The 57,671-nt window shown below is 52.1% G+C and carries 53 protein-coding genes and 1 tRNA gene (1 of these 54 cut by a window edge); 13 read left to right on the forward strand and 41 right to left on the reverse strand.

Features of this window, described 5'->3' with window-relative positions; all coding sequences use genetic code 11:
* Positions 1-447 precede the first annotated feature (447 nt).
* The 11 genes from IPG22_22130 to kdsB form a co-directional block, all read right to left on the reverse strand.
* Positions 448-522 (reverse strand) — tRNA-Gly (locus IPG22_22130).
* A 37-nt stretch (positions 523-559) separates the two neighbouring features.
* The gene (locus IPG22_22135) at positions 560-1,072 is read right to left on the reverse strand and encodes an HAD hydrolase family protein (protein MBK6590968.1); all 513 of its coding nucleotides are present in this window, start codon (positions 1,070-1,072) and stop codon (positions 560-562) included.
* 30 nt (positions 1,073-1,102) lie between these two features.
* Positions 1,103-1,585 carry a hypothetical protein gene (locus tag IPG22_22140; GenBank protein ID MBK6590969.1) on the reverse strand — a complete coding sequence of 161 codons (483 nt, stop codon included), beginning with the start codon at positions 1,583-1,585 and terminating at the stop codon, positions 1,103-1,105.
* A 6-nt stretch (positions 1,586-1,591) separates the two neighbouring features.
* Positions 1,592-3,853, reverse strand: a complete 2,262-nt coding sequence (locus IPG22_22145) for a hypothetical protein (GenBank protein MBK6590970.1) — start codon at positions 3,851-3,853, stop codon at positions 1,592-1,594.
* A gap of 13 nt (positions 3,854-3,866) precedes the next feature.
* Positions 3,867-4,688: a 3-deoxy-8-phosphooctulonate synthase gene (gene kdsA / locus IPG22_22150; GenBank protein ID MBK6590971.1), complete on the reverse strand. Its 822-nt coding sequence runs from the start codon at positions 4,686-4,688 to the stop codon at positions 3,867-3,869.
* 48 nt (positions 4,689-4,736) lie between these two features.
* Positions 4,737-5,717, reverse strand: a complete 981-nt coding sequence (locus IPG22_22155) for a polysaccharide deacetylase family protein (GenBank protein ID MBK6590972.1) — start codon at positions 5,715-5,717, stop codon at positions 4,737-4,739.
* Positions 5,714-6,502: a hypothetical protein gene (locus tag IPG22_22160; GenBank protein MBK6590973.1), complete on the reverse strand. Its 789-nt coding sequence runs from the start codon at positions 6,500-6,502 to the stop codon at positions 5,714-5,716. The genes IPG22_22155 and IPG22_22160 overlap by 4 nt, the downstream gene beginning before the upstream one ends.
* A gap of 52 nt (positions 6,503-6,554) precedes the next feature.
* Complete coding sequence (locus tag IPG22_22165; GenBank protein MBK6590974.1) at positions 6,555-8,255, reverse strand: CTP synthase; 1,701 nt, start codon at positions 8,253-8,255, stop codon at positions 6,555-6,557.
* Positions 8,256-8,263: 8 nt separating this feature from the next.
* Positions 8,264-8,683 carry a hypothetical protein gene (locus tag IPG22_22170; protein ID MBK6590975.1) on the reverse strand — a complete coding sequence of 140 codons (420 nt, stop codon included), beginning with the start codon at positions 8,681-8,683 and terminating at the stop codon, positions 8,264-8,266.
* The gene (locus tag IPG22_22175; GenBank protein ID MBK6590976.1) at positions 8,680-8,967 is read right to left on the reverse strand and encodes a hypothetical protein; all 288 of its coding nucleotides are present in this window, start codon (positions 8,965-8,967) and stop codon (positions 8,680-8,682) included. The genes IPG22_22170 and IPG22_22175 overlap by 4 nt, the downstream gene beginning before the upstream one ends.
* Positions 8,960-9,769, reverse strand: coding sequence for a 3-deoxy-manno-octulosonate cytidylyltransferase (kdsB, locus tag IPG22_22180; protein ID MBK6590977.1), 810 nt, complete (start codon positions 9,767-9,769; stop codon positions 8,960-8,962). Before kdsB ends, IPG22_22175 begins: the two co-directional genes overlap by 8 nt.
* 89 nt (positions 9,770-9,858) lie before the next feature.
* Here kdsB and IPG22_22185 point away from each other — a divergent pair, with 89 nt between their 5' ends.
* Positions 9,859-10,740: a CPBP family intramembrane metalloprotease gene (locus IPG22_22185; GenBank protein MBK6590978.1), complete on the forward strand. Its 882-nt coding sequence runs from the start codon at positions 9,859-9,861 to the stop codon at positions 10,738-10,740.
* 50 nt (positions 10,741-10,790) lie between these two features.
* Here the strand turns inward: IPG22_22185 and IPG22_22190 are convergent, their stop codons facing one another.
* Positions 10,791-12,029 carry a FecR domain-containing protein gene (locus tag IPG22_22190; GenBank protein ID MBK6590979.1) on the reverse strand — a complete coding sequence of 413 codons (1,239 nt, stop codon included), beginning with the start codon at positions 12,027-12,029 and terminating at the stop codon, positions 10,791-10,793.
* Between the two features lie 199 nt (positions 12,030-12,228).
* On the opposite strand from IPG22_22190, the gene IPG22_22195 reads away from it, so the two are divergent.
* Positions 12,229-12,486, forward strand: coding sequence for a hypothetical protein (locus IPG22_22195; protein ID MBK6590980.1), 258 nt, complete (start codon positions 12,229-12,231; stop codon positions 12,484-12,486).
* Positions 12,487-12,553: 67 nt separating this feature from the next.
* Here the strand turns inward: IPG22_22195 and IPG22_22200 are convergent, their stop codons facing one another.
* From IPG22_22200 to sucD, 7 genes are all read right to left on the reverse strand, one after another.
* The gene (locus IPG22_22200) at positions 12,554-13,840 is read right to left on the reverse strand and encodes a SpoIIE family protein phosphatase (protein MBK6590981.1); all 1,287 of its coding nucleotides are present in this window, start codon (positions 13,838-13,840) and stop codon (positions 12,554-12,556) included.
* Positions 13,841-13,872: 32 nt separating this feature from the next.
* Positions 13,873-14,478 carry an ImmA/IrrE family metallo-endopeptidase gene (locus IPG22_22205; GenBank protein ID MBK6590982.1) on the reverse strand — a complete coding sequence of 202 codons (606 nt, stop codon included), beginning with the start codon at positions 14,476-14,478 and terminating at the stop codon, positions 13,873-13,875.
* A 77-nt stretch (positions 14,479-14,555) separates the two neighbouring features.
* Entirely contained in the window at positions 14,556-15,077 is a 522-nt protein-coding gene (locus tag IPG22_22210) for an NADH-quinone oxidoreductase subunit I (GenBank protein MBK6590983.1), read from the reverse strand.
* A 3-nt stretch (positions 15,078-15,080) separates the two neighbouring features.
* Entirely contained in the window at positions 15,081-16,094 is a 1,014-nt protein-coding gene (locus tag IPG22_22215) for a DUF4190 domain-containing protein (protein MBK6590984.1), read from the reverse strand.
* 139 nt (positions 16,095-16,233) lie between these two features.
* Complete coding sequence (gene ndk / locus IPG22_22220) at positions 16,234-16,650, reverse strand: nucleoside-diphosphate kinase (GenBank protein ID MBK6590985.1); 417 nt, start codon at positions 16,648-16,650, stop codon at positions 16,234-16,236.
* 18 nt (positions 16,651-16,668) lie between these two features.
* Positions 16,669-17,049, reverse strand: a complete 381-nt coding sequence (locus IPG22_22225; protein ID MBK6590986.1) for an acyl-CoA thioesterase — start codon at positions 17,047-17,049, stop codon at positions 16,669-16,671.
* 8 nt (positions 17,050-17,057) lie between these two features.
* On the reverse strand, positions 17,058-17,927 hold the full coding sequence (sucD, locus tag IPG22_22230) for a succinate--CoA ligase subunit alpha (GenBank protein ID MBK6590987.1): 870 nt from the start codon (positions 17,925-17,927) through the stop codon (positions 17,058-17,060).
* 237 nt (positions 17,928-18,164) lie between these two features.
* Here sucD and IPG22_22235 point away from each other — a divergent pair, with 237 nt between their 5' ends.
* On the forward strand, positions 18,165-19,412 hold the full coding sequence (locus IPG22_22235) for an ABC transporter permease (GenBank protein ID MBK6590988.1): 1,248 nt from the start codon (positions 18,165-18,167) through the stop codon (positions 19,410-19,412).
* Between the two features lie 84 nt (positions 19,413-19,496).
* Positions 19,497-20,762: an ABC transporter permease gene (locus IPG22_22240; protein MBK6590989.1), complete on the forward strand. Its 1,266-nt coding sequence runs from the start codon at positions 19,497-19,499 to the stop codon at positions 20,760-20,762.
* A gap of 52 nt (positions 20,763-20,814) precedes the next feature.
* Here the strand turns inward: IPG22_22240 and IPG22_22245 are convergent, their stop codons facing one another.
* Both IPG22_22245 and IPG22_22250 read right to left on the reverse strand, forming a co-directional pair.
* Positions 20,815-21,498: a hypothetical protein gene (locus IPG22_22245; GenBank protein MBK6590990.1), complete on the reverse strand. Its 684-nt coding sequence runs from the start codon at positions 21,496-21,498 to the stop codon at positions 20,815-20,817.
* Between the two features lie 6 nt (positions 21,499-21,504).
* A complete protein-coding gene (locus tag IPG22_22250; GenBank protein MBK6590991.1) occupies positions 21,505-21,765 on the reverse strand; it encodes a hypothetical protein in 261 nt (86 codons plus the stop codon).
* Positions 21,766-21,857: 92 nt separating this feature from the next.
* Between IPG22_22250 and IPG22_22255 the strand changes: the two genes are divergently transcribed.
* Positions 21,858-22,817 (forward strand): ATP-binding cassette domain-containing protein, encoded by a 960-nt coding sequence (locus IPG22_22255; GenBank protein ID MBK6590992.1) that lies wholly within the window; start codon positions 21,858-21,860, stop codon positions 22,815-22,817.
* A gap of 88 nt (positions 22,818-22,905) precedes the next feature.
* Here the strand turns inward: IPG22_22255 and IPG22_22260 are convergent, their stop codons facing one another.
* Positions 22,906-26,250 carry a choice-of-anchor J domain-containing protein gene (locus IPG22_22260; protein MBK6590993.1) on the reverse strand — a complete coding sequence of 1,115 codons (3,345 nt, stop codon included), beginning with the start codon at positions 26,248-26,250 and terminating at the stop codon, positions 22,906-22,908.
* Positions 26,251-26,841: 591 nt separating this feature from the next.
* Here IPG22_22260 and IPG22_22265 point away from each other — a divergent pair.
* The 5 genes from IPG22_22265 (at position 26,842) to IPG22_22285 (ending at position 33,381) form a co-directional block, all read left to right on the forward strand.
* A complete protein-coding gene (locus tag IPG22_22265; protein ID MBK6590994.1) occupies positions 26,842-27,675 on the forward strand; it encodes a DUF5117 domain-containing protein in 834 nt (277 codons plus the stop codon).
* On the forward strand, positions 27,641-29,464 hold the full coding sequence (locus tag IPG22_22270) for a zinc-dependent metalloprotease (protein ID MBK6590995.1): 1,824 nt from the start codon (positions 27,641-27,643) through the stop codon (positions 29,462-29,464). Before IPG22_22265 ends, IPG22_22270 begins: the two co-directional genes overlap by 35 nt.
* A 567-nt stretch (positions 29,465-30,031) precedes the next feature.
* The gene (locus tag IPG22_22275) at positions 30,032-30,637 is read left to right on the forward strand and encodes a hypothetical protein (protein MBK6590996.1); all 606 of its coding nucleotides are present in this window, start codon (positions 30,032-30,034) and stop codon (positions 30,635-30,637) included.
* A gap of 36 nt (positions 30,638-30,673) precedes the next feature.
* Complete coding sequence (locus IPG22_22280; protein ID MBK6590997.1) at positions 30,674-30,958, forward strand: hypothetical protein; 285 nt, start codon at positions 30,674-30,676, stop codon at positions 30,956-30,958.
* A gap of 272 nt (positions 30,959-31,230) precedes the next feature.
* Positions 31,231-33,381, forward strand: coding sequence for a M3 family metallopeptidase (locus tag IPG22_22285; protein MBK6590998.1), 2,151 nt, complete (start codon positions 31,231-31,233; stop codon positions 33,379-33,381).
* A gap of 51 nt (positions 33,382-33,432) precedes the next feature.
* Here the strand turns inward: IPG22_22285 and IPG22_22290 are convergent, their stop codons facing one another.
* The 4 genes from IPG22_22290 to IPG22_22305 form a co-directional block, all read right to left on the reverse strand.
* Positions 33,433-34,503 carry a CapA family protein gene (locus IPG22_22290; GenBank protein ID MBK6590999.1) on the reverse strand — a complete coding sequence of 357 codons (1,071 nt, stop codon included), beginning with the start codon at positions 34,501-34,503 and terminating at the stop codon, positions 33,433-33,435.
* A 29-nt stretch (positions 34,504-34,532) separates the two neighbouring features.
* Positions 34,533-35,051: an ATPase gene (locus tag IPG22_22295; GenBank protein MBK6591000.1), complete on the reverse strand. Its 519-nt coding sequence runs from the start codon at positions 35,049-35,051 to the stop codon at positions 34,533-34,535.
* 197 nt (positions 35,052-35,248) lie between these two features.
* Positions 35,249-36,601, reverse strand: coding sequence for a sigma-54-dependent Fis family transcriptional regulator (locus tag IPG22_22300; protein MBK6591001.1), 1,353 nt, complete (start codon positions 36,599-36,601; stop codon positions 35,249-35,251).
* Positions 36,602-38,752, reverse strand: a complete 2,151-nt coding sequence (locus tag IPG22_22305) for a HAMP domain-containing protein (GenBank protein ID MBK6591002.1) — start codon at positions 38,750-38,752, stop codon at positions 36,602-36,604.
* An 80-nt stretch (positions 38,753-38,832) separates the two neighbouring features.
* On the opposite strand from IPG22_22305, the gene IPG22_22310 reads away from it, so the two are divergent.
* Entirely contained in the window at positions 38,833-39,744 is a 912-nt protein-coding gene (locus tag IPG22_22310) for a CPBP family intramembrane metalloprotease (protein ID MBK6591003.1), read from the forward strand.
* Between the two features lie 143 nt (positions 39,745-39,887).
* Here the strand turns inward: IPG22_22310 and nadC are convergent, their stop codons facing one another.
* Entirely contained in the window at positions 39,888-40,745 is an 858-nt protein-coding gene (gene nadC, locus IPG22_22315; protein ID MBK6591004.1) for a carboxylating nicotinate-nucleotide diphosphorylase, read from the reverse strand.
* Positions 40,745-41,443, reverse strand: a complete 699-nt coding sequence (locus tag IPG22_22320; GenBank protein ID MBK6591005.1) for a hypothetical protein — start codon at positions 41,441-41,443, stop codon at positions 40,745-40,747. The genes nadC and IPG22_22320 overlap by 1 nt, the downstream gene beginning before the upstream one ends.
* Positions 41,444-41,577: 134 nt before the next feature.
* On the opposite strand from IPG22_22320, the gene IPG22_22325 reads away from it, so the two are divergent.
* Together IPG22_22325 and IPG22_22330 are read left to right on the forward strand one after the other, a co-directional pair.
* Positions 41,578-41,988 carry a hypothetical protein gene (locus tag IPG22_22325; protein ID MBK6591006.1) on the forward strand — a complete coding sequence of 137 codons (411 nt, stop codon included), beginning with the start codon at positions 41,578-41,580 and terminating at the stop codon, positions 41,986-41,988.
* A gap of 75 nt (positions 41,989-42,063) precedes the next feature.
* Positions 42,064-42,528 carry a hypothetical protein gene (locus tag IPG22_22330; GenBank protein ID MBK6591007.1) on the forward strand — a complete coding sequence of 155 codons (465 nt, stop codon included), beginning with the start codon at positions 42,064-42,066 and terminating at the stop codon, positions 42,526-42,528.
* 79 nt (positions 42,529-42,607) lie between these two features.
* Here the strand turns inward: IPG22_22330 and IPG22_22335 are convergent, their stop codons facing one another.
* The 13 genes from IPG22_22335 to murD form a co-directional block, all read right to left on the reverse strand.
* A complete protein-coding gene (locus IPG22_22335) occupies positions 42,608-42,898 on the reverse strand; it encodes a hypothetical protein (GenBank protein MBK6591008.1) in 291 nt (96 codons plus the stop codon).
* Positions 42,899-43,641: 743 nt separating this feature from the next.
* Positions 43,642-44,121, reverse strand: coding sequence for a hypothetical protein (locus IPG22_22340; protein MBK6591009.1), 480 nt, complete (start codon positions 44,119-44,121; stop codon positions 43,642-43,644).
* Between the two features lie 181 nt (positions 44,122-44,302).
* Positions 44,303-47,137: a valine--tRNA ligase gene (locus IPG22_22345; GenBank protein MBK6591010.1), complete on the reverse strand. Its 2,835-nt coding sequence runs from the start codon at positions 47,135-47,137 to the stop codon at positions 44,303-44,305.
* Positions 47,138-47,231: 94 nt separating this feature from the next.
* Positions 47,232-48,539 (reverse strand): response regulator, encoded by a 1,308-nt coding sequence (locus IPG22_22350; GenBank protein MBK6591011.1) that lies wholly within the window; start codon positions 48,537-48,539, stop codon positions 47,232-47,234.
* Between the two features lie 36 nt (positions 48,540-48,575).
* A complete protein-coding gene (gene pdxA, locus IPG22_22355; protein ID MBK6591012.1) occupies positions 48,576-49,565 on the reverse strand; it encodes a 4-hydroxythreonine-4-phosphate dehydrogenase PdxA in 990 nt (329 codons plus the stop codon).
* Between the two features lie 50 nt (positions 49,566-49,615).
* Positions 49,616-50,719 carry a cell division protein FtsZ gene (gene ftsZ, locus IPG22_22360; GenBank protein MBK6591013.1) on the reverse strand — a complete coding sequence of 368 codons (1,104 nt, stop codon included), beginning with the start codon at positions 50,717-50,719 and terminating at the stop codon, positions 49,616-49,618.
* A gap of 180 nt (positions 50,720-50,899) precedes the next feature.
* Positions 50,900-52,138 carry a cell division protein FtsA gene (ftsA, locus tag IPG22_22365; protein ID MBK6591014.1) on the reverse strand — a complete coding sequence of 413 codons (1,239 nt, stop codon included), beginning with the start codon at positions 52,136-52,138 and terminating at the stop codon, positions 50,900-50,902.
* 3 nt (positions 52,139-52,141) lie between these two features.
* The gene (locus tag IPG22_22370) at positions 52,142-52,966 is read right to left on the reverse strand and encodes an FtsQ-type POTRA domain-containing protein (protein ID MBK6591015.1); all 825 of its coding nucleotides are present in this window, start codon (positions 52,964-52,966) and stop codon (positions 52,142-52,144) included.
* Between the two features lie 13 nt (positions 52,967-52,979).
* A complete protein-coding gene (locus IPG22_22375) occupies positions 52,980-54,380 on the reverse strand; it encodes a UDP-N-acetylmuramate--L-alanine ligase (protein MBK6591016.1) in 1,401 nt (466 codons plus the stop codon).
* A 9-nt stretch (positions 54,381-54,389) separates the two neighbouring features.
* Positions 54,390-55,139 (reverse strand): UDP-N-acetylglucosamine--N-acetylmuramyl-(pentapeptide) pyrophosphoryl-undecaprenol N-acetylglucosamine transferase, encoded by a 750-nt coding sequence (locus IPG22_22380; protein ID MBK6591017.1) that lies wholly within the window; start codon positions 55,137-55,139, stop codon positions 54,390-54,392.
* Positions 55,139-55,468 carry a glycosyltransferase gene (locus tag IPG22_22385; protein ID MBK6591018.1) on the reverse strand — a complete coding sequence of 110 codons (330 nt, stop codon included), beginning with the start codon at positions 55,466-55,468 and terminating at the stop codon, positions 55,139-55,141. Before IPG22_22385 ends, IPG22_22380 begins: the two co-directional genes overlap by 1 nt.
* 3 nt (positions 55,469-55,471) lie before the next feature.
* The gene (gene ftsW / locus IPG22_22390) at positions 55,472-56,632 is read right to left on the reverse strand and encodes a putative lipid II flippase FtsW (protein ID MBK6591019.1); all 1,161 of its coding nucleotides are present in this window, start codon (positions 56,630-56,632) and stop codon (positions 55,472-55,474) included.
* A gap of 16 nt (positions 56,633-56,648) precedes the next feature.
* Positions 56,649-57,671, reverse strand: the 3' portion of a protein-coding gene (gene murD, locus IPG22_22395; protein ID MBK6591020.1) for a UDP-N-acetylmuramoyl-L-alanine--D-glutamate ligase. The gene runs 354 nt beyond the window's last position; only the last 1,023 of its 1,377 coding nucleotides appear in the window; its start codon lies off the right edge, out of view; the stop codon is at positions 56,649-56,651.

Raw genomic sequence — 57,671 nt, forward strand, 5'->3', positions numbered from 1 at the left:
TCCCCTTAAAACATCACCAGGGGCGAAACTTTTGATTATACAGAAGCTATGCTGTATGTCAACCCAAGAGTGAAAGTTTTTAACTTTCTTAGCTTGCGGCGAACCGCTTACTCTCTGGGGCAATTAATGATTCTCTATGTTTTGCTTTTCTTTGTCAAGCGGCCTCAGTTGTTTTTAACAAGTTCGGCATCCGATCTCTATAACAACGTTCAGCAGCAAAAGATCTGCATCACTAGAACCATAAATTCAAAGACCATCTTTTCGGTTTTTGGAGCGAAATAAATTCCCTTCAATTACTTGAAGGGAACGTTTTCTTTCCTGAAAAGCTTTGCTCGTTCTCTCGAGCAAACTAAGATACTAACACCATCTTACAGAATGTAAAGTCGCGAAGTGATTTTTCTTGTAGCTCGCTCGGGATTTGTTTGAAAAGTTCGAGAAAACCAGTACTGGAGCGGGCGACGAGGATCGAACTCGCAACTTTCAGCTTGGGAAGCTGACACTCTACCATTGAGTTACGCCCGCTCTTTGCCATCAGAATACACGAACTTCCAAGTTCGATTCAAGTATTTTTTGAGGCAAGGATCAGATCGATAACTTCGCGAACAGCTCCGTGGCCGCCGTTCTGCCGAGTGGTGAAGTGGGCGGCAGCCTTTACGGTCTCGTGGGCGTCGGCGACCGCGACGGCAAGCCCGACAAAAGCGAAAACCTCACTATCTGGCGTATCATCGCCGATAAATGCTACTTCTTCGCGTAGAACGCCGGCGGCAAGGATCAATTCATTTAGGGCAGATACCTTTTCTTTTCGTCCCTGATAGACGAATTCAATACCGAGTTCTTTTGCCCGCAGCTCAACGATCGGCGAGTTTCGTCCGGAGATGATGCCCGACCGGTTACCCGCTTTGTGCCAATCGACGATCCCCTGCCCGTCGCGGACACTAAAGACCTTAAGCTCCTCGCCCGAGGCAGCATAAAAAAGACGGCCGTCCGTTAAGACGCCGTCGCAGTCCATGATAATGAGCGAGATCCGCTTTGCTTTACCGACCAGTTCCGATTCAGTTAGGTTTATTGCCATTTAGCTTACAGTTCCCAAACGCATCAAGACTCAGGGTTTTCGATCGAAGATTAGCTTTCGAACTACGATTGGGTCACCGTATCCGCCCTCCATCTTTGCGGAAAGCTCGTACGTCAAGGTTTTCCCGTCTTTAGAAATGCGATAGACCTCTACATTCTCGGTAGCTCTCGAAGGACTAACCATCGGAGACGACATGAAGAACGAGCGAATCAAGTTGTTGCCTTCCCATTTGGTTTTCGATCTCGTACTCCTTATGCCGTAAATGTCGTTAGACTCGCCTTTGCCATTAGTGAGCAACTTCAATTCTGCTTCACCCTTTATGGACGACCGGCGAATCTTCATTACGTCCGCGTCAATGGAAATGGTCCAAACGGTTCCAGCGACATAATCCTTGGTCGGAGTTTTCTTGGCATTAAGTTGCCATTCGCCCGCGATGTCGGCACGAGCCTGCTGAGCCGATCCGGCGATGGAGCAGAGAAACAGCAGTCCAACTACCAATATGGTTTTAATCATCGCACTTCATCGAACCTCGAACATATCGACCGCCGATAATCTCCACCCTGATCCCACCTTTTTCAGCCGATACACGGCGATCCCGGTTTCGATTTCCTTATTTAGTAGTTTGATCGTCATGTTGGCCTCTACCAGCACCGTATTGGCATCAATGCGGTCGATCTGACGCACCTGGGTCTGCCATTGCTCGGTTGAGCCTGAGATGCCGCTGATAAAGCGTGTAACCTCTCCAGGCATCGCCAGAGCCTCAGTCTCGGCTTTACGGTTTGAAGCGGCAGCTTTGTCGAAATCAGCGAAGAATGCCTTCACGCTGGCATCTCCGGTGGAAGACACACCGAGCTTACTTCGAAGATTGCGCGCCGCGAAGCTCGCACCATACTCGGCATCGATCGCGATCGCCGTCTCGGCATATTTGATCGCAGATTCATTCTGATTTGCCTTGGCAGCGACCTCAGCAAGGCCGACGTTCGCCCACGCCAGGCTTCGTGCGGTCGGAAGTTTCTCGTCTAAGACTGTCTTGAACTCCTTCTCGGCCTCGGTCGTTTTTCCCTCGGCAAGCAGCGTTCTTCCTAATAAGACCCGCAGATCGTCCAGCCGAGGCATATCACGAAGCAGCGTCCGAGCTGTCGTTTCAGCAGTCGCGAATCCCTGAGCGTCCTGTTTATCGAACGCCCTTTTTACAGCTAGGAGCGGATCACTCTCAGTGGACTCTCTGGGCGAGATATCATCATAATAATCAAGCTGCGGATAAAGCTTTTCGGCGTCGATCTCGACTCGTACGATATTTTCGCTGGTCTTAAATATGACGTCGCCATAGCTTGTCGCTCTCAGCGATGTCGGCGAAACTATCTTCTGCCCGCTCGCCGTAGTTGCAACAACGTCAACAGTAATGTCCGTCGAACCAGTGTTGCGAACCGCGACCTTGACCTGTCCCGCCTCGTTTTGGGGCAATCCGACCATCAAATTCATCTCGGTGATCTGATCGAACAGCAGATCGATCACTTCTTTTTGAGAAGAAAATGCCGCGCGGAGCTCACCGACCGTCAATTCCCCGTCCTGGCTGTTCTTACGCAGAGAATCGGCAAATTCACTCGCTCCGACACGTTTAGCGATGATCCGCCAAGCCATCGCCCCTTTGTTTGCGACGACCGGATAATAATAATCGTCGATCGGGGCAACGGTGGTCATCGGGGCGTCACGTTTCGAAACTGCCGAATAAGCGGTTCTCTGCCTGAGGCGTTCGATATCACCAATGTCTTTGCCGTATCTGCTCTCGATAAACTGAGTTGCGATGTACCGCGAAAGGCCTTCGCTAACGATTCCATGACCTTCGCCGCTGACCGCGACCGCATTCCCGAGCCAGAGCTTCGTCACCGCCTCGGCAATATTCATTGCCGTCAGCGAATCTATCTTCGAACGGCGAAAAAGCGCTTCGTCAACCAAGACGGTTCCACCGCTCCCGAAACCTGCTCCGCGCCGAACGGCGACGATCCTCGACGGTACGTCCGGTGTTTTTCCGAGCATTCCGGCAACAAACGTCTTGGCGTCCGAATATAAGGCGGCGAGTTCTGCCGCCCGTTTCTGGCCATCCGGCCCGGTTTCCTTCGGCATGTAGACCGAAACGCCTGACAAATTTGCGACATCCCACGAGCCCGCGATAAAAAACGGCTGTACCTTTAACCTCTGATCGAAAACTCCCGAGGCTTCGGTTCCGGACGAAACCGTAACTGCCCCGCCCGGACTAGTGACTTTGATCCGCGTAGGCGCCATGTCTGCTCCTCTTGGGAAAAACCAGCTGTTCGGCGTCGGATACCAATATGAAAGCGGCAAAAGCTGTGATGAACCCGCCGAAACCGACCCAACGGCTGTATTGTCCTTAAGCGTCAGCTTGTAATCGACCGAAACCGTCAGCAAACCGTCCGCCGGGACGGCTCCAAATCTGGTTTGGATCCTCTGGAGCGTTCCTACCGCGATCTTCTCTTCATTTTTGGCGAAATCAGCTGTAGCATCGTTCAACTTTACCGCCGTGACCTCAGCCAAAGGCGAAATACGAAGTGTAAGTGTCGACGCCGGGCCGCGAGAGATATTCTTGACCCTCAACACCGCTTTCGCCGTAACGACCCGGGCATTCTCCTGCGGCAGCGTGACATCGATGTCATATTTCTGCACCTGCCAGGTGGCCGGGGCAGTACGAGCCGTATCCTGAGCAAGGGCCGTAAGTTGAAAACTGAAAATTAAAGCGAGTATCGCGAAATAGTATTGTTTCATGAGCGTCTTTGGTTTAGTCAACGATCTCGTGTATCTGTTTCAGTTTAGAAAGTAATTTTTCCAATCTGGCGAGCGGCAACTGGTTCGGGCCATCGCTCGGCGCCTTTGCGGGATCGTCGTGGACTTCCATAAAAACAGCATCCACACCGCAGGCAACACCTGCACGAGCAAAGTTTTCGATGTATTGCCCCTGTCCGTCCGTTGCCTTGCCAAGTCCACCGGGAAGTTGCAGCGAGTGCGTTACGTCAAAGACGACCGGCACCCCGAAAGACCGCATGATCGGAAATGAGCGAAGATCGACGACCAGATTATTGTATCCAAAACTCGCTCCACGTTCGGTCAGAAGGATCTTTTCGCATCCTGCTTCGCTCAGCTTGTCGACAATATTTTTAGCATCCCACGGAGCCAGAAACTGTCCTTTCTTAACATTCACAGCCTTGCCCGTTTTTGCGGAAGCAACTAAAAGATCAGTCTGACGGCACAAAAACGCCGGGATTTGAAGCATATCTACAAACTCCGCCGCCCTTTCCGCCTGCCACGGCTCATGCACGTCCGTAATCACCGGAACACCGATCTCATCCCTGACCTGAGCCAAAACCTCAAGGCCAAATTCCATCCCGCCACCGCGAAAGCTCTCGATCGAACTCCGATTTGCTTTATCGAAAGAAGATTTATAAACAAAATCAACGCCCGTGCGGGAGCAAATATCCTTGATCTCCTGCGCCATAAAAAGAGCGTGTTTCGACGACTCGACCACACAGGGCCCGAGGATGAACGTTAGCTTCCCGCCGCCAAAGGCGACACCCCCTACTCTAAAAGAACCGTTGGTTGCCATTGAGGATATGATAACCGAGAAATGCGGAAGTAATGAAATGGCAAGGAACTATCGGTATTTCGCTTTGAACGCGTCAAACCCGCTCGTCGATTGGATCAATCGTTCTATCTGAGGCTCGGCGTCGATCCTTGGAAACAGGAATCGATCATCCGAGCTTTCGCAAATGCGGATCTCAGTCGTCACGGCAGACGCGTAGCCGGCTTTTTCAGCGGCATCGCGTTCACGCCGGGAAACGTTTCCGTTGGGGTAGCAGAAGTGGAGTTTGTCGGTTTGTAGATGGTCTTGCAGGATCGTCCGCGACGTTGCGAGTTCGTCAGACAAGGTATCGCCATCAACATTGGTTAGGATCGGATGACTTACCGTGTGAGAACCGATCTCGATCCCAGCAGATGACATCTCTTTTGCCTGATCCCAGGAGATCGGGCCGAATTCGGAGTGCGGCATATCGTCGAGCTGAACATAAAGCGATTTGGCCAACTCCGTCAAAACTAAGTCTTTCTCAAGATCCGGCAGCTTTTTTAGTTCGGAATTTATCTTACCGGCAAGCTCCAGCCGCGAATTGCGATCGCCGAGCTTTTCATCGAATGTCCTTGTGCCGATCGTAGCGGACAAACGCTCCGACTTCGTCGCTGTCAACAAATATCGGGCTTTATCCGTCCAGATCCAGCATTTTTCGTCTAGGAAACCGGTCACCACGTAAAGCGTTGCGGGAACACTAAATTTCTTCAAAACCGGAAAGGCTACGTCGAAAAAGTCTTGATAACCATCATCTATGGTGAGTACGACGGAGCGATTCGGCAAATTGCCCTCTTTGAAATACCTCACCGCATCGCTAAGTGAGATGATTTTGTAGTGGCGTGTTAGATATTTTAGGTGTGTCTCGAATGTCTTAAGCGAAGTCTTGCCCCATTCCTCGCCTTCGCTGAAGCGATGGTACATCAGTATCGGCAGTTTCGAGCGGTTGATGAACCGAAACAGTGAAAAGACGTCTGCTCCGACGAGTAAATTGAGTGCCGCCTGTTTGATCAAGCCTTCCTCCTCGCCAAACGTCGCCGCATTTCGTCTTTCTCGCTTTTTATCGGCAAACGATATCGTTTACCGAGCGTCGTGTCCTGAGCGATTCGCGGAAATTCTCCGCTCGCGATCATCGCGGCCGCCTCCGCGACCATTTCCGCACAATCTTTTCGCAGTTCTAGTCGATAATCATCGATGAATGCCTGAAAGTCATCGCCGTATCCAAAGTCATAAGCGAGCGGCACTGTTTTCTGCAAGACGATGTCGCCCGTATCGACCTTCGAAGCCACAAAATGAACCGTCAGCCCGACCTCTTTCTCATCATTAAACAATTCCCAAAAAACAGGTGGCCCGCCGCGATAAAACGGAGCGAGCCCTTGGTGAAGGTTGATAGAACCAAGCCTCGGAATGCCGAAAACTGATTCTTTTATGATGTTTGTACCGAAAACGATGCCGAGATCCGCGTTTCCGTTACGGATCTTCTCTAGCGAATCATCTGAATGATAATCGTCCAAAACTTGAACCGGAACACCGAGACTCTTCGCGGCCTCCGCTGTCGGATTTCCTTTGGTTGGCGATTCTTCGACTGTTCTGTTCTTTCCCACCAATTTATCGCCGAATTTCTTTATCGTTTCAAAATAACCGTCGTATTTGATCGAGCGCTTCAACTTTTCCTTGAAAGACCGCTCCGGCGTCTGTTTTGACTCGATAAAAACTCCAACGAGTTCGAGATCAGGCTTAGAGCAGATCTCTTTTATGACAAGTTCGGCACCGCCGTGTGTTAGAAGAATTACACGCATCACAGGTCATGACAAACGATGAACAGTGTTTAACTTCCACAAATTACTCGACTTATTCCTCGGTGCCAATCTCAACATGTTCGGGTAATTCGAGATGTTTATCACTTACGACATCATGTTCCAGGTTTTCGCTTCGCATGCGGTTTTTCCATGCGGCCTCTACAAACGAGACGAACAACGGATGTGCCGCGAGAGGCTTTGATTTGTATTCGGGATGGAACTGGCATGCGACGAAGTACGGGTGCGTCTCGCGAGGCAACTCGACCATCTCGACAAATTTGCCGTCAGGCGAGATGCCGCTGAAGATGAGGCCTTCGCGTTCGAGGGCCTGCCTATATTCGGGATTGAATTCGTATCTGTGCCGATGCCGTTCACCGATCTCGGCCGCACCGTGATAGATCTCGCTGACCAACGAGCCTTCTTTAAGTAAACATGGATAACTTCCTAGACGCATCGTGCCGCCGAGTTCATCGACGTCAACGAGATCGCGCAGTTTGAAGATGACCGGAAACGGAGTTTCCTCGTTAAATTCAGTCGAATCAGCATCCCTTAGACCACAAACGCTCCGAGCAAACTCGATACAAGCCGTCTGCATTCCCAAACAGATGCCGAAATACGGCGTTCCCGACTTACGAGCATATTTGATCGCCTTCAGCATTCCGGCGATGCCCCGTTTGCCGAATCCGCCGGGCACAAGTATCGCGTCAAAATCCTGCAATTCGTTTTCGTAATCTTCTTTAACCAGGTTTTCCGACTCGATCCACGCAACATTCACGCGAAGATTATTTGCTACACCAGCGTGCGTCAGGGCTTCACGCAGTGATTTATACGAGTCTTCGAGCTCTACATATTTACCAACGATCGCGATCTTCACCGAACCGCCGGATGGATCTTTGATCGTTGAGACCAGGTCGCGCCACCGTTTGAGGTCAGCGGTCGGGAATTGTTCCGTTAAATGCAGGTCCGAAATGATCAGGTCATCGAGGCCCTGCTCGCGAAATGCGAGAGGCACTTCGTAAATAGTTGGAACGTCGAGAGCCGAAATGACCGCATTTTCCTGAACATTACAAAACAATCCGATCTTTTTCCGCAGATCAGCCGGCAGAGGACGATCAGAGCGGCAAAGCAGAATGTCAGGCGAAATACCGATCTCCCGCAGTTCGCGAACGCTGTGCTGGGTTGGTTTGGTCTTCAGTTCGCCCGCTGCAGCTATATAGGGAACAAGCGTGACATGAATAAAGATCGCATTATTGCGGCCCTCCTCGTTACCCATCTGGCGGATCGCCTCAAGGAACGGCAACGATTCGATATCGCCGACCGTTCCGCCGATCTCTACGATCAGAATGTCCGGCTGGTGCATCTCGGCGACCTTTCGCACGGCCATTTTGATCTCGTCAGTGATGTGCGGGATGACCTGGATCGTTTTGCCTAAATAATCGCCGCGGCGTTCTTTTTCGATTACAGAGAGATAAATACGACCGCTCGTCCAGTTATTTGCCTGAGAAAGCTTGGCATTGGTGAACCGCTCATAATGCCCAAGGTCGAGATCGGTCTCGGCACCGTCGTCGGTCACGAAGACCTCGCCATGCTGAAACGGCGACATCGTGCCGGGGTCCACATTAATGTAAGGATCGAGCTTCATCATCTGAACGCTCAACCCGCGAGTCTCAAGCAGGCAGCCGATCGAACTGGCAGCCAAACCCTTCCCCAAACTCGAAACAACACCGCCAGTTACGAATATGTATTTAGTCATCTTCTCTCCTAATAGTTAACAGGTAGAACTTGATTTACTACCAATGCAATTACAACAGCGCTGATCGATCCCACGATGAATACCCAAAAACTAGTCTTGATGCTATGAATGTAGGTGTCGGGAGCTCCGATTTCCGCAAGCTTTCGAACATTCAAGATCAATTTCGCAATGAGGTACAAGCAAAAAGCGATAGCATAAATAACTGAGATCTGGAAATTATATTTGGGCCAAAGATATAACGCGACTAGAAAGATTATGACGACCCCAAAAACGATCATCGAATAATTCACATTCCTTTTTGGAAAAACCTCAGCGATCTTCAGTTTCGTTTGATCATCGAGTTTTGCAGACGCATTAACTGCCAGTTTCTGGCTAAGAATTATGGAACCGAGAAAAACAACTGCACCCACAATTATTGATAAATTCATTCGCTCGATTCTCCTTGCTCTGCTGAATTGGCTTTCCCTTCCCGCTTCTTCTTCTGAAAACGCCCTTCCTTCATCTGAACGATGACTTCCTTTGCCTTCGCTTCCGGAGGATTCATCAGTTCGTTCAACGCATTCATTGAGGCTCCGAGCATCGTTATGCCTTCGGCTGCGTTTCGTTCGAATTCTTCCGCCGTTCGTTTCTGCGGTTTACTCAGAACCTTCAGCCCGACCGCAATTCCGACGATCAGGACGACAAAGAATCCAAGTCCGATCCAATCACCCACGAGCCTCCACGATTCGCCTGACACGCTCCAGATCTTCGATGGTGTCAACGCCGATAGAGCTTTCGGTAACATCAACAACTCTGATCTTCGCACCGTTCTCCAGGGCACGAAGCTGTTCAAGCATCTCAAACCGCTCAAGCCGCGTTTGCGGCATTTTTGTGAATTTTAATAGATAATCGCGGCGATAGACATACAATCCGGTGTGTTTTCGAAAGTTAGAAAGGAGTTCCGGCTCTTCCTCGATCGCCTGATTAGGATCACCGCCGTACCTCAGCGAAGCTTCCCGCGGCCAAGGCATCGGCGAACGCGAGAAATGTAACGCATAACCTTTATCGCCGACAACGACCTTTACGGCATTTCCATTCAGCAACTCCCACAGGCTGGTGATCGGCTCACAGGTCGTCGCCATATCAGCGAGCGGGTCTGAGATCAAAGCATTGACCGCAGCATCTATAACATCTGGCGAGATCAACGGCTCGTCGCCCTGAACATTTATAATTATTGAGGCTTCGGGCAAGCTCTCCGCAACCTCAGCCAGCCGGTCGCTGCCGGAATTATGATCCGTTGAGGTCAGCACGGCTTCACCGCCCGCATCACGAATGACGTTCATAATTCGCTCATCATCTGTCGCTACGATCACACGCGATACCGACTTTGCCTTCGCCGCCTGACTTAACGTGTGTACTATCAATGGTTTGCCGCCGATATCAAGCAGCATTTTCCCCGGCAAACGCGTAGACGCGTACCGTGCGGGGACAATTGCGATCACATTTTGTAGGGGGTTTCTCCCGTGTAGTTCCACGGAATTCTAGGTTATCTCGTATTTCTATAAAGTTCAAGAACGAAAAGTCGAACTTGGAAGAAGTGCCGCGTTTGGCTACACTCGAACGAGTGGAAATTCAAGCAGAATACAGTGAAGGCACACCTACCGCGCCGTCTATCAATCCGGATTTTTCGACCGCATCATCGTCGGATGTAGAAACCGGCCAGACCGGGAGACGGTTCGTCATTGCGGCACTAGCCGTTATGACTTGGGCGGTAAGCGTCGCCTTCATAGCATTCATCCCTGCATTTTTCTTATATCCATACATTGCGTCAAAGGGGATATCGCTCTCGGACACCGGCCAGATAGTCGAGTTCGCGAAGAACGACCCCGATGCGATCTTCCTTCAGATCATCGCCATTATACCGGCCCATATCCTAACCATTTTAATGGCGTGGATCGTTGTTTCGCAGGGTCGAAGATATAAGCTTCTCAAGACGCTAGGTTGGGAAAAAGGCGGCGTACGCTGGTGGCACTACGGCTTCATTCTCGGGGCATTTCTAATTGTTGCGGCCGTGGTCGGGTCCTTTTTTCCCGAACAAGAAAATGACCTGCTCCGTATTTTGCGCAGCTCTCGCTCGGCTGTTTACATAATCGCCTTTGTTGCGACATTTTCTGCTCCATTTATCGAAGAGGTGATATATCGAGGAGTTTTGTTTTCAGCATTTCAAAAAGCGTTCGGCGTGGCAGCGTCGTTCGTGCTCGTAACGATCCTGTTCGCTCTCGTTCACGTGCCCCAGTACTATCCAAGCTACTCGACTATATTCCTGCTGACCCTGCTAAGCTTGACGCTCACAGGTGTGCGAGTCTTCTCAAACAATATACTTCCGTGCATCATACTGCACACCCTTTTCAATGGGTTCCAATCCGTGATCCTGATAATAGAGCCCTTTCTTAGACCAACCGAACAAACAACTCCCGCCGCCATTTTTGACACATTTATCAAATAAAAAAGCACGAAGCGAACTCCGTGCTTTCCAAGGATCAGTTGTTCCTCTTTCTAGTTATCCCGTGTGCTGACTTTTGTCGCAGGCGGTGGCGGAGGCGGAGAAGAAACCGGAGGCGAATACGACGGAACCGAATACGATGGCGTCGAGCGGTCGGCCGGGAAATCCGACCCCTTCGTATCAATTCTTCCGCCACCAAAACCAACTCCAACGTCGCTGCCGCGTCCGACTTTGGTAAACGGCGGCGGTTCGTACGAGTTTCGCTCAGTCGAACGTGTCGATATCTTACTCGAACCGTCATCAGAACCGCTTCCTCCTGGATTTCGGGTTGATACCTTGCCCGAGCCGCCGCCGGGGTTATCAACTCTCGGAGTACGGGTCGAGACTTTTCCCGAAGGAACATATCCGCCGCCTCCTATAGGATTATAGAAGCCCGGCCAATATGGATAAATGCCATTTCCGTACCAGCCGCCATAAGGTGATCGCCATCCGTTACCGAAAGGCAAGAAGCAATAACCGCCGAAAGCTGCATCATAGACCCAAAGCCCAAAGGAATCGTACATTCCCCATGCTCCGCGACGGAAGCCATTCAAAAGCGAATTGCTCAACAATGTCCCGTTGAGAGCAGAGTTCATTTTTGTTAGATCTTTCGAACGCTGTCTGCTCCATTCTGCAAGCTCGTCACGTTTGTCTTTATCGAATTTCGCGATCGCGACCGTGTCGGTTCCGACTGAGCCGGTACGACCGTCTTTAACGATCGTGGCGATCGTTTCGCCAACCTCAGCCTTTCCTTTCGTTACCGAAAGCATAGCCGTTCCATCGGTTGATACATCAACCCGATAGATACCGGTGTCGATCAGAGCGACCTTACCTTTCGGAGTGAAAACCGATACGCGGAATTCGTCATCGGCAAACACCTCGAATATCGCGCTTCCAGAATCGAGTCGAATCTGAAGATCCTCGAGATCGGTCGTGCCAAATTCGAACGAGGAGTTTTTTCCTAAACGGATGAAAGATCCCGGATTTAGCAGCACTTCAGCCTTACCGTCCGTACCCGTGGTAACGCGGTCACCGACCTCGACCACATCACGCTTGAGTAAAACACCGCTCTTGCCGGCAGCCCTGATGATCGATACGGCACCCTCGACGTAATTTACTGCTCCGGCCCTTGCAGAGATAACAAATTTGTCAGCGGCAGGAATATTCCGTCGCGAATCCTGCGCTAGCACACCTGAAGACACACAAAGTCCTACTACGACTGCGAGAATCGCGTGCAAATTGGTACGTTTCATTCTACTTTTCTCCTTGGGAAGAGCCTTTATCTATTGAAGTTTAATCTGAAACCCTGTAAAACACAACCTATTTGTGCCAGGAACGCGAATTCTTATTCCCGAAAAAATGTAAAGAACACTGAACAACCTTTTTCCGAATTTCGTTATCTAATCAGATGCGTCCGGTAGATGTCGAGATGCATACAAGGCGGGTTAATTTATGGCGACTTTTAAAGATCCAGATCTATGTTTCGCACCGCTTGAGGTAATTGAGCGGCTTTTACAAATAAGAAAAGAACTGGGCTTCAGCGAGACCGTTTATATCGATCGTTCCGAGGAACTGACCGATTTTCTCGATGCCTACGGGTTTGATATTTATGCTTTCTCAACCGACAATGACAAGATAGATTACGGCCATTATTCAACTCCGGTCGTTCCCGGTGGAGACAATCTCCATTGCTCATTCACAGCCCACTAGGCCGTTTACAATTTCCTGACAACTGAAGTAACGCTCATGAGGCAAAGGCACTGACTTTGCCTCATTTTTAATTTGCCTTGATGATAAATAGCGTGCCGTCGTCATCCAGGAATTTCCGCTCGGTAAAATCATCAACCCCCTTCCGAATGTGGTCGATCAGTTTTTTCGCGGACAGGTTAAAGCCGTCGAGAACCCTTTTCGCAAGCCTTTCCTGGCCATACTCTTCGCCTGTCGGATTCGTAGCCTCTGTAATTCCATCGGTGTAGATCACCATGATCTCGCCCGGCTCAAACCTAATAAAATGCTGATGATAGTGCAGATCGTCAAACATTCCTAAGGCCATATCGCCATATTCTACGTAGCGATACTCACCGCTTGGTTTGATAAGGAGAGGCGGGTTGTGGCCGGCGTTTGAGAATACAAATGATTTGTTGGTCGAATCCAGTATGCCGTAGATCGCCGTGATAAACTTATTGTCCTCGATCGACCCGCGAAGCAGGCTGCTGACCTTAGAGAAAGCAATATGCGGGGCATATCCGATCTGAGCGCAGGACCGTAGAGACGCCCTCAGGAACGCCATAAGCAAGGCTGCCGGAATTCCTTTCCCGACGGCATCGGCTACGACGATGCCTATCTGATCCTGAAAAACCTGAACCCAATCATAGTAGTCGCCGGACACTTCTTCTGTTGGAAATACGTAAGCGCTGATATCGAAATTCTCGACCACCGGATCATTCGAAGGCAAGAGTTCTAACTGCACTTGCCGTGCGATCTCAAGCTGGGCCTGCAGCCGTTTCTTCTGAACGACCTGCTCGTGCAGCCAGACCTTCTCGATAATTATCGCAACCTGAGACGTCAATAACTGCAAAACTGCGAGATCATCATCCGAATACGCGTCCAAATGGTCGCTTTCAAGATCGAACACTCCGATCACGCGGTCGTTTGAGATTATCGGCGCCAACATTTCCGATCTTGTTAGCTCTCGAGCCGCAAAATACCTCGGATCTTTACTCACATCGTGGCAAATGATCGGCTTACCTGACTGTGCGACTGTTCCCAGAAATCCTTCGCCCATCTTTAAACGCGGCTCTATCAGCTCAAAACTGATCTGATATCCGCGGATCGCTTTCGATCTGAATATATACGGACTGCCGTCAATGGGGCTGAACTCGATCAGATATATTCCTGCCGCGTCATATGGCAGGAGCGAGCCAAGTGTATCCATCACAAGATTTAAGACCTCATCTAGATCGAGCGAGCGGCTGATCGTCTTTGTGATCTCGAGGAGCATCCGCAGTTTATCGACCGTGGAGAGCTTTTTTTCGGGAAAAGGATTTTGTACTGGATTATCCATGGCGGAGTTTGATAAACGCTAATTATACACGGTTAGTCGCCAAAAACACTCGCCGCATATAAGTCCCAAAGCCGGGACACTTTGATCCGGAACTCAACCAACGCCGGACTTACGCCAAAATGTCTTGCGATCTCACGAATCGTCTTGCCCTCGCTGACCATGCGCTTAAGAGCCGTGAACGGAACCAGGGCGGCCGTTCCGGTCGAATAGGCCTCTTCCTCGATCGCGTGATTATAATCGCGGGCAATTATCTTACCGTCCCTCGTCTTGTTCTCTATCGCTAAGCGGCTGGGCTTGTGGCCGAGGAAAACATGGCAGACTTCTTCCATCAGCGTCGCGTTCTGCCGCGTCTTTGGATGTGTCGGATTTAGAATGATGAGCTTAGATCCATCGGGCAGCGTATGGGACGCCGCACCGCCTGACCATGAATCCTTGCCAGTGCCGATCAAATGAGCCTTCGTTTCCTCAGTCAGAAGCGGTTCGATCTGATCGAAAGACGCAACGATAAGGTTGGCAAAGCGAGCAAGAGCGAACGGATCCAAAGGCTGATCATCGCGTGTCAGCCCGGCAAATTCCCGAAGCCCACGCGCCCGTATCTCATGGTGTCTTCCCTTCTGTGTTGGGGGTAGTTCTTCCAATGTCGCCATGCCAATTTGTAAAGCCCGCTCAAGAGAACGGGCTTTTTCGCATTCAAAATCGGGGGAAAAACGGCCGACTAAACTTCCTTATATTCAGAATCCACATCTTCGCCTGAGAGTGCGACCCGGTAATTCTTAGATTGCTTCTGCTTAGTTATAAGCAGATCATCCTTTGTTTTAAGTAGATCGGCCCGGTTGTAGACTGAAAGTTCAAAATTGTAGCCGTGAGTGATCGCGTCCTTCGGGCACGCTTCGACGCAGAAGCCGCAGAAAATACAGCGGCCATAATCAATGTTATAGACCTTTGCATACCGCTCGTCGCGGCCAACACGTTCGGCGTAGGGACGAGCGTCATCCTGGGCTTCTATGTAGATACATTCCGACGGGCATGCAGCAGCACAAAGGTAGCATGCAACGCATTTTTCTTTTCCGTTCTCGTCAACGTGCAGCAGGTGCTGACCTCGGTAACGCGGTTGAACGGTAATAGGCACGTCAGGATACTGTACCGTCCATTTTTGACGCGGTATCTCTGAAATGGTACGTTTCATACCCTTGAGAACCGCGACCGTTGACTGAAGTACTTCTGAAATTATTGACATACGTTAGAAATTAGGAATCGAAACCGCTCCCGAAAGAACAAGTATCCAGTATGCTCCACCGATCAGGAGACTCAAACCTCCCAAAATAATTCCCGCTAAAGCCAGGCCGCCCCCACCGAACTCATTAGGATTACTGCTAGCCTTGCCTCGGGCCATAAAACCGGTAATAACTGCCGCCACGCCTACCACGAACAAACTAGAGCAGCATAAGAAACTCAAAATTCCAAGCACTAACGAGACGATGGCGAGCGTTTTGTTCTGACCCGCCGCACCAGTCGGAGGCGGCTGAAAAGGTGTATTTGATCCGATCTCCTGGTTCTGCCAACTCGCTTCAGGAGCAGGCGGCGGAGTCCACTGCTCAATGGGTGCCGCGGCCGGAGCCGGTTCAAACGGCGATGTCGGAGGTGCCGGTTGATCGAACGGCGACTGAAATGACGGCTGGATCATCGTCGCAGCTTCGTCAAAGTTGATCTGTGCAGGCTCTTCGAAGGTGGACGGAGCAGCAGCGGGCTCTTGGAAAACCGGTGGCTCAGCTTCTGACGGTATACTTTCCGCCGCAAAAGGCGACGGTGGCGGTGCCGGCTCGAAAGGCGATGGCGGTGGATCGAGTGACGGAGCTGGTTCCGGAGCGATAAAGCTCGGCGGTGCCGGCTGCGAAACTTCCTCGATCGGCGGGATCTCCATGATGTCCGCATTACTCAAAGCCGACTGCATCTCGGCTTCAGAGACGTACATCGTCTTAAGAGGATCGCTCGACGGCAGGTCCAAGACATCATCGGGTTCGCCAATAGGGATCGAACCAACCGTGTGGTGGATCGCAGGATCCGGAGCGGTTTCTGCAACCAGTTCATCGGGCTCGGGTACAGGTTCGACCACTGGCTCCGCCGGGATCGGACGGGCAACTATGGTCGCATACGGATCAAAGGCCGGAGCGTCCTCTATCAGGGGCGTTCCGTCCACCTGGCAAAACCGCATCGAATCTTCAAATGTCTTTTCGCAAGTCGGGCACTTTTTCATAGTCTATCGTCCTTAAAATTATGTGGGTTGCAGAGTTACGGGTTTTGTAAAGCACTCTAACCAAACCGAGATCGAGAACTCAGCACTTAACAACTTCCAAACTTTCCCGTAACTTTCTGCAACCTTTATACTTTAACGGTTAAACTAATTCAAGTTTGCTGAAGAAATACGCGATCTCGATGGCCGCATTTTCTTCTGAATCCGAGCCGTGAACGGCGTTCTCGCCTATTGACGAGGCAAAGTCCTTTCTCAGAGTACCGTCAGCCGCTTCAGCCGGATTTGTCGCTCCCATCAGTTCACGCCAGGCCGGTACCGCATTCTCTTTTTCGAGAGCGAGAACGACGCACGGACCGCTCGACATGAATTCGGTCAGTTCGCCAAAGAACGGACGTGCGGAATGAACTGCGTAAAAACCCTCAGCCTGCTTTAGCGACTGATGGATAAGCTTCATCCCGCGGATCTTGAAACCAGCCGCCAAAATGCGGTCAACGATCTTGCCATGATTTCCGGCGCGAACTGCGTCGGGTTTGATAATTCCAAATGTTAAATTACTCATTACTATTTATACTTTCCCTTAAATAAATCGATCTATCAGATCTTGGCCGATCTTAGCCGGCCGATTCTTTTGGCGGTCGAACATGCACCAAAGCGTCCTTGCTTTCACGAGTGCCGCGTCACCGCGTCGCACCTCAGTAAACCGCTCGCATGTCACTGACGTCCATTCGCCCACCCACGTTTCGGCGGTAACTTCTTCCCCCGCGAACGCCGGTCGTTTGTAATCTATCTCGTGCCTGACGACGACCCAGATGAATCGCTCTTTATGTTCGTCTGTCGCCGCAGCATTCCAATGTGCGACCGCAATGTCTTGAACCCATTGCAAATAGGCGACGTTGTTCACGTGTCCAAGCTCGTCGATCTCGCCGTCTTTCACCGTGAACGAATGTGAAAAGCTCATGCGAATATCTATCGCAAAACGTCAACGATCGCCTGCCCAATATCCGCCGGCGACTGCACGACGCGAATTCCGGCTGCCGTCAAAGCCGCCATCTTCTCTGCCGCAGTTCCCTTTCCGCCCGAGATGATCGCACCGGCGTGGCCCATGCGGCGTCCCGGAGGTGCGGTTTGGCCGGCGATGAAGGCGACGATCGGTTTGGTTACGTGATCTTTTGCGTATGCCGCAGCATCTTCTTCCGCAGTTCCGCCGATCTCGCCGATCATGACGATCGCGTCGGTTTCATCGTCCTCCTGGAAGAGCCTAAGAGCGTCCGTGTGATTCGTACCAATGATCGGATCGCCGCCGATACCGATGGCGGTCGACTGGCCGAGTCCGAGAGCGGTCAATTGGCCGACAGCTTCATACGTTAACGTTCCCGAACGCGAAACGACGCCGATGCGGCCTTCTTTATGAATATGTCCGGGCATTATGCCGATCTTGCACTTTCCGGGCGAAATAATGCCGGGGCAATTCGGGCCGATCACGCGGGTATTGCGGTCGCGAAGGTATTCCTTCACCTTGACCATATCCGCAACCGGAATTCCCTCAGTAATGCAGACGACCAACGGAATTCCGGCATCGCCAGCTTCCATGATCGCGTCCGCAGCAAATGCAGGCGGTACGTAGATGACCGACGCATTCGCTCCGGTTTCATTGACCGCATCGGCGACGGTGTTAAAAACCGCAACGCCTTCGTGCGAGCTTCCGCCCTTGCCGGGCGTGACGCCGCCGACGATATTAGTGCCGTAATCACGCATTTGCAGCATGTGGAACGTGCCTTCTTTACCCGTAATTCCCTGAACGATCAGGCGTGTATTTTTATCGACTAAGACGCTCAATTTGAGTTCCTCTCTTTCGCGTTTGGATTAATAAACAAACTATAAATATAACACGCCGCCTCAAAAGTCGCACAATCGGAAGCGGTTGGCACCATGACTCGTCGCCGCCGTTCATATTTTTTTGAACAATCCGACATTGGTTTACGTTACCAATCATGTCACTTTACCTGACTTCGATTTTCGATATATTTGCCTTTATGGGAACGGTATCAAAACGTTTAACGTGATCTTTTTTTCATGAGACAGCTTTACTCATTCTATTTTGATGCCTGCGCGATCGCAGTTAAATCGATCCTCGAGCACAAGCTTCGCGCCTTCTTGACGCTGATCGGGATCATAATCGGCGTGGCGGCCGTCGTCGTCGTTGGTGCTTCGATCAGCGGATTAAATGCGTATGTTTCCACACAGATCTCTAAAGTACTGGGAACAAATCACTTCATGATCGCCCGAATGGCCTTTTCAGGACGCATGGCGGATGATGCCTTTGAACGTGCAAACCGCCGTAACAAACGTCCAAACTGGAATGAATATCTATACATAAAAGAGAATTGCACGAACTGCTCTGAAGTTGGTGCTCAGATGTTCAATAGTGCCGACTTCAGTGAAAATGGCGTCGAAATGCCCTCCGTCTCGATCAACGGGGTTACGTCAAATTTTGAGGTGATCGAGGATAAAAATATCATCGAGGGCCGGTTCATCTCCCCAGAGGAGGAGAAACGAGCGTCACACGTCTGCGTTATCGCCGACGATGTCCGTGAAAAATACTTCAGCAACGCCTCGGCACTGGGGAAAACGATAAAGCTGCGGGGCCTGCCGCTGACCATCGTTGGTGTGGAAGATAAACGCGGCAGTTTGCCCGGAGCGTCATTTAACCGTGCGATATATATACCGATCACGCTTCACTCTCAGATCTTCGGAACCGGTGATAACGGGCTGACGATCCACGGCAAAGGCCGCTCGGCCGAAACGTTTGACGCCGCCATCGATGAAGCCAAACTGCTGCTCCGCAACCGCCGCGGCCTTTCAGGCAGTGACGAGGACACGTTCGGCCTCGTCAACACAAAGGAATTGGGAAGCCAGATCGATCAATTCACCGGTGCGATCGCGGCTGTTGTCATTCCGATCACGATGATCATCCTCGTCGTCGGCGGCATCGTCGTGATGAATATCATGCTCGTCTCGGTCACCGAACGAACCTTCGAGGTCGGCCTGCGGAAGGCTTTGGGAGCAACGCGACAGCAGATATTGCTGCAATTCCTTATCGAATCCGCTCTGCTTTGCGTTCTGGGTGGAATAATCGGGCTCATTCTCGCCGTTGGCGTGACGGAACTGGTCACGCTGCTTGCGGGCATTACAATGCGGATAACGATAAGCTACATCATTTTGTCCGTCGGTGTCTCCAGCATCATCGGCGGCGTCGCCGGGCTCTATCCCGCTTGGAAGGCCGCTAGGTTGGACCCGATCGTTGCTTTGACTCAGAATTAGTTGGCCACCGAGGACACGGAGAGTTTTCGATCTATTGGTCAGCCTACTTCTTAACTCTGTGTTCTCTGTAGCCAATAACTACTTATGCGATTTACTACATCCTTACCCTACGAAGTGCTCAAGATGGCGATGGATTCGATTCGGTCGCATAAATTCCGTTCGGCTCTGACGATCATCGGGATCGTCGTCGGTGTGATCACGGCGATCGTCGTGGCGTCGATATTGACGGGCGTTCGCGGGTCGATGGTTGCGATCGTAGAGGAATATGGCACTAACAATATCTACGCGTTTCATCTGACAACTGGATTCGGCGGAGCGAGTCGCGACGAAAGAAACCGCAAACCACTGACCGATCAAGACGCTGAAGCCATACTCGCCCAATCGACGGCGATAAATGACATCTCACTCGTCGCACCGCGCATTGGCTCGTTTAACGGCGGCTTTGACGACAATCTGATCTACGAAGGCAAGAATTACCGCTGGGCACTGACCGACGGCGTTACGCCGAATCATATGGAATTGACCAACCTAGTGTTGAAAGCCGGTCGATTCATCACCGAAGCCGACAATCAGCAACGGCGAAACGTTCTGGTCGTCGGCGTCAATTGTGTCGATGCGCTCTTCCCTGGCAAGGAAGATGATGTGGTCGGAAAAGTCGTCCGGATGAACGGCGAGACCTGGGAGATCATAGGCGTGATCGAAAAGCGAAAGGCTGGGTTTTTTGGCGAAAATGAAGAAGACCGCAAGGTCTTCCTTCCATTTCGAACCGCTAGAAAGGTCGCTCCCGAGCGTAAGGAAGAGCTTTTCGTCATTCAGGCTAAGCAAGGTCAGCTAAAGGATGCAGTTGCTGAGGTAGAAGGTATTTTAAGGCAGCGTCGGAACGTCAAGTACGGCGAACCAAGCGATTTTGATGTGAAGACGGCAGACAGCTTTATCGCACAGTTCGACAGTATCATTGGCGGTGTCGGCCTGGCAGCTATTGCCATTTCCTGTCTCGGCCTGCTGGTTGGCGGGATCGGTGTGATGAACATCATGCTCGTGTCGGTTACCGAACGAACAAAAGAGATCGGTATTCGTAAGGCTATAGGAGCAACAAAATCGGCGATCGTGCTTCAGTTCCTGCTCGAAGCAATGACGCTTACATTTTTCGGCGGGGTGATCGGCGTGGTGATCGCGATCGGTATCAGTAATCTAATAATGCTGCTAGTGCCAAGCATTCCTGCCCAGGTGCCGGCGTGGGCGGTTATCGCGGGCCTCGGAACCTCGGTTGGAGTTGGACTCATTTTTGGCGTGCTGCCTGCGCGCAAGGCTTCGAGACTCGATCCGATCGAATGCCTGCGTTACGAGTAACGAAAAAGGCCGTGAATGCTGTTAACGGCATTCACGGCATAGGGGTATCTATTTAATTTTGCGGATCGGCGTCTTTTAGAAACGAATCATCGATATCTTTTTCGAGCTTCGTCCGTATCTTTTCGACCATTGCCTCGGATTTTTGAAGATTCACGTTGATGTTGCTCTTTGTATTTTGGATCTCTGCGAGCAGGCTCTGAAGGTTTCCCCGTTCAGCAGCAAGGCTTTTACGGCGGTTCTCGCGAACTTCCTCGGGCCTCATTGATCCGTTGAGCTGCAAGGTCCTCTCAATAGACTCAGGGCGAATGTCGATCTCGAGCTGATCGAGCCGTGTCTTCACAGTATTTTCCTTTTCGATCATCTCAAAAAGCTGTTTACGAAGTGATTCGCTCCGCTGCTCCGATCGGGTCAGAATATCAAGGTTGAGCAAGAGCCGCTTTTGCTTTTCGTCCTTATCTACCTTCTGGGCAGATTCGAGCTTTTTGATCCGGTCCGTTAGTTCCTTGATCCGGTCGGCATCCGAAACTGTCGGCTGCTCGGCTGTCTTTTCGGTCGGTACGGATACGAGCGGCGGAAGCTCGACATAATCGCCGGCACGACTGATCACCTCTGCGGTTGGCGGCGGGGTAGCGAGCGGTTTCGGCTTAGGCTTCGTTGCCTGACCGTTCGCCCCAGCCACTCCGACAATGACCGCGAGAAACACATAAGCCAGCTTATTAACGTGAGACATTCTCATTTGCATCTATACCTTCTTATTCTTGTCGGGGATAAAATCACCCCGAACCAGTTCTACCGCATTTTTCGCAAGTCCGACGAACGGGATAGCGTCTATCCCCGAGTTGATAACACCGGCGATCAACCCTTTATTCTTAACATCAGTTCCGACCAGGATCACGGCAATAAACGTACCGCCAAATGGAATCGTCTTCGCGACCCGTTTTGCGATTTGCCACCCGCCCGCGTGGACAACCTTCCTCGTAATGCTCTTCTTTTTTTCTGTCATCCCTTTTGCCATTATACTTGCATTAATTCGATGACGACAGCATACTTTTCTTTGCACGTAAAATCCCCATATTTGTTTCATTTTCGCCGCCAATGTCCCTAAAGATCATAAATCTCTCGCTCCGGGTTGGGAATCGATGGATCCTAAGGGATATTGATCTGGAAGCTCCAACGGGTAAGATATTCGGTATCTGCGGAGCTTTAGGATCCGGAAAAACATCACTCTTGAAAGCGATTGCCGGACACCTTCCACTTAGCAGCGGGCAGATATTCCTCGATTCACTTGACGTTACAGCCAAAGGAAAGGCTCGCGGCTTTGACCTACTCACTGACACCCCTGCGATACTCTGGAAAAACATATTTAGTGCCAAACATCTCTCTCAGGGCGAAACGCAACGAGCTGCCTTTGAGAACTTCATTCAAAGCTCTCAAACGGTTGCCCTGCTCGATGATCCATTTACACAAGTTGACAGCGATACCCGGACCTCACTTCTGCGGGATCTAAAAACCTGGATGACGCCCACAAGGATCGCTATTGTCGCTTCCCACTCGTTCGACCTTTTGGCGTCATTGGCCGATGCGGTTCTAATTATCGGCGAGGGCTATGCTCAACAAACCGGAACGCCAAAGGATATTTATGAAAGGCCGGACACGGCGCTCGTTGCCCGTTTGACGGGCGAGACAAATTTGATTCGGGCACGTCGGATCAGTTCATCAGATGCCGCACTCCCGGAGTTTCAGACGCTGCATGGAGAATATCGCATTTTGTCGCAGCCAACCCCCAAAAGTCGACTTGGCCCTCTGAACAAGGACTCGACCCTGGCAATTCGCCCGGAGCAGATCACGATGTCCATGGGGACGTCGTTTCCCGAAGACAATTTACTGCGAGCCGTTGTGACGAACATCGAATTTCATGGAGCTAAAAGCCTGATCGATTTTGATGCAGGCGGATTGACTTTAAGAGCACGCGTCTTCAAGGTCGTCGGGCTTGAACTGGGGACCGAATGCATGCTCGGACTCCCGCCCGATCGGATCGTCGTGCTCAAGGACTGAACACCGGCTCTGACCGTTAAATTCTACACAACCAGGAAAAAGAAAAGGCGGCCCTGAGGCCGCCTTTTCAGTCTATTCAAGTGATCTCTCACTCTTGTCCAATGAAGTCAGCATCGCTGATCGAATCGAAGACCTGTACAACCCTTGAGTTAAAGCGATATCGGTTCGAGTTGACACCCATAACCAAAGTCGATCCAACTTCGAGATCGTAGAAGTGATAGTAACCGAACGAACCGGTTGTAGCCGTTCTGCGGTTACCCATCGAATCGATGATCGTGACCGTGGCGTTTCTCAATCCGCGGCCGTCCGGTGTCAGGACACGGCCTGAGACCTCGACTCCCGCTGCCGTCGAAGGCAGCAGTTCGATTCCCCATCCGCCCTTGACCTCACCATTGACGACATCTGGTGCGTCCGGTCGTGCGACGCCGTTGTCATCGCGGATGTAGAGATTCCACGTACCGTTTGCCGTCGATCCGCCGAAGTTGCCGAACAATGTCTGTGCATTCGTTCTCGCAACCACGCATCCCGGTTCGACATACGGCCCAGCTGGTGCCGGTGCCGGGAAGTTCGAGACAGGCGTCTCGCACGTCGTCGGCTTGAAGATACCCGTTGCAAGCGGACCTGAGTCAGGCAGCACTGCGTTCGGGTAGTCGGCCAGCGTCAGTGTGACCGCTCCGGCTTCCGTGATCGCGACAGGCCCGCCGACATCGCCGACCAGAGCATATTTCGCTCCGTTCGGGCCAACCAGCAGCACGTCCAAATTATCCGGCTTCGTCGAGTAGAAATCGTACAGCGTCACTCTGATACGGAACGCGTTCGTCGTTGCTCCCGTGACCTCGATCGGCGACGGATACAGCCCTGCGGCCGTGCCCTGAATGATCGAGATCGCAGCCGAATTCTTGAACTGATTAGCCGTGTCGTTGATCGTCAGTACTGCACTGTTCGTGGCAGCGGTACTCGATGGTAACAGTCCTGTGAGTGTCAGATTGACGGTCTCGTCGGTGTCCGCACTGTTATCGCGGCACAATCCTAGCGTGACTGTCTTCGACGTTTCTCCGGCGTTAAAGTTAATTGGGCCCCCGGTCATATTGATCACATCAGCTCCGGTTCCGCAACCCGCCGTTCCGATAACCGCTCGGGTGGACGTCATCGTCAGGAACGCAGTCGTCCCACCTGTCGTCACACCGGTTCTGTTGATCGTAATATCAATTGCCTGAGACTCGTCCTGCTTGTAAGTCGTTGAGCCAAAGGCGAGAAATGTTGTCGGCACCGGCGTAGGTGTCGGCGTCGGCGTTGCTGTTGGTGCAGGCGTTGGGGTCGGAGTTGGTGTTACGCCACCGGCACAAGTGAAGACCAGTGAGAAGCGGTTCACCGTTCCAGTGTCGCCCGCTCCGTTGTCGCTGACATTCAGCGTCCACGTTCCAGCCGCAGCCTGGCCGTCAAAAGCCGACAGCGGATTGTTCGGCGTGAACGATCCCGACGGGAATGCTGCCGCACTACCCGCTGAATTACATGTCGTCTCAAGTGCCGGGAATCCGCCGTCGTCATCCAGGATCACCTGAGCAAGATTGTTATTGCTGCATCCGAATGTCGATGCCGGAACTCCCGGACGATCATAGAACGTTACCGCCGTTCCCGTCGGTGACGTCAGCTTGAAGATAAGGTCGCCGACCCACGAGTGGGTCACGCCTACTCCCGTATCACCAGCCGTCGCACTCGGCGTACCGTCAAACCGGAAATTCAGGTCAGTTATCGTACATGCCGTTCCTACTGCCAGAGGCACATTGACACCTGCTGCTGAGGCATCAGGGATCGTTACGGAAGGTCCCGTGTAACTGATGATGTTCCCGGTTCCCGGTGTCGGCGTCGGTGTTGGTGTTACGACCGGCGTCGGTGTTGGCGTCGGTGAACCAAATGGAGTGTAAACTAAAGTGTCCACACCAATAATATTTGAGTTAGCTCCTGACGGTCCGCCATTCTCTACGAAATAACGGAACGCAAAGCGGCCACTGGTCGGGCCGGAAAGCCCCGAGATCGTCACGGTGAACTGCGTCCAAACGGTCGGATAGTTCGCTCCGTACGTTGGATTAATATCCAGAAGAAGCGTTGTGAAATCACCTACGCTCGTTGCTGTAGAACCAACATCGGAACTGTTGCCGTTCTGCGACAGACGCAACTGCAACCTATCCGGGAACGTTGTACTAGGACTTCTGGTGAAGAACGATATCGTATCACCGTTTCTGAATGTCCTATTCGGACCAAGCAGCCAGTTACTGATAGTTCCTGTGCCGGTCGTGCTGTTAAAGTTGACCAAAACGAAGGACGTCGGGGCACCCTGATGGGCTCCTGTCGGGAACGCCGTGCCAACAGATCCTTGCGACCAAAGGGACGCACCAAGCGGCACGCTTCTGTTGAAGGTTGACCATCCGCCCGTCGAAAGAAGCGTTGCCAGATTCGCAAAATCCTCGTTTATCGGGGTACTCGGACCCGGAGTCGGAGTTGGACTTGGAACCGGCGTAGGCGTCGCCGTCGGAGCCGGAGTCGGGGTTGCCGTCGGGGCCGGAGTCGGTGCTGGCGTCGGCGTTGCCGTCGGAGCCGGCGTCGGTGTTGCTGTCGGAGCCGGAGTCGGCGTCGCCGTCGGTGCCGGAGTTGGGGTCGCCGTCGGAGCCGGAGTAGGCGTCGCTGTCGGAGCCGGGGTCGGCGTCGCAGTCGGTGCCGGAGTCGGCGTCGCTGTTGGCACCGGGGTTGGTACCGGAGTTGGCGTCGCTGTTGGTGCCGGCGTTGGCGTTGGCGTTGGTGCAACTCCACCAGTGATTGTTAAATTGGCTGATGAGATCGAGCCAGTATCGCCTTGAGCACAATCGTTGAACTTTAGGATCCATGTTCCGTTCGCGTTGGTAACTCCAGCAAATGCAGGTGTAAGTAAGGTATTCGCACCGGTGTCATTAGCCGTTCGGTAATCGCCTGCTGGAACTGCCTGGGCCGAAAGTGCTGCCGCAGCAGCAGCCCACCAGTTATTCGGGGCCGTATCGTAAAAGTTGTAAGGCCCGCCCAGATCTGAGCTGTCACCGAAATCCGGGTCGAGATCATTGCCGGTGAAGGTAAAGATGAATGCCTGAGTCGTCCCATTCGGGGCGATCAGCAAGGCATCGATGTCACCCACCCATGTATGAGTGCCGGTGAAATTGACTCGAACATCCGTCGGAGCTCCTGAAATGCCGGTAACTGCAAAGGATATCTGTCTGCCTGCCCCCGTGCAATCATTATCAGGAATTGATCCGGTGTTCGTACCGGGGAATACCGCCTGAGTTTCAGCCTGGACATTTCTAAAAAGCGGAAATGACGCTAGCGCCGCAGTTATGAGGACGGCGACAACCGCAGTCACCAAAGACCGCGTTGTAACCTTCCTTTTCGACATTTTATTTTTTGACATTGTTGTTCGATCCCCCAAATAGATTCAAGATGTAAATCCGCCCGCTTCTCAATTTAATTAAACGGCTCCGGACTGGACAAAATAGTGACTAAAAATTGCTAGACGATTTTGGTTGAGTATATAACTTTTTCATGCTATGTCAAGCTTGAGTGCCCTCCTGCCTTTGGTTTGCAGTGCGTAGAAAGATCTTCAAAAAGGGCGTCAATAAACCGCTCATTTACTAGTCCGGGCCGGGCCATCCGAGCCATCGAAAAAATCAGATTCCCAGCGTTCCGTTGGACCGAGAATACCCAGGATCGGGTTGCTCCGCTCATAACGCTTGTCCGGATCTATCTCCCCGTTTGAGAAGTTTAACTTTTTCGTGCATACTACGATTTCGAATATCACATACTTAAGAATAATCTGTACCAACTTCCTGGGATTTCGCATTTTGAATTCGCAAGCGCCTTCCGGCGTGCGGATGAATGTCGATGGTCAAAAACCAATATCCCGAGATGTCACGCCGTGAGCTCCATTTCCGATGTGGCTCCCGGATCTGACGGAACGACCTTTAGTAATCTTTCTGTACAAAAAACTAGGAGATCTATCACGATGAGAGGAACCTCGATACGAATTTTGCTGATGGCCCTGATCCTGGGCTCGTCGGCTATGTTTATTTTTGCCCAGGATCCGCCGCCTGATACGCCTGCGGTTCCCGGTGGAGCCCGGCCCGGTGCGGGCGGAGCTTCCCAAGACCCACAGCCTTACGAGAAGGTTATTACCAAGGATGCCAAGACCAAAAAGGGCCTTTTTGCTGTACATCAGATCAAGGATAAGTACTTTTACGAGATCCCTAAAACGGAACTCGGCAAAGACCTTCTCTGGGTCACGCAGATCGCCAAAACGACGCTCGGTGTTGGCTATGGCGGCCAGGCTCTCGGCAGCCGCGTGGTTCGGTGGGAGCGTTTGGACAACAAGATCTTTCTTCGCGGCGTCAACTTCTCGGTCGTTGCCGATCCGAGCAACCCGGTCGCTCAGGCTGTGGCAGATTCGAATAACAGCCCGATCATAATGTCGTTCAACGTAGCGGCATGGGGACCGGACGAAGCGGCCGTGATCGATGTCACGCGGCTGTTCAGCACCGACGTTTTTGAGTTCAGTGCCAGACAGAGACTGAATGCTACGGCACTCGACGCCACGCGTTCTTACATCGAACGCGTAACTCCCTTCCCTACAAATATCGAAGCCGAATCGTCCATGACCTACACACGGGCGGCTCCTCCGGCAGGTGCCGGCGGCGGAGCTCCGGGTGGTGCACAGGCGGGCGGAATGAATCCGGGAAGCGCAACCGTAGTACTGCATTACAGCATGGTCAAACTACCGGAAAATCCTATGATGCCGCGTCTATTTGATGAGCGTCGGCTACTTTTCACAGTCGCAATATGACTATGGCCGCGACGAGCATAAAGCTCCGGAAACTACGTACATCCGCCGCTGGCGTCTCGAAAAGAAAGACCCCAATGCCGAAATGTCCGAGCCGGTGAAACAGATCGTTTACTACATCGACTCGGCGACGCCGGTAAAATGGCGTCCTTACATGATCCGCGGCGTGGAAAAATGGCAGAAAGCTTTTGAGGCTGCCGGCTTCAAGAACGCCATTATTGCCAAGATCGCCCCGACCAAAAAGGAAAATCCTGATTTCAGCCCCGAAGACGCCCGATACTCGGTCATCCGCTGGCTGCCTTCGACTACTGAAAATGCTTCGGGCCCGCACGTCGCTGACCCGAGAACCGGTGAGATCCTCGAATCAGACATCCAGTTCTATCACAACATCATGAACCTCCAGCGTTCATGGTATTTCCTGCAAGCCGGAGCCCTGGACAAACGTGCCCAGACATTCCCTATGCCGGACGAACTCATGGGCGTTCTGCTCGAATACGTTGCGGCTCATGAGGTCGGCCACACGCTTGGCTTCCAGCACAATATGAAAGCCAGCTCGACCTATCCACAGGACAAGGTCCGCGATCCGGCTTGGGTCAAGAAAATGGGCCACACGCCGACCCTGATGGACTATTCGCGTTTCAATTACGTCGCACAACCTGAAGACGGCATCGCTATTGACGATCTCGTCCCCGGCATCGGGCCGTACGATGAATTTGCGACCATGTGGGGCTACAAGCCAATTCCGGGAGCAAAAACCCCGGATGCTGAGAAGCCAACGCTTAATCAGTGGGCAAAACTGCAGGATGCGACCCCGTGGCTGCGTTTCTCGACCGATGGAGCCAGCGGCAGCGACCCGGGCGAACTTACCGAAGCCGTCGGTGATGCCGATGCGGTCAAGTCTTCGGGCCTAGGCCTCAAGAATCTGCAGCGCATTTCAAAAATGCTGGTAAACACCACGACCGCAACGCAGAACGGCGAGCCTTACAATGACCTTGCCGAACTCTACGGCCGTATGCTTGGCCAGTGGACGCTCGAGATGAACCACGTCGCCGCGATCGTCGGCGGATTCAATTCGCAGCAGAAACATATCGGACAGCCTGGGCCGAAGTTCACACTGGTTCCCAAGGCAAAACAGGCTGAAGCAGTTAAATTCCTTAACGACAATGCTATCGCAACCCCGATGTGGGCGATCGACAAGGACATCCTGCGTAAGATCGAGCCGATCGGTGCTCTGAACCGTGTTCGAAATGCTCAAAACAGCGTCCTCAACAACCTTATGTCGAGCACGCGTTTCGCACGCCTGATCGAACAGCAGGCTCTGGACGGAGCGGATGCCTACAGTGCTCCGGAATTCCTGGCTGACCTTCGCAACGGTGTGTTCAGCGAAATGAATTCCGCGTCGCCGGTGATCGATGCCTATCGCCGCAATCTGCAGCGTGCATATCTCGACATCGCCAACAACAAGCTGAACGCTCCGGCGGCAACCGTTCCACAGGGATTACCTGCTTCGTTTGCAGGAATGTTCATGACGAGCGGTGACGAAAAGGCGTTCTACCGTGCCGAGCTGAAAACCATCAGCGCGATGGCCGGTGCTGCGTACGCCAAGTCGAAAGACAAAGCAACGCGTGCCCATCTCGATGCGGTCCGCGATCAGATCTCGAAGATCCTCAACCCCAACTACTCCGGCGTCGGTGCCTCAGCAGGCACGCAGTCACGTTCGGCGATGGAGGTTCTGGAACTCTTCCTTAAAGACTCTGATAGCTGCTTCCCTGACTACATCATCAAACCGTAGTTTCGGAACGTAGATAAAACTCAAAAAGGACAGCTCGCGAGGGCTGTCCTTTTTTGCAATTTTTCGTCAAGGAACGGTCTTTTCAAAAAGATCATTTCGTGTAAAAACAACGGTCACTAAAATTAGCACACTAATAATGTGAATCGTTTCACACTTTTTGTGAAACAGCCATGTTTACTGGCCGACAAACGCATAAACACCCCGATTGGTCACAGGAACCGCCCAGTCTATCAACGAAAAACAGCCTCATTGGTAGAGGTAAATACGAGATAGGTCGAACGTTTTTAGGCGTCCTGAAATTCGACCAAACTGATTGGAACAAAAGTGTATCTATTGCCTCACCGTGACTCAAGTTCAATCATGTTTACGATTGACAGCGATGGTAAGCTATTTAACTATTATCCTGCATCCAGACGATGGCTTTTGGTGCCTTAAATTGATGAGTGAAATAACGGCAGTTTCCACTCCGGCTAAGAGAAACCGGTACTTTTTTGCAGCATCGCTGATAGCTCTGGCGTTCGCGTTGATCGGATTCCTTAAGACCTTTTTATTCCTAAGATGTACGGCGTGTTCGAGGCTCCGCCGGTTATCTATATTCACGGCGGATTGCTTTTTCTGTGGGCGGCATTTTTTGTCGTACAGGCCTTTTTGATCCGTAAGAGAAAGCTCAAATATCATCGGTTGCTCGGTTTAGGAAGCGTTGTTCTCGTTTCAGGAGTCGCTTTCTCGACAATGGCTGTCGGGGTTTACGTCATGAAACGCGATCTGGCTCTTGGTCTTGGCGAGATCGCAACTTCATCTCTGGTCGGGACCTTTACGACGCCGATCGTATTTCTAATATTCGTTGCTGCGGGAATTTACTATCGTCGGAAACCGGAGATTCACAAACGGCTTATGCTGCTCGCCATGATCACCATCATGTGGCCTGCGTTTTTCAGATTTAGACATTATTTTCCCGGTGTCTCGAACCCGGAGCTAATTTTCGGAGTATTGCTGCCCAACAGCATGACGCTAATTGTAATGTGCTGGGAGAAACTTACCGTCGGACGTATCAGCCCGGTTTACCTTTTCGCGGGCACGGCTCTATTTATCGAGAATCTAGCGGAAAACCTCCTCTTTGATTCACCCGCATGGCGGTGCGTCGCGCATTGGCTCGCCGGCTTTTTTGTTTAAATGCGAACTATTTAGATCTAAGGCGAAGTTCACCCTTTGTCTCGTTTTGCACAAAAACGGTTTGGGTTTAGAATGCTCGTCATGGAGCTATCATTGGAGGAGATCGGAAAGATCATTTTGCATCTTGACGCTCGGGTTCAGGATGATGATTCGGCGGCGGAGCTGCCGGAATTGACACCTGAGGACGAAGCGATACTCGAACGTGCCTGGCGTGTACTAGCCGCCGTACGCGAACCGCCGGCCGTGTCGGCGACGATGTCGGACGAGGAAACAATGCGGCTTTTCGGTCTTGGCGAGCAAAAAAGTCAGCACGCTTTGTAACCCATCGCACAGAGTCTGGATCCGAGTTTAGTTAAGCTTTTCCTGATTGGAAGTCATCCGATCAGGACTATCGGCACGATAGGAGCAAAGACGGCCACCGTTTCTAGCTGCGGTGGCCGTCTTATTTTGTCTGAAAGTGCGAGCGTCGAGGTAGCGGGACATGGGACAGTCAACCTTTTACGATGGCTGGGCGTCAAAACGAAGCAATTTGTCCGGCGTGCCGCGGAGCGGTATATTCAAAGGCGTGGACGTTTATTCAGGAGATCACCTAGATGAAGAAGACCTTGTATTTTGCCGCGATCGCAGCCATCGCTGCCGGCGTTGTTTTTATGGGAACTAACAAAGAACGTACTGTCACAGCCGCTGCTGCTGCCGCTAACCCTTTGACCGAGAAATGGACCGGGCCGTTTGGCGGGCTTCCGCCTTTTGACAAGGTAAAGATATCGGATCTCAAACCGGCGCTTGAAACCGCGATGGAAGAGAACCTTTTTGAGGTCGCAGCGATCGCAAATCAGTCTGAACCGCCGACATTTGAAAACACGATCGTCGCGCTGGAGAAAACCGGGCAAACGCTGGATCGGGTAAGCACCATTTACGGGATCTGGACGACCAGCATGAGCAATGATGAGTTTAGCAAGGTCGAGACCGAAATGGACCCAAAACTCGCCGGGCATTACGACAAGATCACGCAGAACGAAAAGCTCTTCAAACGCATCGAGGCGGTTTACAACGACAAAAACAGGTCAAAATTGACCGCCGAACAGCAGCGGCTCTCGTGGCTCTATTACACGAACTTTGTTAGGGCAGGTGCGAAACTTGACGCGGCCAAAAAGGCGCGACTTTCCGAGATAAATCAGGCCCTCGCCGGGCACTTTACCAAGTTCAGCCAGAATCTTTTGGGCGATGAGACGCAGGTTTATATGACGCTCGATTCCGAAGCCGACCTTGCCGGATTGCCGCAGGCTTTGAAAGATGCGGCGGCTTCGGCGGCAGTTTCGAAAAAAGTTCCGGGCAAATGGGTGATCAGAAACACGCGCTCGTCGATCGATCCGTTTTTGACGTATTCGAGCCGCCGCGACCTGCGTGAAAAGGCGTGGAAGATGTACGTAAATCGCGGCGACAACGGCGACGCCCGCGACAACAACGGCATTATTCCTGAGATCCTGAAACTAAGATTCGAACGTGCCCAACTACTCGGCTACAAAACCCACGCCCAATGGCGGCTCGAAAATGCGATGGCGAAAACGCCCGAAAACGCCATGAAGCTAATGGAAGGCGTCTGGCCCGCCGCAATCGCTCGCGTCAAGGAAGAGGTCGCCGACATGCAGACGCTCGCGGATAAAGAAGGTGCTAAGATCAAGGTCGAACCGTGGGATTACCGATTCTATATGGAAAAGGTCCGAAAGGACCGTTACGATTTGGATCAGAACGAAGTCTCAAAATACCTGCAGCTCGACAAGATCCGTGAAGCGATGTTCTGGATGGCAGGCGAGCTGTTCAATTTTACGTTCACGCCTATGTCCGGCGTAGCGGTATTCCATCCAGACGTGACGGTCTATGAGGTCAAGGACAAGACGACCGGCAAGCATGTTGGCGTATGGTACTTCGACCCATACGCCCGCGATGGCAAGCGTTCGGGAGCGTGGATGAATGCCTACCGTAATCAATACCGCATCAACGGCGACGTCATGACGATCGTTTCGAACAACGCGAACTTTGTAAAAGGAAATCCGGGCGAACCGGTACTGATATCGTGGGATGATGCCGAGACGATGTTCCACGAATTTGGCCACGCCTTGCACGGGCTTTCGTCAAACGTGACGTATCCGAGTCTGTCGGGAACGAATGTGGCAAGAGATTATGTCGAGTTCCCTTCGCAGATCCTTGAGCATTGGGTCTCGACACCCGAGGTTCTAGGCAAATTTTCACTGCATTACCAGACCGGAAAGCCGATCCCGGCCGAACTCGTTGCGAAGATAAAGAAGGCTGATACGTTCAATCAAGGTTTCGCAACGACCGAATACCTCTCGAGTGCCCTTGTCGACATGAAACTCCACCTCGCGGGCGGAGCGACGATCGACGCGGATAAGTTTGAGAAAGACACGCTCGCTGCTCTTGGAATGCCGGGCGAATTGGTTATGCGTCACCGAACGCCGCAATTTGGACACGTGTTTGCGAACGATGGTTATTCCGCCGGATATTACAGCTATCTTTGGTCGGATGTCCTGACCGCGGATGCGTACGGGGCCTTTGCCGAAGCCGGCGGACCGTATGACAAGAAGGTCGGTGAGCGTTTGAAGAAGTTTATCTTCTCAGTCGGCAACACGATCGACCCGGCGGAAGCGTACCGAAATTTCCGCGGACGCGACCCAAATGTCGATGCATTGATGATCAAACGCGGATTTCCGGTGAATAAGAAATGATCTAATCGGATCGGCATAAACAAGAAGCCTCGCGACAACTGCGGGGCTTTTTTATTTGATAGCGCCCGGGCGAAAGATCGGCTCGTTAACGCCGATCTTCCGCAATATCTCTTTTGTTTCGATCGCGGTTGCCTGTCTTGGAGCTCCTCGCTCGATGACGACAGGCAGTATTTCGATCTGATCTATCCGGGATCCGCGAATTGTCACTCGCAGCATCAATCCCGTTCGAGTCTCACTCCATGGCTGGTCAAACACAAAATTGCCGAGCGAATAAAAGATAGGCTTCCCGCGATAGACCTGCATTGTCTGTACCCAATGCGGGTGTGCTCCGATCACAAGATCGGCACCGGCATCGAGGGCGGCTTGAGCAAAAGTGACCTGCGAGCGATTTGGCTTTCGAGTATATTCATCGCCGGCGTGCATTGTAACCACGACAAGGTCAGATCCATCTTTTGCCTGTAAGATCGAACGCTCCAAGAGCCTAAGATCCTCGACGCGGGCGACATGACCGTTGCGGGCTGTACCGCCGTCATTGAGCGTCGCATACGATGCTCCGATAAATGCGATCCGGATCCCATTCGCCTCGATCACCGCAGGCTGCCATGCTTCTTCCTGATCCTGGCCAACCCCGATGTGCCTGATACCTCGTTTCTCCAGAAAACCCAACGTGGATCTGAGGCCTTTCAGGCCTTGATCGAAAGCGTGGTTATTCGCTAGATTGACTATCTTGAATTTGTAATTCACCAAGCCGTCGATATTGTCGGTTCTGGTATTGAATATCAGGCCTTTGCCCAGGTTGCGATCATTGCCGGAGATTGGGCACTCGAGATTACCAAAATTGAAATCCGACTTAAGGAGAATGTCATCAAGCTTTGTAAAAGGATATTCGGAGGAACCTGCTCGATCGATCGCCCTCGCGACCCCGCGAGACAGCATGATATCCCCGACGGCAACGAAAGTCGCCGAACGATCAGCGGTTGGTGGTACCGTCGATTGATCCGTATTCCCGTGAACAGGAGCACTCTCGTAACGGCCGCCGACGCAGGATGACAAGACGAAGAGTACGCCGGCAAGGATCAGGCCAGCTAAAAAATAGGAGTACATCGGGAACCGGTTGAACATTTACCTGACCTCCCGCCTTTCAGACAGCGTCAGTTTCGTGTCCAGTGGACGCGAGCTACTTTGTTCTCATGCGAAAAGTCATACACAGTTTTGCCGTCGTATGCTTTTTCCACTGCGTGGCCGAGTCGTTGGGCAAGATGCTCGGTCGTAGTTTCGATCACGAGTTTCCCATCCTCATCGTGGCGGTCCATGATCCGCGATAAAGGATTATCTTGAAGAGCATCCCGCGTTTCGTTGTCGATCAAACTATTGATCTCGTCGCGGTGCTTCGTGAGAAAATCACCGTCTAGTACGAAATAACCGCCAACTACGCCCTGTTTTAACTGCTTGCACGCCGGGCAAGTGGTCTCTTTACCGGGACGCCAGTGTACGTGTTCGGACGTTTCTTTCGAATCGGATCTCGCAACCCAGCGTTTATCCGTGTAGATCGCACCGCATTCGATGCAATGTGCGGTTCCAATGGATGAGTCGTGACTGCGATGTTCACCGCCCTCGTGATCCACTCGTTTAGTAAATGTCTCGTTCGTATAGTGTTTCTTTGTCACCATAACAACCTCCACCTTTGGATCGAATCATCGATCAAAGGATTCATTTCAACCTCTAACATCTTCTTGTTGGCAAGAGTTATGCCAGACTGAAATCTGTCCGAAGACCAGAGAAATGGACACTATGGATCAATGATGAACAAAAAAGGGGCTATAGACTGCGAGAATTCGCGGCGAACGCGGGAATTCGCATTGGTAGATCATCTGGGCTGAATACCAAGATTCTTCATTCTTCGATACAGATGCGTTCGGTCGACGCCCATATTTTCGGCGGCTTTGGCAACATTTCCATCAAATTCTGAAAGTTTGTGGAGGATGAATTCCCGTTGGTAAGCATCGGTCGCTTCTTTGAAGCTGGGAAAGCGAAAGCTGACGGCGGCCGGTTCATAGGTGCCTTCCATATCAGGCAGATCGTCGGCCGAGATCGATTCTTTGGCTGACATGATGACGATCCGCTCTATAGTGTTTTTCAGCTCCCGCACGTTACCGATCCATTCGTAATCCTGCAAGGCCTCGATCGCGTCAGTGCTGAATAGTTTTGGAGCTTTTCCATACTCGCGTGAGAACTTCTGATTAAAATGCTCAACGAGCACGGGAACATCCTCACGCCGTTCACGAAGGGGCGGAACCTGGAACGGGATCACGTTTAGCCGATAAAATAGATCGGATCGAAACCGTCCGTTGTCGATAAGACTGTCTAGCGGTTGATTGGTCGCGGAGATCACACGTACATCAACGGTGATCGGTGTGTTGCTGCCGACCGGTTCGAACCGCTGCTCCTCCAGCACCCGGAGCATCTTCGCCTGGACCCGCGGTGACATGTCGCCGATCTCGTCGAGGAACAGAGTGGCTCCGTCCGCAACCTCGAACTTTCCCTTCTTCGACTTCATCGCCCCTGAAAACGCACCTTTTGCGTGGCCGAAAAGTTCGGATTCGACGAGTTCCTCAGGAATAGCGGCAGAATTTATCTCAACGAAAGGAGCGTTGCGGCGCTTGGATTGAGCGTGGATCGCTCTTGCAACAAGCTCTTTTCCCGTGCCGCTTTCGCCCGAAATGAGAACGCGCCCATCCGTCGGAGCGACGATTGATATCTGCTTTCTGAGAGCACGCATAACGACCGATTCGCCGACCATGACGTATTGCTCGGACAGTTCGTTCTGCAGCTGTTGATTAGCGAGCTCAAGCTGCCGCTGCCGAACGGCGTTCTTTACCGTCACGACCGTGCGTTCCAGGCTAAGCGGCTTTTCTATGAAATCGAACGCCCCGAGCTTTGTAGATCGGACTGCAGTTTCAATGTTTCCGTGGCCTGAGATCATCACAACGGCCGCGTCAATTCCCTCTTCTTTCAGTCTGCCCAGGGTTTCAAGTCCATCGATCCCGTCGCCGAGCCAAATGTCGAGAAGGATACAGCTAAAATCCTGCTTCCTGACGAGTTCGAGACAGGCTTCGCCGGATTCGGCCGTTTCCACAGCAAAGCCTTCGTCCTCGAGCACGCCGCGAAGCGTGTCGCGGATGCCGCGTTCATCATCTACGATCAAGATCAAATTCTGCATTTATCCATTCACCGGCAGCTCAATTATAAACTTCGCCCCTTTTGGTTGGTTCGCAACCACCTTTATTTTGCCATTATGTTCAGCAATTATGCGATTGACGATCGCAAGTCCGAGGCCTGTGCCGCGGCCTTTGGTCGAAAAATAAGGCTGAAACAACTTTTGCAGGTCCGCGGGAGCGATTCCCTTTCCGTTATCTGAAACTTCGGCGATAACGAGGTCGCGAGCGGCATCGTGGCGGGTTGTGACCACGATCCGCGGCTCTTCGGCGTTGCCGTCAAAAGCCTCGACAGAATTTTCGATCAGATTTACAAAGACGCGTTTCAACTGCTCAGGATCGATCAGAACCTCCGGAAGCGAGTCGGCTAACCCCAGATCGATAACGAGCCGCGTGAATCTACCGTCAAATGCTGTTTCCGCCTGTTCGATCACGCGGTTGAGATCGCCGGCTTCGAGTTTTGTATCGGGAAGGCGTGCGAACCGCGAGAATTCATCCACCATCGTCTTCAGTGAGGCCACTTCGCGAAGAATGGTCTCCGTACTTTCGTTGACCACATTTGCGATCGGGCCTTGGTCGGTGATCCGATTCCCGGAGCCCATTTCTTCGTGACCGCTGTTTGAGAACCGTTTGGCGATACGTTCAGCCGAAAGCTGGATCGGTGTTAGTGGATTCTTGATCTCGTGTGCCATCCGGCGGGCAACTTCCTGCCAGGCTGACGCACGCTGGGCTGCTATCGATTCAGAGAGGTCTTCGATCACCAGAACTACGCCTCCGTCAGTCGGCAGTTTCGACGCGGTGAGAGCGACCGTTATCTCGGTCTCGCTATAGCCGTTTCCATTAGATCCCTGCCCTCCGAGAGCAGTCTGATCCGATGCATGGCCGACACGTCTGGCACGGCCAAGGAGCCGCTCGAGAACCAGCCTATTTTCGACATTTACAATATCCGCCAATTTCGCCGCCGAGAGATCTCTACCATCGAGCTTAAGAATGTCTGCTGCCGCCCGATTTATCGTGCTGATCCGATCATTTGCGTCGAACGAGATCACGCCGGTGGGCAGCGTTTCCAGCACAGTTTCAATGTACCTCCGTCTGTCGCTCAGTTCGATCGAATTCGACTCTAACGTCGCGGACATCTCGTTAAATGTGGTTACAAGAAGAGCAAGTTCATCTTCCGCAAGTACATCGACGCGATGGCCAAGATTACCGCGAGCGATCTCGTTCGCTCCCTCAGCAAGGGCTTTGATCGGAGCGGTCAAGCCGCGAGCCACATGAAACGCGATCCAGCTGGATGCAAACATCAGCAGGAATGTCAGCACGCCGAGCGTTAGGAGTCCCACGCGCCGAATGGTGAGCTGTTTATTCTTCAAACCTTCGAACTCAGCAACAGACCGCTCGACGACCTGACTCAGAGTCCTCTCACCGAAAGGATCGGGTACAACAACAAGCGTGCGCCCGCCGGAAAGCGTCGCAAGCCCGACATCAAACCCTTTACCATCGCGAAGAGATGGATCGGCGGCATTCCCCGTTTTGGCGGCAGCGAGCAAACGGTCAAGTTCGGCCCGCTCGTCCGCCGTTAATTCGCGATCGTAGGATGCAACAGTTGCTTGATTCCTATCAAGAAGGCCGATATGGACAAGGCTTCCGGCAACCGCGACGCTCGCCAGATCACTGGAATTCGGCTCAGCCTTTTCGAAGGCTTTTGCAAGCATTCTCGCCGTTTCGTCGAGTTTGGCGGTCCGGTCGAGCAGTGACTGCCGCTGCATTTCCTTTGTTTCACGCAGCACGTTTTCGGGAATGCTTGTGAACCATCGGTCCAGCGCCCGATTCATAAACAGGTACGAGAACACGGCCATCGCAATGATCGGCATCAGACTGAGGGCGAAAAAATAGATCAGCAGCCGCGTTTTTATCTGGGCACCGAGGGTAAACGTCCTCCGCTCGCGTGCGAGCTTGATTATGCTTCGGAGGAAAATAAAGCCGAAAATAATGAGTGCCGCAAAATTCAACCCCGAAAGGGCGTAGAGCAGTACGAGGTCACTGGATGAGTCGATCGTGAAATCTTTCCAAAGATTCGTCGATTGCAGAATGACCAGCATCACGAAGGACGCGGCCATAATGGTGCCGATCACCCAGGGCATCTTGCGTCGCTTCACCTTTGGAGACTCTGTTTCCACGTGTGCAAGTTTAACACGGCCGCTGCTTTCCGTTAGAATCTTTCGCTAGTGCTGGAAATATGAACGCGATCCTTTTCAACGAAAACACAGGCTTGCTTCGCAGCGGCTGGCGAGCAGCGATATTTCTATTCGCTTATGTTTTTGCTGCCGCGTTCTTCGGATTGGCCGGCCAGTCATTCGTGCTCGTGCTTCAGGCCGCGGGCTATGCCGGGCCAACAGCTTACTTTGTATCAAATGCTTTCTCCTCGCTCGTTCCCGCAATTCTGTTAGGGTGGCTGTGCGGAAAGTTCCTTGAAAAATTGCCTTATCGGGCGCTCGGAGCGGCATTTACTAAGGGCTGGCTAAAACACTTTCTTCTTGGCCTGCTGATCGGCGGCATCACACTTTCGCTCGCGGCTGGCGTCGGTTTTGCCTTCGGCAGCCTGAGGTTCGTGCTAAATGACGTCTCCGCAGCTAATGTAATCGGTTCTGCGGCCTTATCTTTTGCGGTTTTCGCGGTGGCAGCGGCATTTGAAGAAGCTCTATTTCGTGGCTACCTTTTGCAGACATTCGCCCGATCTGGCTTGGCGTGGCTCGCGATCCTTCTGACGTCAGTATTTTTCGGGGCTCTTCACGCAGGTAATCCGGGTCCCAGCATTATCTCGACTGCAAACACGATACTCGCCGGCGTTTGGTTCAGCGTTGCTTATTTGAAAACACGGGACCTTTGGTTCGTCTGGGGCCTGCACCTAATGTGGAACTGGATGCAGGGCTCATTCTTTGGAATAGAAGTCAGCGGATTGACCGAGATAACAAAGTATCCCGTTTTCAAGGAGATCGACTTCGGACCAACATGGCTGACTGGCCAAGCCTACGGGATCGAGGGCGGCATTCTCTGCACGATCTCGATCGTCATCGCGATCGCGATCGTTTTTTTCATGCCAAATCTAAAACCGGATGAAGAAGCGCTGAGAATGAATACGCCGAAATGATTGGAGCGCAAGCGTCCCGCTTGCCAACACCGCCGCTTCGGCGGTGTGAAAAAAGCTGAGGTGAGATCGACGTGGCTAAATACTAAAACAATTCACGCCGGAGGAACCGGCGTTGGCAAGCAAGATGCTTGTGCTCCAGTCTGCTACGCGATCTGTATTTTGAACGAAATATCTACCGCTCGTGCCGAGTGAGTGAGTTTTCCAACCGAGATCAGATCGACACCCGCTTCGGCATAAGACCGCACACGGTCGAGGTCCATATTTCCTGATGCTTCGATAAGCACGGCGGGATTGATCGAGCGGGCCATCTGGACCAATTTGGCGGCCTCTTCCGGAGTTTGATTGTCGAGCATGACGATCTCGGCACCGGCGTTTATGGCTTCGCGAAGCTGGGCCCAATTTGAGATCTCGACCTCGATCTTATGAAGATGCCCGACCTTGTTTTTGGCAGCTTTGACGGCCTCGGTGATGCCACCGGCGAGGGCGATGTGGTTGTCTTTGATCAGGACGCCGTCGTCGAGGCCCATGCGATGATTCTTGCCGCCGCCGATCGTAACGGCGTATTTTTCGAGCATTCGTAAGCCCGGCGTTGTCTTTCGCGTATCAACGATCTGAGCTGAAGTTCCCTCTATCGCCTTAACAAACTGCCGCGTCAGCGTCGCGATGCCTGACAAACGCTGGACCAGATTCAACGCCGTTCGCTCACCAACGAGCAGAACGTCTGCATAGCCTTTCAGCGTAGCGAAAACGGTTCCAGCCGTTATCTCATCACCGTCGCCAAACGATGCCTCGATCTCAGAGCTGTCCGGATCGAGATGAAAAAACACCGCCTCAGCGACATCCAGCCCGCAAAGCACGAGGTCTTCTTTCGCCAAAAACCTGCCGAATCCACGCGTATCCTGCGGAACCGTCGCGGTGGTCGTAATATCACCGCGCCCGATATCTTCGGCGAGAAATTCACCAATGCTCGCCAGCACATCTCCGTTTTCTAACCAATTCATTATTTATCTTCAGCCTTTATGGGCATGATAGGCTCTTCGATGCGGATGTCGGTGTACGAATAGTTCGCTACGCTCCGCATAAATCGTTTGTCGCCCGCGATATCCTGCTCAATGATCTTGCGAACGATCTGTCCCCCGTTGTTGATCCAGAATTGCGTGGTTTCGGTTCGAGTCATGCCTTCTTTCGAATTGTCGCTCTGGACAGCACGCGCTTCATACATCGAAACCTCTTGTCCGTCGATGGTTCCGCGACTTACAAATTTGCTGTTACCGATCGGATAAACAGCACCACCGGCCAATTCGCCAAATCTGGCAACCGAAGCCTCGCTTCCCGCTTTGCGAGCCGGTGAGGTTGCGACCGATTCCCAGTCTTCTTCGTTCGTGCGGCGAAAGGTCTTATCAGCGACCACCAAGGTCTCGACACGCGTTCCGCCTGTTTCGGAAATTATTTGAAATCTATCAGGGTTGATCGTGGCAAAAGTCTCGGTGATCTTATTGAACGACGTTCCGTCACGCTCGGTAAACCATTCGGTCGTTAGAACGACGCGGAACGAGGCGTTGTCGAGCTTTCGCTCAGCCTTACCGGTGATCGTACCGACTTCGTCACTGGTCTGTTTAGCCTTTTGACCGAAGGCGGGAACAGACGCGACCGTCGCGAATACAGCAAAAAAAGCAGCTGAAATGTAAATCTTTTTCATGAATGATTCCTCTGGATCCAAATGAAGTTTTCGGGCAGACATAGAATATCACGCAGACTTGGTTTAGTCTCGAAAAATCTTATTAAGTCTTCCCAAAATGCTCGCGGGCCGGGCATTTTGGTAAAGTGTTGATAATGAGCAGTTTTATAAAGTTCCCCGCGATCATTTTCTCAGTGTTTCTCGCTTTAACCGCCGCGTGCAGCGATGGTAAGACAGGAATCGCCAGCCTGCGGGTTTCAAAAGACTTCGAAGGCAAGGCCGAATCGGTCAGTTTCAAAGGCGGCGAGACGTTGTTTGCAAGCGCCGTCCTAGCAAACGCTCCGGCCAAAGGTAAAATTGTCTTCACCATCAAGAACGACAAAGGTGCGATCCTGCCCGGGACGGAATACAAGGTCGATGTCAACAACAGTTCCACGACCGCCTACAAAGTTCAGATCGCCGAAAAAGCCACGCCCGGTAAATATATCCTGACCGCTGATCTGCATGACGGAAACGGTGAGAAGAAAGATACAAAAAATGCTGACATAACTATCGCGGCTCCATAGCTGCCGCCTTTGACTTTACTGAAACAACTCGCTACTCTCCCTGTTTCGTATTCAAACCATCAAGGAGATCATTAAGTGAAGATCAAACTCAGTATAATTACCGCTCTATTTGCATTTGCCGCCGCCTGCAGCTTTAGCACGGCAAACATGAGCAGCTTTGAGACCTCAAAAGACAAAGACGGCAAAACCAAATCGACCACGTTCAAAGCCGGCGAAACCATCTACGCCAACGCGGTCATCGCAAACGCACCTGGCAAGACAACAACCAAGATCTATATCAACGACGACAAGGGCAAACTTCTGCCTGGTTCCGATGTTAAGGTCGAACTCGCTAGCAGCGGAACGGCCGCCTACAACCTGCCGATTCCTGCGAGCTTCGCAGGTGGTAAATTCACCATCGTCGCCGACATGCTCGATGACAAAGGCGAAAAGAAAGACAGCAAAAGCGTTTCCATCACCATCGAAGCAGGTGCTCCAGCACCAGTTGCGGCTCCTGCGGCAGATGACAAAGATCACGACGGCGACAAAGACGACAAATAGTCTCCGCGTGCGCTAAATACATGAATGAGCCGGTTTTTGCCGGCTCATTTTTTTGCCCAAACGGTCGCGGGATCATTTTCTAATCTTCCGAGATCGTCACGCTCATGTTTGGCGAATACTGTCCGACGTCCTGATTGTTCTTCATCAGAATACAGCGAATAAAACCGCTTTCCGGAACACCTTCCGTCGCGGGTCGAATGACGATCGTCGCGGGCAAACGCGTAAGAAACGCCGCCAGATTCCAAATATCTTCGCCCTTTCGCATGTATTCGACCCGCATCGCGTCCGTTCCGTTGAGACTGCCGGTGATCCGTACGCTGTTCGCTCCGACCGCCGACACATTTGGCTGCGGTGCGATCTCGGCGAGCATAGGAGCGACACGTTTCGGCTCATTATTCTCAGATCCGCACCGATCGCCGTTGTAAAACCCGGCGCTGATTTAACGATCTCGATGAGAGCTCGAAACTCGGCGTAAATCCCCGCCGACGCGCCGCCCGGCGGCATCGAGTTATCAAACAGCGGCCGCGGCGGCAAAGGCTCCGACGACCGTTCGCTCGAAAGGATCAGATCTCGCCAGCTAACCAAGGCCTTCATCGTCGCTCTGGACCGCTCAACGAGTCCGTTCACGTAAATAAATGTGTCGCAGATCTCCTTTATCCGAGCAGTTTGTGCCGGCGTAATGGGCAAAACCGATTCGTACGAATCGATCTTCGCCCGCATATTTTCAAATAACGCCTGCTTTTCGCCAAGCGCGTAAGGTAACCAATCTTCCCGTGCCGTCATGAGAGTTTTCCTCCACGAAAAAATACCGTCAAACCATCGTCGAAACGCTTCCGACAACAGTAAACCGAAGTATTTTAATTATTTCCCGGAGATTTTGTAAAGAAATTTCTGCTCAGACAAGCGATGCAGTCACCCCATCGGACGATGCGATTGCTCCATCGGACGATGTAGTCATTCCATCGACCGATGGCGTTACTCCATCGGACGATGCAGTCACTCCATCGGACGCTGCCACTACTACATCGGACGATGCAATTGCTCCATCGTCCGATGAAACGCGACATCGATCGTAAAAAGATTATCAACGGGCGATCGTAAAGTCCTTGTGCATTACTTGAGAGGCTCTTGGATCTTTATTTTCGGATCATAAGTGTATATTGAGATATTGGTCTCGATCACCTTCCCCGAATTGATTAATCCCTTCTTAGTTTCTTCCTTGATTATAAGCCCGCTGCTGTCTAACGAAAATATGTACTCGTCAAATGACAGGCCTTCTGTATCTTTATTCGGGGAATATATATTTTTGTACGATGTGTAATGACGAAAGACTTTTATCTCCCTGCCATCAACCTTTTTCTTTTCAAGGTAATACTTGTCTGAAACAATATTGGAAGGACCGCCGCTACCAGAGCCTCCAATACAATAACTTTCTACAATTTTCCACACTCCATCATCTTTTTTGCAGTATTTTATTTTTCCGATATCGATCTGTTCAACTCTCTGAACCTTACCATTAGCAGTGCGGATATTGGTGTAATGAACTTTGTCAGGTAGGACATATTCATATTGCCATTCATCCGTATCCGGCATCTCTTTATTATGTTTTGTCACGGTCTGATCAATTCGTCGAGTCAGTCCACGAGCTTTCTGTAAAGCCGTCCGCCAGGGAGTGAAGTATTCGTCCTTAGAAATCTCTTTCTCCTGAGCGAAACTAGTCGCGGCTAAGACTAAACTAAGTAGTACAAGATGTAGAACAAAAACCTTCCTCATATTAATCAAGTGCCTCTAAATTATTCTTCAATGTGTGAGTTTGATGCTCTAGCTCTTCTGAGCGTTCGCGCAATTCGTCGACTTTTTCCGCTGGGGCTCGTTCGACAAAATTGGCGTTCGAGAGCTGGCCGTCGAGGCGTGTTTTTTCTTCTGTCAGCTTGGCGATCTGGTTCTGAAGGCGTGTGCGTTCGACGTCGAAGTCGATGAGGCCTTCGAGCGGCACGGCGAGGCGAGCGTCGGACGTGACGGCCTTTGCCGAGGCACGCGGAACGTCTAGTTCGGCAGCGATCACAAGCTTTTCGGCCTTCGCGAGCTTCAGGATCTGAGCGTCGTTCGCTTTCAGGACTTCCTGCATCGCCGCGTCGGCCGCGATATGAACCGTGAACTTGATCGCGGTCGAGATATTCATCTCGGCGCGAATATTCCGCACCTTTTTGATCACGTCGATGACCGCACTCATTTCCCTTTCCGCCGCATCATCGATCGCTGACGCATCGCCGGGAGGAAATTTCGCGAGCATGACGGTCGATTCTGCCTCGGAATATGCGGGATGATGCAGCTTGCTCGACGTTATCGGTAGCTTTTGCCACAATTCCTCTGTGAGATAAGGCATAAATGGATGCAAAAGCCGCAGCGACTGCTCGATGATAGCGACGATCCGATCCGTCGAGACCTGATCACCCGCGGTGATCTCATCCTTCTTCAGCTCAATGTACCAATCGCAGAAATCGTCCCAGAAAAAGTGATAAAGCAATGAAACCGCGGTGTGGAATTCGTACTTTGCGAGAGATTTATTAACGTCGATCGACGTTTTATTCAAGCGCGAGATGATCCAGCGATCCGCAAGTGCCATCTTGTCAGAACCGCCTGCGTAAGCGGGCGGATCGGTGGCTGTCATTGTCTCAACGTTTGTTCCCCCCGCTAATGCAGGGGGTTGTGACACTAGGCTCGCGGTATCGCCGGCATTCATCAGGCAAAACCGCGTGGCGTTCCAGATCTTGTTGGCGAAGTTTCGATAGGTCTCGACGCCGATATCATTCCATTTAATATCCGCACCGGTTGCGATCGAGGCGAGATAGATTCGCGTCGCGTCAACGCCGAACTTATCGAACATCTCGATCGGATCGACGCCGTTATTACGCGATTTCGACATCGGCTTGCCGTCTTTGCCGAGAACCGTTCCCGTCACGATCACATCCTCAAATGCCTTTTGCCCGGTGAATTTCTTCGTGAGCATTATCATCCTCGAAACCCAGAGGAAGATAATGTCGCGGCCGGTGACGAGCACGTCCGTGGGGAGGAAAGTTTCGAGATCCGACGGAGCGCGGACACTCTTGTCCGCACGTCCAATATCAAATTGGTCTGGAGTGTCTTTGCTACTTTCCGAAGACGGGCGGACAGGAGTGTCCGCACTCCCGCCGCCGGTCCAACCGAAAGTGCTAAATGCCCACAAACCGCTTGAAAACCAGGTGTCGAGAACATCGCTGTCCTGCTTTAAAGCCTTTCCGCCCGACTTTTCGACGGCCTCAGCCTCAGTACGGCCTACATAAACGTTTCCATCCCCGTCATACCACGCCGGGATTTGATGTCCCCACCAGAGTTGGCGCGAGATGGTCCAGTCTTTCAGATTTTCGAGCCACGCGGTGTAAACCTTTTCGTGCGGGACCTGCGGCGAGAAGTGCGGCACGCCTTCAGTTTTCATCAGATCGAGAGCGATGTCACGCATCTCGTCCATCTTCACGAACCACTGTTCTGAAAGGATCGGTTCGACAATGGTTTTGCAGCGTTCGCAAACGGGAAGCGTGATCTCGTAATCGTCGACCTTTTCGAGCAGGCCAAGTTCGTCAAACATCTCGACAACTTTTGCACGAGCGACGAAACGATCGAGGCCTTCGAATTCCGCGCCCGCCGCCGCGTTCATTTCGCCCGCGTCGTTCATTACAAGCAACTGCGGCAAATCGTGACGTTGGCCGATCTGATAGTCGTTTGGATCATGTGCCGGAGTGACCTTGACCGCACCGGTCCCGAATTCAGCTTCGACATATTCATCCGCGATTATCGGTATCTGACGGCCGGTCAGCGGCAGATCGATCATCTGGCCGACGAGATGTTTGTAACGCTCATCGCTGCCGTTAACTGCAACCGCTGTGTCGCCGAGCATCGTTTCCGGGCGAGTTGTCGCCACCGTGATCGTCTGATCGGTTCCCGAGATCGGGTATTTCAAATACGTTAGTTTGCCGTCTTTCTTCGTCTCTTCCTTAACTTCGAGATCCGAAAGTACCGTCTTATCCTTCGGGCACCAGTTAACGATACGCAGGCCGCGATAGATCCAGCCTTCATCGTAGAGCGTGCAGAAAACATTTCTCACCGCAAGCGACAGGTCTTCGTCCATCGTGAACCGCTGCCGCGTCCAATCGACCGAAGCTCCCTCGCGACGCATTTGTTCGGTAATCGTATTTCCGTACTGTTCCTTCCACGCCCACGCTCGCTTGATGAATTCCTCGCGGCCGATGTCGGTTGGCTTTTTGTGCTCGTCTTTTTTGAGCTGTTCGACAACCTTTCGCTGGACGGAAATTCCGGCATGATCAGTTCCCGGTAGCCAAAGCGTGCGAAAGCCCTGCATGCGTTTCCAACGCGTCAGCACGTCCATGATCGTGTGCTGCAAGGCGTGGCCCATGTGCAGGCTGCCCGTGACGTTTGGCGGCGGGATGACGATCGAATACTTCGTCGCATTCGGATCCTGGTTGATCTCAGGTTTGAAAAAACCGCTTTCTTCCCAGCGTTTGTAGTGATTTTCTTCGGCCGATTTTGGATCGTAGGCCTTTGCGAGTTCCATAATTTGTTGTAAGCAAAACTATATTCTAAAACAAAAGCGGTTAGCTTTCATTTACGAGACGAAAACTAACCGCAAAAAACTATTTTGGGCCCGATCAATCTTTCTTTTCGTGTTCGAGAGCTTCACGTATTAGCTTCTCAGCGATACGAGGAACTTCTTCTTTTGCAACTTCCCTGACGATGCTGTCCGACAGCCGTTCGATCACACGCTGAGCTACTCGTTCGATCAGTTCCGGCGAAAAATATTCCGGTTCGGGCTCGACGGCGGCGACGGGAGGCTGTTCGCCCGGCTCGTACGGGATCGTGTCGTGAATTGCAGGATCGACCTCATCCACTATTTTAGTTTCATCGTCGACATTAGCCTCAAGTTCGGCTGCTGGATGGCTGGGCTTTGTGAAATCAATATCTTCGAACAACTGTACGTCGTCGTCAGCCGGAGTTTTCGGCCGTTCCGGAGGCTCAAAACTAAGAGTACCGAGAAGGTCGCTATCATGACCGATCTCGATCGTTTCCATGCTGCCGACATCGCTGGGCACCGTTTCAGATTCGCTAGCAGTCTCGGCGAGCCACAACATCTCTTCGTCTTCAGCAACGGCCTCAGCGATATTAGGTTCGGATGCTCCAATTTGTGAAGCATTATTTTCAGATTCGTCAAACGAAAACTTAGGTTCAAACGCAGGCTTTTCCTCTTCTTCGTCAGACGCGACCAGCGATTCGGGTGACCAGTCAAATTCCTTTATTTCTCCATTCGGTTGATCATCTTTGGAGATATCTGCAAAGCCGGGCTCAGACGAAGACGAAACGTGATTGGTTTCTATCATCTCGTCGTCCATTCCCGTATCGCCAAGCAGGTCATCAACGGTGTCGAGTTCACCCATCTCTGCCGTCTCCGCAAAGCTGCTGCGATAGAGGTCTTCGATATCATCAGATTCCGGTTGATCTGTTACGGGTACATCCTCACTGAATTCATCTCCGAAGGTCGGAACGGGCGGTATCTCTTCATCAACTGCCGGCTTTGCTGCTTCGATTTCTCGACCCAGCATTTCCCAAACCCGCGCAACAAGGTCGCGAATTGAATGAAAAGGCTTTGTCAGAAATCCGTCGGCATTCACCCGTTCGGCTTCATCGTGATCGAAAGGTTCGAACGAACCAACAAGCAGCAGGACAGGAATGTGTTTCGTCGCGTCGTCGGCCTTGATCATTTCACAGATCTGATAGCCGTTCGTACCGTCGAGCCCGACATCTACGAGGACAATGTCCGGCTGGATCTCGACAAACCTCTGCATTGCCGTCTCGGCATCGGCCACCGTTGAGACATCAATGCCCTCATCAGCAAACGTCAACTCGACGACCTTGCGGATCGTCACCGAATCATCAGCAAGCAGAAGCTTTGGTTTGGTCACTTGGCTTTTATTCTCCCGGTAATCGGGTTGATTTTATCAGACTTTACTATCGTTTTGCGAACCCTTTACGAGTTCGCCCGCCAACTTGATCGCTGAAATCATACTAGACGCCTCAGCGATGCCTTTTCCAGCAATATCGAAGGCAGTACCGTGATCGACCGACGTACGGATCACCTGCAATCCGAGCGTAACATTCACGCCCGTGCCAAACGAAAGCGACTTAACCGCGATCGTTGCCTGATCGTGGTAAAGAGCTATGACAGCATCAAAATCCCCCTTGAATCCGCGTAAAAATATCGTATCGGGCGAATACGGCCCACTGGCCTCGATTCCCAAAATGTTCCGGCAATGCTCGATCGCCGGCGTGATCTCGGCAGCTTCTTCGCTGCCGAACATTCCGCCTTCGGATGCATGTGGATTGAGCCCGGCGACCGCGATCGACACCTTACGGCCAAGCAATTTGGACATTTCTCGGTCCGTAAATGCTATAAGGTCGATGAGACTGTCTTTTTTTATCAGATCGATCGCACGCAGGATCGGCAGGTGCGTTGAAAGCAGGACGGTTCGCAAGCCTTCGGCAAAAAAACTCATGCGGAAGTCTTTCGTATCAGTTAAGTCAGCCAGAAACTCGGTATGGCCGGGAAAATCGTATCCGCCGAGATGGATCGCCTTCTTGCTGATCGGAGCCGTACAGATCGCGTCGATCTTTCCATCACGCCAAAGTTTTACGGCGGCTTCGATATTTTCGGCGGAGGCTTTTCCGGTTAAGGCCGCGTCGATACCGATTGGGAATTTATCAGGCAAGTTATTGAGATCGAATACCTCGATCTTGTTCGCACTTTCATCACCAAATACGGTTAGCTTGAACGTCGACGCCAATTCATTCGCCGTCTTACGCAAAAAAGAGGCGTCGCCGATGATCACACATCGGCATGCCTCTTTTAGAGTTTTGTCTTCGAGAGCCTTTAGAACGATCTCCGGTCCGATCCCGGCGGCATCGCCCATTGTGATTCCGACGATGGGCACTTCTGAAATCATCTAATTGGAATGCAGGCATGACGGCCCGCGTGTATTTGTTAATCCGCCTGACGACGCATGAACGTCGGAACATCCAAATTCTCAACCGGCTGCAGATCCGGCGGCAGCATGATATCTGACGGTTTCGGCGATGCTCCCGCCGCAACTGCGTGAGTATTCTGCATTCCCGGTTTTGGCAATTGCGATGCCAGGATCGAGTCAAACCCGGTGGCGATGACCGTGATGCGGATCTCGTCACCCATGTCTTCCTTAATGACGCTTCCCCAGATGATGTCCGCGTTGTCGTCAGCCTCAGACTCGATCAGGCCGATCGCATCTTCGACCTCGCTCAAGATCATGTCCGGACCGCCTGTAACATTGATAAGCGCGGCCTTCGCACCTTTGATCGAATTTTCTTCGAGAAGTTTGTAATCGAGGGCAGCACGCATAGCTTTTGAAGCTGCATCTTCCCCGGTTCCCTCACCGATTCCCATCAGCGCGACGCCTTTGCCTTTCATGACAGTTGTTACGTCGGCAAAATCGAGATTGATGATTCCCGGCGTAATGATCAGATCGGTAATACCCCGAACTGCCTGCAGCAGCACGTCATCGGCCCGCTTAAAGGCGTCCATGATCGTGATCTTCTCTTCGACCTCGCGAAGCTTCGAATTCGGGATCGTGAGCAGTGTATCGACACATCCGCGAAGCTCCGCAAGGCCTTTCTCAGCCTGTGCCATGCGTTTCTTGCCTTCGACCGTGAACGGTTTGGTGACCACGGCAACGGTCAAAATACCCAATTCTATCGCAAGCGAAGCGACCACTGGCGCGGCACCGGTTCCCGTTCCGCCGCCAAGTCCGGCGGTCACAAAAACCATATCCGAACCTTCGAGTATGTCGAGAAGTTTTTCGGTGTCTTCCAGAGCTGCCTGGCGTCCGACCTCCGGATTCGATCCTGCTCCGAGGCCGCGTGTCGAAGCGCTGCCGAGTTGGATCTTCATCGGAGCCTTCGAGGCGTTTAGAGCCTGAAGGTCAGTGTTCGCTACGATGAACTCAACGCCCTTGATCCCGGCGTCGATCATCCGGTTTACGGCATTGCTCCCGCCGCCTCCGACGCCAATAACTTTGATACGAGCACCGGTGATCGGGGGCTCATCGATAAACATTTTCAGGGCGTTAGTAGTCATCTTAATATCATCCATTGCAATAAAATTCCCGGGTCCGGAAAGGCCAAATTCTACAACTTAATTTGAATCGAGGCTAGTCGAGAAAATAACAAGATATTGTGCTATCGGGAGAGAAGAATACAACGATTAGCATAAAAAATCCAATCGCCAAATGCACATTTATCGAAATTTATCTCTAAAGCTGCCGAACCATTCCGCAACCTTCTTTGCTGAAGATTTTCCGCCCGGTGAATTGCCGCGCATCTGCGTTTGCATCGACCTCAGAGCCAATCCGCACGCCGTCGCCCATTGCGGCCCCTGAACCTCTTCCGCGAGTCCGCCAAAGAACGATGGCTCGAGATATCCCGCTCGTGTGGGAGCATCAAATATTTGTTCAGCGATCTCCGCAATGCCGCGAACCATTGCTCCGCCGCCTGTCAAGAATACACCGCCCGAGATCTGTGCCTTTGCCTTTGCCGCCTCGCGGGCAACGTGCTGAATGAGCTCGACTGCACGCGGCTGCATGATGTCGCAGAGTATCTCTTTCGAAAGCCCGCGTTTCTCGGTCCGTCCAAAAGGAATGATCTCGATGATCTCCTGCCTTTCGTCTTCGTCGAGCAGGAATCCGGCGACACAGCCATAAGCCTGTTTTATCTTATTCGCCTCCGGGATCGAAACCCGCAAGCCCGTTGCAATATCCTTTGTGAACAACATACTCCCGAACGGAAACACCGCCGAATGCTGGACCGCTCCTCGGCCAAAGATCATCAGGCTTGTGATCTCCGCTCCCATATTCACGAGAGCACAGCCGTATTCTTTGTCATCGTCGGTTAACACACTCGCGGCCGCCGCAAGCGGTTCGAGAACTAGATTTTCGACATCGACCCCAGCTCGTGTTACGGCTTTGATCAAATTTTGGCGTGCCGCACTTGGGCTCGTAACCACATGGACCAAAGCTTCGAGCCGAGAACCGTTCATTCCGATCGGCTCGGTAATTCCGTCCTGGCCGTCAACAATAAACTCCTGCGGCAAACGGCTGACAATCTCCCAACCCGGCGTCAGAGGCATCGCGCTAGCGGAATCGATCGCCCGGTCGATGTCTTCGTCCGTTATTTCTTTGTCGGGCCCGGCGACAGCTACCACCCCGTTCTTGTTCTCTCCGCGAAGATGCTCGCCAGACAGGTTGATCGTCGCCGATCCGATATCGATCCCGCTCACGCGTTCTGCTTCGCCTATTGCTTTCCGAATCGCCTCCGCGACGGATTCGGTCGATGTGACGACACCCCGACGCAGTCCTTTGGATTCGGTCTCTCCGAGGCCGACGATGTTCATTCGGCCATCGGGCGAAGGTTCGCCGACGACACACCTCACTCGGCTCGTGCCGATATCTAGTCCAATTGCGTGTATCTCGCTGTTCATATGCTAGAAATCCAAATATTGAATGATCGGATGAACGCCGCCGGAATCGACCGATTTGATCCTCGTTCCCTTTCCTGTAAGAGCTTCGATCGCCGTTTTCAGGCTCTTGCCCAAGCTGTCTCTCGCGAGCGACACGTTTATTGTGCGGCCCGAATCTTCAACTACTGCGACCGGTTCGCGAAGATTCGCAAGGTTAAACTCCTTTACCCTCGCGGTCACGTCAAACTGCTTGCTCTCGTCGAGCATCTTTTTGTAGATCTTCAGCCTGGCGAGATTGTCGGGGCCGGCTTTTTCGGTCTTTGCCTCGTCCCAGCCATGTAAAACTATAGGAAAATCCTTTTCACTTGCTTTGACCGGGACAAGTACCACGCCTTCTGTATCGACGAGAAAGTTTCCTGAAGATAATTTCACGACCGCTGCCGGAACACGCTCGATCACGTTAACGCGAATCCCCGTCGGCAAATTTCTCGATACCGACGCCGACTTAACGAACGGGAATTTCTCGATCTTGGCCTTGAGATCCGCAAGGTCGGCATTCCAAACGCCAGGCTTTTCGACCGAGGACGTGACGAGTTTCGCTATGTCATCTTTTGGAGTACGTTCGACGCCACGGATCTCGACGCTGCGCAAACTAAAAAATGACGATGCGGTAGCCGATTGAAAACCCGAAAAGCCCATGAATATAAGACCGCCGGCCAGCAAACTTAGAAGTATCAACGGCAGGACGTATTTACCGAGCCGCGGCGTGTTACCGGAACGCGAACGGCTGCCTTTCACCCTTACGGATGAGGCACGAGACCTTGAAACTGTTTTCTTCTTTTTCGGCATGTTTTTGTCGAAATTACTGCCCGGCCGCCTCTTTTTCTTTCAATGCGGCAAGGATCTCGTCCGAAAGTCCGGTAATGCTTCCCGCCCCGAGCGTAATAACGAGGTCTCCAGGAATTAAAGAACCAATGACCTTGTTTGTGGCGGATTCGATACCGCCTATGTAATTGACGTTTTTGTGACCGAATTTCCTTATATTCTCAGCTAGAACCTCTGCCGTGATTCCCTCAATGGGCTGTTCACTCGCCGCGTAAATGTCCAGAAGATAGAGCACATCGGCATTATTGAACGCCACGCCAAACTCGTTCATCAGTTCCTTGGTCCGCGAATATCGATGCGGCTGAAAAACGACGACAGTCCGCTTGCCGCCAGAGCTGTTCTTCGCTGCGGAAAGTGTCGCCACAACCTCGGTCGGGTGATGGCCGTAATCATCGACAACCATTACTCCGGCGGCCTCTCCTTTGAACTGGAATCGGCGATTGGCATTCTTAAATCCGGCGAACGCCTCAACAATTTTCTCGAAAGGCACGTCCATCTCGAGAGCCACCGCAGTCGCGGCTAAGGCGTTATAAACGTTGTGTTTACCCGGAACCGGCAGGTAGATCTCGCCAAGCAGCTTGTCGCCCTTCGAAACGGTAAAAGTCGAACCAAATGTGTCGTTGTAACGAATATCATTTGCCGAAACATCAGCCTGAGCCGTTAATCCATAAGTGACGCGGCGGCGTTTGATCTGCGGGATCAGGAGTTGAACGTTCGGATCATCGAGGCAGATTATGGCGGCGCCATAAAACGGAACTTTGTTCACAAAATCCGTAAAGCATTGGATCACGTCTTCCATGCCTTTGTACGATTCCATATGCTCTTTGTCTATATTCGTGACAACGGCGATCGTCGGGTAGAGCATCAGGAAAGACCGATCGCTCTCATCAGCCTCGGTCACGAACCAATCCGAGGCTCCGAGCTTTGCATTCGATCCCAAAGTATCTACCACGCCGCCAACAACGGTCGTCGGATCTATACCGGCGTAACCAAGGACCGTGGCGATCATTGAGGTCGTGGAAGTTTTTCCGTGCGTCCCAGAAACGGCTACGGCGTAAGGCTTCAGAGTCATCAACTCCGCCAGCATCTCGGCTCGCGGGATGACGGGAATGCTGTTCGCTTTCGCGATCACCACCTCAGGATTATCTTCTTTAACGTCGGACGAATACACCACGACCTGAGCCCGTCCAACATTCTCGGCCCGATGGCCTTCGGCAATGCCAATGCCGAAAAGCGTTTCCAGGCGATCGGTATTTTTTGATTTCTTTACATCAGAGCCGGTTACGACAAAACCAAGATTGCACAGAACCTCAGCGATACCACTCATACCGATACCGCCGATGCCGATGAAATGTATCCGTTTTACGTGTCTAAACATTTTCCAGTCCTAAACGCTGCTTTTCAACTGCTCAATAATATCCACCGTCACGATTGCCGCGTCCGGACGGCCCAATTTCCTAGCGGCGGTCTCCATTTCGGTGATCTTTTCTGGTGCTGCGATCAGTTCTTTGATCGAATTTGCCAGCGACTCGCCCGTCAGGTCGCTCTGCAATATCATCTTCGCCGCTCCCGCCCTTACTAAAGCCTCAGCATTCTTACGCTGATGATCGTCTGCAGCGGTCGGAAGCGGTACCATGATCGCCGCTTTGCCCGCCGCTGAAACTTCCGCGCACGTTGTCGCTCCCGCCCGGCAAATGATCAGATCTGCCTTTCCAAATTCGACAAAGATGTCTGAGATAAAGGGCCTGACGTCTGCCAGCGCAAACTGTGACGCAGAATACGCTCCTTTTACATTTTCAAAATCCGATTCGCCTGTTTGATGTGTGACAGTGAGTTTGTCTTCAAATTCCGCTAAGTGCGGTAACGCCCCGACCATCGCCGTATTTATCGCTCTCGCCCCCTGCGATCCGCCAAAGATCAGAACGTGAAATTCGTCGGTTCGTTCTTTTGGAGGAACGTCGAAAAACTCGGTTCGCACTGGATTACCTGTTACGACACCTTTCTTTCCGAAAAAGGGCAGGGCTTCTTCGAATGTTAGGGCAGCCTTTTCGACAAATCTCGCCAGTTGCCTGTTCGTAAAGCCGGGCAACGCGTTCGAATCCATCACGAGCGTCGGCACACCCATTATTGCTGCCATTAAAAGAACGGGCCCCGAAACATAACCACCCGCTCCAACGACCACGTGCGGCCGGAATTGGCGGATGATCTTGCGAGCCTCGACGAAAGCTCTTCGGCAGAACGGAAAGCCCCTTTGATCTTGCCGACAATCCCGACATTTTTCAGCCCCGTACTGTTGATCAACGCAAGCTGAAAGCCATTCTCGGGAACGATACGGATCTCGAGACCGCGCGCGGTTCCGACAAAAAGAACCTCGGACTCTGGGTCGCGGCGCATGATCTCCTTCGCGACAGCGATTCCGGGATAAATATGTCCGCCGGTTCCGCCGGCTGCGATCAAGACTTTCATTAGTTACGCCATCCTCTCACGTCTTCGTGTCACACGCTTGCGTGGCGCAGCCTCTTTGTATTCGCCGCTCACGGCGTATTTCGAGATATTCAACAAAATACCAACGCCGATCAATGAAACAACTACCGACGATCCACCATACGAAATGAACGGAAGCGGAATCCCCTTTGCGGGAAGAATCGATGTCACCACGCTGATATTAAACAGCGCCTGAACTATCAATCCGGTGATGATCCCGATCCCCAGCAAATTGCCAAACCGATCCGGAGCCAACACCGCCGCTCTCGCTCCACGCCAAAGTAATAGGCCAAATGCAATTACAACGGCCAGCGTTCCGATAAGTCCGAGTTCTTCGCCAACGACCGAGAAAATAAAATCAGAGTATGGATACGGCAAATAAAAAAGCTTCTGATGGCCTTTTGCAAAGCCCTCGCCGAAAATGCCTCCCGACCCGATCGCATAAAGCGATTGCACAACCTGATAACCTTGGTCATCCGCATATTGATACGGATCCATGAACGCCATAAGTCGGGCAACACGCCAGGGGGCAAAGAATATTGCCGCCGCCCCGATCAAAACAAGAACGCCAGCGACGGACGCGATGTGAACAAGCTTTGCTCCAGCCGCAAAATAAACGGCCGAAAATATCGCACAGAGGACGATCGTCGTTCCAAGATCTTTTTCAAGAAATACCAGGCCTGCAAGTAAAGCGAGCCCAACCAAACATGGAAAAACCGTTTCTTTGAGATCGCCGACGACATCTTCTTTCTTTGTCAGCAGATATGCAAGGAAAAGCGGCAAAGCGATCTTCGTAAGTTCCGATGGTTGGAATGAAAACCCTGAGATCCTTATCCATCTACGTGCACCGTTGATCGGCGGGAAGCCAAAAACAGCCAGCAGCAACACGATAGTGATGCCGCATATTGAAAAGACGACCCACGGCTTCTGTAAGAAGTGATAGTCGATCTTAGCTACCAGGAACATCGCTGCCAACCCGCCAAGTGTGAAACCGATCTGCTTTAGAAAATAAGTATATTGGCTGACACTGTCGGTCTCCTTCAAAGCAAACATCGCCGAAGCGCTATAAACCATCATCGCGCCAAACAACGCGAGCGCCGCGGCAATGGCAAACATGAACCAATCTATACGCTTCTCTTCGGTCATTCTTTCTGCCTTCCGGCTACCGGCTACCGGCTTCAAGCTTCTGCCTCACCGCCGCCTTAAAAACACTTCCGCGTTCCTCATAGCTTTTGAACATATCAAAACTCGCACACGCCGGAGCGAGCAAAACGGCATCTCCAGCTTCCGCTGTCTCAAATCCTTTCGCTACCGCGTCATCCATCGAATCAGCCCTCAAAATCGGTGCGACGCCGTTTAATTGCGATTCGATATTGTCCGCGTCCTCGCCGATCAAAACCAGCGATCTAACAGACGATTCGATCAGCGGAATCAGCGGTGCATATGGAGCGTTCTTTCCTCGTCCGCCGAGGATAAGAATTGTTTTGCCTTCACCAGCGCTCAGTGCTTCAAGAGCTTTTGACGTAGCATCGACCGAAGTTGCTTTCGAATCGTTGTAGAATCTAACGCCATTGATCTCAGCAACAAACTCGATCCGATGCTCAACGCCTTTGAAATTGGCAACCGTCTCACGCATCGATTCCGGCGACGCACCGCATGCAAGCCCCGCAGCAAATGCGGCCAGGACATTCTCTACATTGTGCAGTCCGCGAAGAAATATCTCGCCTCGCGTGGTCAAAACCTTTTCCTTTCCATTCGCCCGGCAGATCAGATCTTCGCCGCGTAGAAACAAACCTTCCTCAAGCGCGGTTTTTACGCTGAACAAGACAACATTCGCATTCAAACCTTTTACCCAGCTCGCGGTGATCTCATCGTCTGCATTCAGGATCGCGACATCCTCGGCGGTTTGATTCATGAACAGGCGATGCTTGGCCAATGCGTAATCATGGAACGACTCGTAGCGATCTAAGTGATTCGGCGTGACGTTAAGGCAGATGCCGACGTTCGGGCGAAAATCCTTTATAGTCTCTAGCTGAAAGCTCGAGAGCTCCGCGACCGTCCATCCGTCCTCGCTCGATGTTGCCGTCAAACTCAGCAGCGGTGTTCCTATATTGCCGCCGACCTGCGTTTCAATACCCGAATTGGCGAGAAGTTCACCGATAAGAGCCGTTGTCGTTGTTTTGCC

It is taken from the genome of Acidobacteriota bacterium, from assembly GCA_016703965.1.
GTDB lineage: Bacteria > Acidobacteriota > Blastocatellia > Pyrinomonadales > Pyrinomonadaceae > OLB17.

Bases quoted from the DNA above. Each gene is read 5' to 3' on its own strand.
- IPG22_22135 (MBK6590968.1), bottom strand. From the start codon at position 1,072: ATGGCAATAAACCTAACTGAATCGGAACTGGTCGGTAAAGCAAAGCGG.
- IPG22_22140 (MBK6590969.1), bottom strand. From the start codon at position 1,585: ATGATTAAAACCATATTGGTAGTTGGACTGCTGTTTCTCTGCTCCATC.
- IPG22_22145 (MBK6590970.1), bottom strand. From the start codon at position 3,853: ATGAAACAATACTATTTCGCGATACTCGCTTTAATTTTCAGTTTTCAA.
- kdsA (MBK6590971.1), bottom strand. From the start codon at position 4,688: ATGGCAACCAACGGTTCTTTTAGAGTAGGGGGTGTCGCCTTTGGCGGC.
- IPG22_22160 (MBK6590973.1), bottom strand. From the start codon at position 6,502: ATGCGTGTAATTCTTCTAACACACGGCGGTGCCGAACTTGTCATAAAA.
- IPG22_22165 (MBK6590974.1), bottom strand. From the start codon at position 8,255: ATGACTAAATACATATTCGTAACTGGCGGTGTTGTTTCGAGTTTGGGG.
- IPG22_22170 (MBK6590975.1), bottom strand. From the start codon at position 8,683: ATGAATTTATCAATAATTGTGGGTGCAGTTGTTTTTCTCGGTTCCATA.
- IPG22_22190 (MBK6590979.1), bottom strand. From the start codon at position 12,029: ATGAAACGTACCAATTTGCACGCGATTCTCGCAGTCGTAGTAGGACTT.
- IPG22_22195 (MBK6590980.1), top strand. From the start codon at position 12,229: ATGGCGACTTTTAAAGATCCAGATCTATGTTTCGCACCGCTTGAGGTA.
- IPG22_22200 (MBK6590981.1), bottom strand. From the start codon at position 13,840: ATGGATAATCCAGTACAAAATCCTTTTCCCGAAAAAAAGCTCTCCACG.
- IPG22_22210 (MBK6590983.1), bottom strand. From the start codon at position 15,077: ATGTCAATAATTTCAGAAGTACTTCAGTCAACGGTCGCGGTTCTCAAG.
- IPG22_22215 (MBK6590984.1), bottom strand. From the start codon at position 16,094: ATGAAAAAGTGCCCGACTTGCGAAAAGACATTTGAAGATTCGATGCGG.
- ndk (MBK6590985.1), bottom strand. From the start codon at position 16,650: ATGAGTAATTTAACATTTGGAATTATCAAACCCGACGCAGTTCGCGCC.
- IPG22_22225 (MBK6590986.1), bottom strand. From the start codon at position 17,049: ATGAGCTTTTCACATTCGTTCACGGTGAAAGACGGCGAGATCGACGAG.
- IPG22_22235 (MBK6590988.1), top strand. From the start codon at position 18,165: ATGAGACAGCTTTACTCATTCTATTTTGATGCCTGCGCGATCGCAGTT.
- IPG22_22240 (MBK6590989.1), top strand. From the start codon at position 19,497: ATGCGATTTACTACATCCTTACCCTACGAAGTGCTCAAGATGGCGATG.
- IPG22_22245 (MBK6590990.1), bottom strand. From the start codon at position 21,498: ATGAGAATGTCTCACGTTAATAAGCTGGCTTATGTGTTTCTCGCGGTC.
- IPG22_22250 (MBK6590991.1), bottom strand. From the start codon at position 21,765: ATGACAGAAAAAAAGAAGAGCATTACGAGGAAGGTTGTCCACGCGGGC.
- IPG22_22255 (MBK6590992.1), top strand. From the start codon at position 21,858: ATGTCCCTAAAGATCATAAATCTCTCGCTCCGGGTTGGGAATCGATGG.
- IPG22_22260 (MBK6590993.1), bottom strand. From the start codon at position 26,250: ATGTCAAAAAATAAAATGTCGAAAAGGAAGGTTACAACGCGGTCTTTG.
- IPG22_22265 (MBK6590994.1), top strand. From the start codon at position 26,842: ATGAGAGGAACCTCGATACGAATTTTGCTGATGGCCCTGATCCTGGGC.
- IPG22_22270 (MBK6590995.1), top strand. From the start codon at position 27,641: ATGAGCGTCGGCTACTTTTCACAGTCGCAATATGACTATGGCCGCGAC.
- IPG22_22285 (MBK6590998.1), top strand. From the start codon at position 31,231: ATGAAGAAGACCTTGTATTTTGCCGCGATCGCAGCCATCGCTGCCGGC.
- IPG22_22290 (MBK6590999.1), bottom strand. From the start codon at position 34,503: ATGTTCAACCGGTTCCCGATGTACTCCTATTTTTTAGCTGGCCTGATC.
- IPG22_22295 (MBK6591000.1), bottom strand. From the start codon at position 35,051: ATGGTGACAAAGAAACACTATACGAACGAGACATTTACTAAACGAGTG.
- IPG22_22300 (MBK6591001.1), bottom strand. From the start codon at position 36,601: ATGCAGAATTTGATCTTGATCGTAGATGATGAACGCGGCATCCGCGAC.
- IPG22_22310 (MBK6591003.1), top strand. From the start codon at position 38,833: ATGAACGCGATCCTTTTCAACGAAAACACAGGCTTGCTTCGCAGCGGC.
- nadC (MBK6591004.1), bottom strand. From the start codon at position 40,745: ATGAATTGGTTAGAAAACGGAGATGTGCTGGCGAGCATTGGTGAATTT.
- IPG22_22320 (MBK6591005.1), bottom strand. From the start codon at position 41,443: ATGAAAAAGATTTACATTTCAGCTGCTTTTTTTGCTGTATTCGCGACG.
- IPG22_22325 (MBK6591006.1), top strand. From the start codon at position 41,578: ATGAGCAGTTTTATAAAGTTCCCCGCGATCATTTTCTCAGTGTTTCTC.
- IPG22_22335 (MBK6591008.1), bottom strand. From the start codon at position 42,898: ATGCTCGCCGAGATCGCACCGCAGCCAAATGTGTCGGCGGTCGGAGCG.
- IPG22_22340 (MBK6591009.1), bottom strand. From the start codon at position 44,121: ATGCCGGATACGGATGAATGGCAATATGAATATGTCCTACCTGACAAA.
- IPG22_22345 (MBK6591010.1), bottom strand. From the start codon at position 47,137: ATGGAACTCGCAAAGGCCTACGATCCAAAATCGGCCGAAGAAAATCAC.
- ftsZ (MBK6591013.1), bottom strand. From the start codon at position 50,719: ATGTTTATCGATGAGCCCCCGATCACCGGTGCTCGTATCAAAGTTATT.
- ftsA (MBK6591014.1), bottom strand. From the start codon at position 52,138: ATGAACAGCGAGATACACGCAATTGGACTAGATATCGGCACGAGCCGA.
- IPG22_22370 (MBK6591015.1), bottom strand. From the start codon at position 52,966: ATGCCGAAAAAGAAGAAAACAGTTTCAAGGTCTCGTGCCTCATCCGTA.
- IPG22_22375 (MBK6591016.1), bottom strand. From the start codon at position 54,380: ATGTTTAGACACGTAAAACGGATACATTTCATCGGCATCGGCGGTATC.
- IPG22_22380 (MBK6591017.1), bottom strand. From the start codon at position 55,139: ATGGCAGCAATAATGGGTGTGCCGACGCTCGTGATGGATTCGAACGCG.
- IPG22_22385 (MBK6591018.1), bottom strand. From the start codon at position 55,468: ATGAAAGTCTTGATCGCAGCCGGCGGAACCGGCGGACATATTTATCCC.
- ftsW (MBK6591019.1), bottom strand. From the start codon at position 56,632: ATGACCGAAGAGAAGCGTATAGATTGGTTCATGTTTGCCATTGCCGCG.